Consider the following 57,671-nt stretch of genomic DNA (forward strand, 5'->3'; position numbering starts at 1 on the left):
GTCATATATAAATTAACCTGTTTATCTGAAATGTGATTACCTGACACAGCGCCTCCTTATGGTTTGCTGTGCAGAACTCTATCAGATCAACTAGACAAGTTAATTGTCGCTAGACCAGACAAGATAATTGTCGCTCAATAATCGGTTAAACATAAGGTGCGAATACTGCCTTCTGGCGGTAAATGTTGCCCTATGCGCACCAAATGTTTTTGTGATTGATCCATGCCGTTACATAAGCGGCTATACACTGAAAATTGCAACATATCGTAACCATCGCGCAGTAAAAAAGCATGAAAACGCGTGTAATGGCGACGCGCCTCCTTAGTGGTGACGGGCAAATCAAAAAACAGTACGATGCGCATAAATGGTTGCCCGTTTTTCATGGTTTAATATCCCAGCTAAAGATGTAGCACTTCTATTTTGTAGGAGCGGTCTGTGACCGCGAACCCTCGCTTTCGCGGTCACAGACCGCTCCTACAAAAAACTTACCGCTCAACTCATTAGCTTAATACCAAATACTTTTGGCATGGTTGGTAGCAACAATTTATCTGGTTTAGCCAACTCTGTTGCCGTGCTTAAGCTTTTAACTAACAAATGAATAGTGTGTAATAAAGTATGTTTTTCACCTGCCGCCATGCAGGCCAATTGCAGGCTTTGTACTAGGCTGGCACGTTCTGGCAAGGTTAATTTTGCTTCCTCACTTTGCCCATGTAGGCCAATGTTATTTAAGCTTACATAAGCATCTACAAACGGGCGAAACGGCTCAATTAAATCATCCGCCAAGTTAAAGGCGTTAAGTTCACTGCAATGGTGGATGCCAAGGGCTGGTATAAAGCCAAACTGCACTAATTCACGCGCAATGGCGGCGCGTATAATAGCGTAGCCATAATTGAGTGCTGCGTTGGGTAAATCTTCACCATGCCGCTTAAACGCATCGTGGTTTACGCCATCAAACAGCACATTAAAATACAGCCGTGCGGCTTGTGCTTCACAATTTTGGCTATCGCCACTATCCACCTCAGTGGCTAATTTCGTTAAACGGGCGTGTTCTTTACCACATAGTTTTAAAGTGGCGGCTTGATTGTTAATTTTTTGCTTAATAACCAACTGCCATAATCGCTTGGTAAATGGTTTAGACCATGCTACTTGCGCACGCAACATGCCTGCTTGACGGCTGTGCGGTAAAAAGCTGGTGAATAAGCCGTTAGGCGTGTGCGTTTCATCGCAGGTGATAATGGCGATATTTTCATCGGCACAGGCAGAAATCAAGGCACTGGTGAGCGTAATTTGCGGCGATTCCAACACGATGCTGGCAATGTCTTCTAGCGCCAAATTCACCTCGCCAGTGTCTTGCTCGCAACGCAACTGGCGGTTTTTAAGCGAGAGCCGCGCAGGGCGGCTAATCAGAAGATTCTGCCAAGCCATGGCGTGGCTCCTGTTTAACTTCAAACACTTCGCCCAGCACATCCACTTGAAGTTTTTTGAAAATGCCGATATTTTGAACTCCTACACCAGTTCTAGCCCATGACCTATCATGCGCCTCAATGGAAATATTGCCGTTAGCTCTATCTGTACCTTTGTAATAACCTCGGATAAATGAGCCTTTTTCACCTTTTTTATCAGCAATCAAAATCAAATCATTATTACAAAGGCTAAAGGAAAATTGGTATGTTGCATCCATTTCAGGCCAATCTTGCTCTAGCGTTGCTTGCTTAATCGCTTTATTCGGCAGCACGCCACTGACGCGGTCAGCCAAATAAATGGGCACTAGGTAAAACTTGCCTGCTTTGGTGAATACATCCACACGTAACATTTCGCCGTTATCTGCCAAGCCCCCACGCACGAGTACGCCAGTTTTGGTGGTGCGCTCAAGCTTAACACCTTTAATTAAACGGCCAAAAGCATCGTCACTTTCTTCCCCGTTTTTGCCTAAATAAAATGGCTTGGCAAATGGCTCTTTGCCACCTGTTTCTATTCGCTTTTTCAACGCTTGGTATAAATTAGCGTTGCGCGTTTCTTTTTCAGGAATGTTTTCTAAGCTTGCCAGCGTTAATGCTTGCAATTTCGTTTTGCTGGTCGTAATTGGGTTTTCTTTACTCATGCGCTTAGTGGAGCGAATGTTGGCATCATGCACGCCACCTGTCGCCTTGCGTGTAGGCGCACGCGAGACAAAAATTTCAGTCAACGCATCTTTAACATCTGCCCTAAAACTATCCCAAGGGAGCGGAAAATCTCGCCCTTCTTTTTTCTGATAATTAGTGGCAGTAATTTCGCCCGTATCGGTATCAATAATTTCTAGGTTTCGAGAGTAATCGCCAGATTTTTTATCACTCGCCCAAAGCTCTTTTTTACGTGAATAATCTGATACTCGTTTAACAAAGCCTTGTGTGGTACAAGCCACTACGGCGGCATCAAGCGCATGGTGCAAATCACCATCGGCACGCACTTTATGTAAACCCCAATGGGCGCGTAAAAACGAAGTGACTGCGCCATTGCGGGTTTGCACTTTGATTTTGTTTTCACTGGGTGCAAATTGCAGATTAAGCTTTAAAAACTCCTGCAAAAAGCGCGAGATATAACGCGTGTCATTTAAATTACGCTCTCTAAATTCCTGTTCGGCTTTTTCGTCAAAATCTACCCGTAATAAGCGGTTGCGCTTGGATTGCCTAAAGGCGTTGTGCGTTTCAATGCGTACCTTGTAGTCATGCCATTGCTGGCTGGCGAACGCGCCATTTAAATACTCATAAGGTGTTTTGTTGCCTTTATCGCGGTTGGCTTTGCTGGTGCATAACACTTTGTTTTTTAAGCTGTCATCCATACTGCGGCTGTACGGCAGAATATGGTCAATTTCGGCGTAGCCTTCTTCTAACAAACGCGCTGGCTCTAAATACACACCACTATAAGCACAGTAATTATATTCACGCCATAACCTGAATTTTGTAAACTCATCACCGCGTGGGTCACGCCCAAAAGTGCCGTTAAACTGCTTAACTGTGCGCTCTTTTTCCGCCTGAAACTCTTTTTGTTTACCTTCAATGTCTTTGCGCTCGCTATAAGGTTGCGATAACTCACGCGATAGCTCAATGTTAATCTGCGTAGGGCTGCCATAACGGCGAATCATGGCATTTATTACCTTGCGGGCTTGGGTAAGCGCACGTAACACCACGGGGTTACGTACTTCATCGGTTGGAATGTAAGGCAAAAATTGCTGTGGTTGTGCTTCGGTGGGCGCGGAGTGGTCATAGCCTGCCGCCGTGCAAGCTTCGTCATAACGTAGCCCTTGCGCTAAAAAGGGGTTGATATTGCGTAAGGCTTTGAGTGACAATGCCACGGCTTTATCAAATGACAACGCTAACACCGACTCTAGCAAGGCTGGTTCTAGTTGCTCAGGTGCGAGCATTTCACGAATTTTGTCATCGCTTTTGTACCAAGTAAGTGCAGTGGCAATGGCATCTAGCTTATCGGGCTGGCTGGTAAGGTTGCCCCACGCAAGCTCACCACAAGCCTTAGTTACTACACCACGCAACTGGTGGTAAGCTTTAAGTTCTGCAAAAGCCGCGTCTTCAGATTTATCAATTTCACCGCTTTTATATTGCACTAAGTTAAAACGAACTGATGCAGATAAATCTAAAGCTGTACGAATTTGACTATACTTAACTTTGGTTAATTTATACGCCATCGTTTCAATGGTTTTGCGTTGCGCTGCATCTAATGCGCGGCGTTCACCTGCTTCAATCAACATCAAGTTATTTAAGCGTGAAAGCAATACAAAACGCTCTGCGCTATAAGTAGCTTTTGCTGCACGTTTTTCATCAGGCTCAAACGTGCAAAAGCCCACCATATCTGCAATTTCGCCATCATCTACAGGTCGTTGCGAGGCGAAAATATTGGTGTAATCTTCCTCAAAACCAGTGCTTGCAAAAGCATTGCCAAGACCACGCTGCGCTTCAAACAAAGCTTTAATTTCAAGCAGTAAATCATCACGTGCTACGGTGTGGCTGTAATCTCCGCCTTTATTGCGCTTATGTTGCGCAAATTTTTCATCTTTCCACACCATTTCACCAATGGTGCGGTAATTTTTTTCATGCAAAAGCTTAGCATTGCCCGTTACGCCTTGTAATAATTTGCCGCCTTCTTTATCGCCAGCTTCACTTTTACGGTTAGATTTAAAACCACGGTGTTTGGCAATATGCAATAACACACGTGCCCAATCACGTTGGTTTAGTTTGCGTTCTAACCCGTCAGCACGTAGCAACCAAGGCGTTAAGTCATCCGCAGTAATCTCAGATAAGACTTCTGGCACAACATCATTGATTAAGCCTACGCGATAAAATAATCGTCGAATACGCGCCATACGATGCGCTCTGCGGCGAATGCGGCGGCGCATTCCTCGCGCCTCCCTTCTTGGTTTTGCTAGCGACTCTCCTGTTTTTGGCACTTCAGCCGCCACAAAAATGCGCGACCCTAAACCAATTAACGGTGTTATTTCTTGCGTGTCATCAATCGCCGCCCAACCAATAGATGCAACGCCAATATCTAAACCAAAAACAAGTGCCATAGAACTCCCTTTTTAGTATTATTTAGTGCTATCATTCTTTCAACGTAATCCTTCGGAATGGGGCACGTTGCTATAATAAGACTTAAATGTCGTAAGGTATCCCCCAAGAATGAAAATTTTTGGGGGTATCCTCCAAAAAAACTCAATATCAGTCAACAAATTACTAAATCTAACTCATGTCGCAGACTTCACTGCAAGTTCCAAAATCAGGTCAATCTTCTCGTGCTGAGCTTTTTAGCGATGGTGAAGATGGCCTTGCGCTGGCTGATTTAGCGCTTAAACTCAAAAACTCCAGCCCAGCTAAACCATTAATCATAATCACAGCTAACGCGTTTGATGCACAGCGCCTGTTAGAAGAAATCCCCTACTTTGCCCCGAGCTTAAGTGTGCATTTGTTACCCGATTGGGAAACACTGCCTTATGACCAGTTTTCGCCGCACCCTGATTTAATTTCAGACCGCCTGACTACGCTTTATCACATTGCGCAAAATGCTTGTGATGTAATTATTGTGCCGCTATCTACAGCGCTGATTCGCTTGAGTCCAAAAGCCTTTTTGAGTGCAAACACCTTTATGCTTAAAAAAGGCCAAACGCTGGATACCGAAGCATTGCGGCGTCAGTGTGCGGAAGCAGGTTATCACCATGTCACACAAGTGATTTCTCACGGTGAGTTTAGCGTGCGCGGCGGGCTGGTGGATTTATTTCCAATGGGTTCTGCGCTGCCCTACCGCATTGATTTATTTGATAACGAAATTGAAACCATCCGCACGTTTGATGTAGATACGCAGCGCAGCTTGTACCCTGTACCTGAAATTCGCTTGTTGCCTGCGCGTGAGTTTCCGTTAGATGAAACTGGTATTACACTCTTCCGAGGGCAGTTTAGAGAAGCTTTTGAAGGCGACCCGCAGCGCGCTAAGATTTATAAAGATGTCAGTAAGGGTGTGGCTTCTGGCGGCATTGAGTGGTATTTACCGTTATTTTTTGAACAAACCGCAACATTTTTAGATTATCTGCCAGCAGATGGTTTGCTTTGCCTACATGGCGACCTTGACCACAGTGCGCAGCAATTTTGGCGTGAGGCGCAATCACGCTATCGTACGCTGGCACATGATGCTGAACGACCTTTATTAACCCCCGAAAAATTACTGATTAAAACAGAAGACTTTTTTAGCGCCACTCATGCGTTTACACGCATTTTGTTGACGACTAATAACAAGTCAACTGGTTTACCTGCGCTAGACATTGAACGCCGTGCTGAACAGCCATTGCATAAACTTCAAAGCTACATTTCAGATTTCGCAGGGCGTATTTTAGTCGCTGCTGAAAGCCTTGGGCGTCGAGAAACCATCTCACAACTATTTGCCGAGCATAGTTTGCAGCCTGCCGTGATAGAAACCTGGGCAGAATTCAAAGACTCAAAAGAAAAGTTCATGCTGGGTGTTTCGCCACTACATCATGGATTTTGTTTAGAGAACACTGCAACTAGCAAATCGATTGCCGTCATTACCGAAGCAGAGCTATACGCTGCTACTGTACGCCAACAGCGTAGACGCGAAAAGGAAAAAGCGCGCAGCACTGAAGGCATGCTCAAAGACTTATCCGAACTGCGTATAGACGACCCGGTAGTGCATGAGCAGCACGGTGTTGGCCGTTACAAAGGGTTGGTGAATTTAGACTTTGGCGAAGGTGAAACGGAGCTTTTACTGCTGGAATATTTTGGCGAAGATAAGCTTTATGTACCAGTCTCGCAGTTGTTCCTAATTTCACGTTATTCTGGCGGACCGCCAGAATCTGCACCGTTACACCGCTTAGGTAGTGGCAACTGGGAAAAAGCCAAGAAGAAAGCCCTTAAACAAATCCGTGATACAGCGGCAGAACTCCTCAATTTATATGCGCAGCGCGCTTCACGGCGCGGTCATGCGTTTACGCTTAGCTTGCACGATTATGAATCGTTCTGCGAAGGTTTTCCGTTTGAAGAAACGCCAGACCAACTAGAAGCGATTGAAAACGTCATCAAAGACATGCAGTCCGGGCGCCCGATGGACAGACTAGTGTGTGGCGATGTAGGTTTTGGTAAAACCGAAGTTGCTCTGCGCGCTGCTTTTGTCGCGGTGATGGGCGGTAGGCAAGTGGCGGTTCTAGTGCCTACAACATTATTGGCTGAACAACACTTTAATAACTTTAAAGATCGCTTTGCTGAATGGCCAATCAAGATTGCAGAAATATCACGCTTTAGAACCGCAAAAGAACAAAAAGAAGCGCTGGCTGGATTAGAAGCAGGGCAAATTGACATCATTATCGGTACACACCGCCTCATTCAAAAAGACGTTAAATTCAAAAATCTGGGCTTAGTGGTATTAGATGAAGAACACCGTTTTGGTGTGCGTCAAAAAGAGCAACTCAAAGCTTTACGCGCCGAGGTTGATGTGCTCACACTCACCGCCACACCGATTCCACGCACGCTCAGTATGGCGATGGAAGGTTTACGCGAGTTCTCTATCATCACCACCCCGCCACAAAAACGCTTAAGCATTAAAACCTTCCATACCGATTATTCTGAAGGCATCATTCGCGAGGCTGCCATGCGTGAATTCAAGCGCGGCGGTCAGGTGTATTTTCTGCATAATGAAGTTGATACCATTCATTCCATGCGTGAGAAATTAGAGCGCATATTGCCTGATGCACGCATTGCAGTCGCTCACGGGCAGTTACGAGAGCGCGAGCTGGAACACGTGATGCGCGACTTCTACAACCAACGTTATAACCTGCTGCTGTGTACTACGATTATTGAAACTGGCATTGATGTACCTACTGCCAACACCATTATTTTGAACAAAGCAGATATGTTTGGGCTGGCACAAATGCACCAGCTACGTGGCCGTGTTGGTCGATCACATCACCAAGCGTATGCATATTTACTTACCGACCCTGACCGAAAAATTACCGTGCAGGCGCAAAAACGCTTAGATGCGATTCAACTCATGGAAGACCTGGGCGCGGGTTTCCACCTTGCCATGCACGATCTGGAAATTCGGGGTGCAGGTGAATTGTTAGGTGACTCACAAAGTGGCGAGATGCAGGAAATTGGCTTTCATTTATATTCAGACATGTTGAACCATGCAGTTAAACAACTCAAAGCAGGTAAGGAGCCAGATTTAAACGCACCGCTTGGCGTTACTACAGAAATTAACCTGCATACACCCGCCCTGCTCACCAATAAGTATTGTCCTGATGTACATGAACGTTTAGTCATTTATAAACGTTTAGCCAACTGTAACGATGATGACGAACTGGACGGCTTGCAAGAAGAACTGATAGACCGCTTTGGATTATTGCCGGAACAAGGCGAAGCACTCATCGCATGCCATAGGCTGCGCATAGCAGCCAAAGCAATAGGCATCATTAAAATTGACGCCAGTGCTGATGCGATTCAACTGCAGTTTAACCCGAAAGCAGATATTGACCCGCTTAAACTAATTAACCTGCTTCAGCGCGACAGACGCTGCCGAATGAATGGTCCGGATAAGCTGAGAGTAAGTGTGGGCTTGGAAGCAATTAACCTGCGAACTGACTTTGTAAAAACTTTATTGAAAGAGTTTATTTAGGAAAATGCTGATTTCACCAGTTTCGTCATGCCGGTCTGCTCTGAAATGACGGGGGTGAGTAAATCAGCATAACTTATCGAAATACCAACACCGCAATAGCAACCAAACCTACCGTTATCCAGCCAATGCGGTCCACGTACTGATGCAATGATTGTTCCATTTTTGCCCCACCCCATTTCATTAAGCCTGCCACCATATAAAAGCGCATGCCTCGCCCGATGACTGATGCAATAGTGAACGGCAGTAATGCCATTGAAAGCGAACCAGCGGCTATGGTAAAGACTTTGTAAGGAATCGGCGAAAAGCCTGCAACAAATATCGCCCAAAAACCCCATTTTTCAAACCAAACCACTGCGGTTTGGTAAGCATCCCAATAATGGCTGGCTTTAAGGTGTGGTTGAATGATATCAAATAATGTTGCACCAATGAAATAGCCCAACAAACCGCCCAGCACTGAAGCCACAGTGGTAATCAAAGCAAATCGCCAGGCGCGTTCAGGTTTGGCTAAACTCATGGGGGCTAACATCACATCAGGCGGAATCGGGAAGAATGACGACTCAGCAAAACTAAGCGCGCTCAAATACCATGGTGCATTTGGTAACCTTGCCCATACCATGGCACGCTGATACATCAGTGAGAATATTTTCATTTATTATTTAACCTTTTAAAGTATTCCTATCAACTAAGGGCCTTCCTAGATAACACATAGCCCCAGATGACCCATGGATTCAAACAGCCTAACCTGGGTTATATCAATCCAATAAAACTAACTTACTTATCGCCATAAAAAACACAGCGCATTTTACCTGTTTACTTTCATCTGCAAACAATATCGCATAGTTTTTTAGTTGCTCCCGATAATTTTCTGCAGCAATTTTTAATGTGGCGTTTGAGGCATCTGCTGTTAAAGCAATCGTCTTATAGTCAACAATCCATCTCACATCATTTTCAATAAAAGTACGGTCAACAATATAGTTTTTAACTTCGCCATTGTGCATGGATGTGATGCCTAGCTCTGCCTCACCGCGTGCTTTAAGTAACCACTGACCATCTTCACTTTGCAAGGTAACTTCAAGCAAATTTTGCACTCGCTGGCCTGCTTCCATGGCAATTTTTTCAGCATGCCCTTGTTGACGCAGCCAATGCTGCATGGCAGGGTTAAGTGTCGCAATACGTGCTGCCGACCAGGCTGCTAAACCTTGCTGTGCTATCATTTCCATATACCGATGAGCCAAAGTGCCAATATCAGCTTCCAGGCTCTGAACAAGGCTGGGCTGAGCGGCAAAGTTGTTTTGTGAAGTGGCTGCTATGGAATGTTTCGTTTGTAAAACCGCAGGGACTTGTAGCTGCTTTAAGCGCACCAAACGTGGCGTAAAGTTGGCAATGGTATCTTCTGTATCTACTTGTTGTTGAGGCGGTTCTGCTGATTCATACACCGTTGCTACCGCAGGCCATAGTAAATCTAAATAAGTGTTTTTGGTTGGGGAAACTTCACCTTTTGCGTTTTTATTAGCAATGCCCACCAGATGCAGTTGGCGCTCTGCGCGGGTGGCGGCTACGTACAGCACCCTTGCGTCTTCATTTGCATCGCGTGCGCTTTCGCGCGATTCTAAATAGTCATAAGCGCTGACTTTATCTTTATCACGCAAACCTTTGGGTATAAATGGCGCCGCCAGCAACTCATATTGGGCATGGTCATGATGTGGATTAACAAGGACCTCTTCCCACAATACAATCGGCTTATCACCATGATTACCGCCTATGCTTGCGCCCAACCCTGGCAAAATGACGGTATCAAATTCCAGCCCTTTAGATTTATGTATCGTCATCATTTGCAAACTTTCACCCTGGGTTTCTGGTGCGGCAAACAGTTTGGTGATTTCGGTTTGCATACGCTCGGGTGAAAACTGATTGCTACGGTCTAAATTATCTAAACACGCAAAAAACGCCTGTACATCAACGACGTCAGATTGCTCCCACAGGCAAGCAGTGCCGTTTAACATGAGCCACACACCGCGCACCCAGCGGCTAACATTCATGCGTCCCTGTGTTTCAAATGCCTCAGCAAATATCTCGCGCACATGGTGCAAACGCATTTTTCCATCAGCAGATAAGCCTTTCACGACTTCATCATTTTGCATCAGCGACCAGATGCTGTCGTGTTGATTATGCCCCGCCAGCGCATGCAAATCGTGCAAGGTTAGCCCACACCAAGGCGCGCGCAATATACTAAGCCAATGCACACGATCCGCTCTATGATGCAGCGCATGGGTGAGCGAGAGCAAATCCTGCACAATCTGGCGCCCTTCTAACGCCTCAATCTCAACCGCCTGAAAAGCGATTTCAGGGTGATTTCGACGCAACTTTGTCACCAGCGATGCCAAGTGCTTTTTAGCCCGCACCAACACCGCAATTTTTTTATTTGGGTCTGCTGCGCGCTCGCGTTGAATGATTTTGATCACCGCATCGGCTTCACGCTGGCTTGCAAGGGCTGATGATTCATCGACCAAACTCACAATAGGATGCACTTCAACCCCCGCTTGAATCGCATCAGGCTTAGTCGCAATAAACGGGCGATACTGAATTGCGCCTTGCGTTACGGCATCACTTGCCGGAAAAATTGGCGCGAACGTCTGGTTAATCCAATCGACTACCGCAGGACATGAGCGGTTATTGCGGTAAAGCTGTAATTTCTCAAGTTTTATATCACCGATACCATGGTTTGCTGCTTCAATAAACAGCCCGACATTGGCTTTACGGAAGCGATAAATCGATTGCATGGGATCACCCACGGTAAACAGTGTGCGACTATCACCCACTTGCCAGCCTAAAGTAAGCTGCTCTAACAGCTTGATCTGGCTTGGGCTGGTATCCTGAAACTCATCAACCAGCAAATGCTGAATTTGGTAATCAAGTTTCAATGCCAACTCGGTGGGTTCACCAAAGTTATCTGATAACGCACGCGTGGCACGATAAGCAATCTCCACAAAATCAACCTCACCTGCACGCTGAAACACCAGCCACAATTCAGCAACAGCCAAGTTGAGCAGCCTGGAAAGCGTGGTGATGATTTGCCAGCCTTCCTGATTGGTAGAAACAGCAGGTAATGTTCTGGTTTTAGCTAAAGACTCCGCAAAACTACCACCTGCCTCTAGTGAGGCTAAAAATGCATTAAAGCTGGCTTTCTCATCTTTATATTCTGCCGGAAAACCGGTGTTTTTATCAACTCTGGCACGGATTTTATCGTCTTTGGTGAGAACAAGCTCACGTACCGCCAGCCACATTGGCAATGCGTCAGCATGCGTCGGCAATGTGGACTCCCAATCTCTTAACAAGGCAATCGGGTGTTCACATGGCAACTGGCTAGCGGCAAATCTTGCTAACGGCATTAACTCATATTGAATGCGCGAATTAAAAACTGAAGCAATGGCTTCAAGCTCCTGTTCTACCAAATAACGCAAAGTGCTTTGTAATTGTTCGGCATCCACTTCATGTTGCGCATGATGCAGCCATTGGTCACGCTTTTCTAACATTGCAATCAGCAAATTCTTGAGCTGATTGGCGTCATTATCCACATAGCGCAACGCGTCTTTTACCACATCGCAATGTGTGGCATCTTCTAACAAAGCTAGCGTTTGCTCGGCCGCTTGGCCATACAGGGCGCTCGCCTCGTCAGTGACTCGGGGCTGCGAGCCAAAACGGCTCATCAGCGGCATTTGCCTGGCTAAGTGCGCGCACAAACTATCAATGGTAAAAATTCGCAGGCGCGCTGGGTTTTCAATCAGTTGCCAATTATTTTCTTGCGACTTCTGCAAGGCTTTCAGGCTCAATTCATAAGTAATCTGTTTATGAGCCTGCTCTGGCACATCTTCATTATCCGCCCTAATCAAACTATCCAAAATGCGTAAACGCATTTCTGCCGCCGCCTTATTGGTAAAAGTGATTGCGATAATTTCTTCTGGCGCGTTAACGGTTTGTAGCAGCTTCAAATAACGCTGTGTAAGCAGCTCGGTTTTACCCGCACCCGCTGGCGCTTCAACAATGAATGAAGTTAACTCGAGCGCGCGTGAACGGTTTTTTTCATCGGCTTCAAGATTTAAAGCTTGCGGAGTCGTCATGCCTTCTCCCCTTGAAACCGCTCAAACTGCAACTTACGTTCAGGCAATCGCAACAACGGCGTCACCTCGCAATAAGCCAACTCATTCTCATCGTTAAACCGCACCGCAGATTCACCTGCTTTAATCTCTTCGGCAATCTCTTCAATACTGGTTTTCCAGTGCATTAGCAGGTGCTGCCAATCAATAAAAGCTTTGGTGAAAGCAGGTTTGCGTTTATCCGGTTCAGCCTCAAAGTTCTCCTCTCCCACCCCTGAAAAAGCATGCTCTGCAATTTTAACCATACCGAAATAAACGCCTGCAACCTGCGCGATGTCTTCCGCATAAAAAGCTGCGTAAATGGGCAACTGAGGCTCGGTGATGCGGTCTTCCCCCCAACTTTTTGTTTTTGGAATCTGCCCGGTTTTATAGTCAACAAACACCAGTCCGCCGCTTTCAAGTTGGTGAATCCTGTCAATTTTAAGCGTGACTTCTATGCCGCAAATCTGTACTTGCTTCTCTGCCTCGCAAGCAACAATGTTAAACGCAACACCACGCGTTTTTTCAAATTGCAACCAGTCACCAATCAGCTTGCTTAGTCGTTCATGCTCAAGCTCCAACACTGTAGGCGAGGCAACGCTACTCTCGGCAGCAAAAGCTTGTAGCGTGCTTTGGATGGCTGCAATCAGCGCTTGTGAAAAATCAGCTTCACTCATATCTCGCAAGTCTGCAAAGTGCCGTTTACGCCAAAACCGCTCTAATACATCATGTACTAGTGAACCACGCTCCATGCTATCTAAACCGCTGGTGGGCGTTTTAAGCGCTTTTGCAGCTAGCCGATATTGGTAAAAAGCCCACGCAGGGCAAATGGCTTGTGCTTTAAGCAATCCTGTACCGCCTGAAACGTGATCACCAACTTGCACAGCTGGTGCGATGTGGTCATCAATCGTGGTTAAGTCTGCGTTACCGGCGTGGCTTAGCTGTTCGGCTAAAGTTTCCGCGAGTGGCATATCAGCTTCAATCATGACCACATCTTTCATGAGTGGCGAAGCACGGAGCTGGCTCTCGCCTTCTGTTTTGCTACTGGAAAAAACAATGTGTTTTGCAGAGTGCAGCAAGCGTTGGTGTATGGTCGCGGCGAATGCCGCTTGCACACTGTTATCTGCATTAGGCAATGCGGCAGCGCGCTGAATAGATGCAGGCAAAAGCGGATTAGGTCGTGCTGGCGGCGGCCAAATATGGTCGTTCATATTCATACACCACATAGCATCCACAGGCGCGCTCAATGCCTCCATAATACCTAGAATCTGTATGGCAGATTCATGCTCGGTTTCTGCCTGAAATACTTGTTCAGTGCATATCTGCTGTATCAAGTGTGCGGCCTCAGCGATTGACAGGGTTTTGCCGAGTACGTCTAATTTAGCCATTTGCTGCAAGGCTTTTTTCCATGCGTTAACGGCTTGATATTCAAGGCTGCTGATATTGCGCTCACCAGGCCAATTAAGGGCTGTAAGCAAGTTAGTTAAGATTTGCGCCCAATTTGAAGGCATTGCCTTTTTGGTTGGAACGGCAGAGGCCGCACGTAAATGTGTCAATAAACCTGAAATTCCCAAACCATTATCATGCTGCTGCTCTGCAAATTCCATAAAGCGTTGTAAGGTAAATTGCATAGGCAGCTTTTCGCGCATTTTGGCATCAAGCATGGCGCGCGCATCGGCCTCTTTTGTACTGGCTGACCAAAATGGTGATAACAAAACATGAGACACGTCAGCCTGCTGTAGTTGGTACGCGCTTAATAAACGAATCAGGTTTAATGCTGCCTGAATAATAGGTTGCTGGGCTAACGGCGTACCAAGCGAGAAATTATAATGGCGTGGCATCTCCGCCATGCCGGGGCGCACGCTGGCAGGGTAAAAACCGTCATCGAGCAAATCAGCCAATTGATTTCTAATATCACTTAATCTTGGCGAAACAATGGCAAGTTTCGCGTTTGGATTAGCTTCTAGCATGTGTTGCGCCCATGCCACCGCAGCGCGACATTCTGCCTCTTGGTTTTCCAAACTTATATGCTGTGTTTGCGCGGGTTCTACACAGATAGTAGCGTAATCCTCCACCTGCACTGCACGTGCCAGCAATACCTCACGCAGACGCTTTTCTTGCGGTGCCGTTTGGTCAAAACCCGCAAATGCAATTTGAGCAGGTAACGCAGCCGTGCTTTGCGCGATGCAATCCAGCTGCCAATCTATAAAACGCACATTCTCTAGCGCATTTAACTGAATACAACGTTGCCTGAAAGCCCATTGCCACTGCATAAACTGGCGTGATTCCTCTGCTGCAAGTTCACGTGGAATGTGCAAATTCCACGCAACCATGTAACGGTTTGCCTCCATGGCCGCACTCGCCAAACCAGACACATCAAACAACTCACCAAACGCATTCTTTTTGAGCGATTGCGTAATCACGTCTTCCCACAGCAATTGCTCATTAAACGGACTTAGCGCATAAGGCGGCATTTGCGCAGCATTTTGATTAGTCAGTAACTCTGCTTCTATAACAGCCTCTAACCATTGCGTTAGTGTGAGCACTGTCGGGCTAAGCCACTGCGCTTCACCCGCCTGTATATGTTGTTGCGCTATGTCGTTTTGAATACTGCGTGCAAGACGAGCCGATGGGCAAATAATGATGGAATGTGTGGTTAAAGACATGCCATGATTGTAGCGTTTAGTCGGCATTTATAGCGTTAAAACCAGATAAATATAATTAAAAAAGACCGCATTAGCGGCCTTTTTTAATTAGCTCAGATGTATAACTAAGTTCTTAGCAAATTACCTGCCGTTGACCCTGAGCCTACCTAAGGGCTGCTCCCTGAGCCTGTCGAAGGGTGTCGTGTTCAACATTCCCTTCGACAGGCTCAGGGAACGGCAGGGTCAGAACTCTTCCCAATCCCCATCATCGGTGCCGGATTTCACACTAGCCACTTTCACTGGTCTGGCAGGTGATGGGCTTGATTCTGCTGATTTTGAGGCTAATGGTCGGGCTGACCTGCCTGCTGAACCTCGCATCGGGTTGTTGATGACGCGTCGGTCACTTTGCTTGTTGATCTGGCTTCTATTCTGACTTTCACCTTCAAGCTGAAACACACTGACCGCATTCATCAGTTCATCGGCTTGTTCCATCATCGATTCAGCTGCAGCAGCGGCTTCTTCTACCAGAGCGGTGTTTTGCTGGGTCATGTCGTCCATCTTCATCACTGCGTCATTGACTTGTTCAATGCCGATACTTTGTTCCTGCGATGCAGCGGCGATTTCACTGATGATGTCGGATACCCGTTTGACTGAGGTGACGATTTCCTGCATGGTGTTACCGGCATTTTCAACTTGCTTGGTGCCTGCTGCGGTTTTGCTGACAGAGTCTGAAATTAGATCTTTAATCTCTTTGGCGGCACTGGCGGAGCGTTGTGCGAGATTACGCACTTCACCAGCCACCACAGCAAAGCCGCGACCTTGTTCACCTGCTCTGGCGGCTTCTACTGCGGCATTGAGGGCGAGAATGTTGGTTTGGAAGGCAATACCGTCGATGACTGAAATAATGTCTTCAATCTTTTTGGCACTGGCATTGATTGAGCTCATGGTACCGACCACTTCAGAGACCACATCGCCGCCTTTAACTGCCACGCTGGAAGCCGCTGTAGCAAGCTGGTTGGCTTGTTTGGCGTTGTCGGCATTTTGTTTAACGGTAGAAGAAAGCTCTTCCATGCTGGCGGCGGTTTTCTCCAGTGATGCTGCTTGCTCTTCAGTACGACGTGATAAATCGGCATTACCTTGAGCAATCTCTTTAGCCGCAGTGCTGATGGTTTCTATTGCTACTTTAACGGTGGCAATCGGGCTGACAATCATTTCCAGCGTTTCATTCACGCCTTCTACTATCTTGCGGAAGTCGCCTGAATGGGCGCTTGCATCAGCACGTACAGAAACACGGCCATCGTTGGCGGCGTTGGCTAACATTTGCACATCACCCACTAAGGCATTGATAGACTCGATACAGGTGTTGAGGTTGTCTTTAATATTGTTAAAGTCGCCGTTATAGTGGTCGGTAATCCTGTCTGGAATATCGCCACTGGCAATGTTTTCCAGCTTGCTAGCCGCCATATTCAGTGGCGTTACAATCGCATCCAGCGTTGCGTTTAAGCCTTCGACTACTTTACGATATTCACCCAAGTGTTTTTCAGCATCAGCTCGTGTCGTCAGATTGCCTGACTCCGCTGCTTCGGCCAACAAGTTGCCATCGGCCACCAGCGCTTTGATTGCATGTCCACATGCATTCAGGTTGTTTTTAATAATATTGAAATCACCATTATAGTTTGCGGTAATCTCAGCAGGAATAACCCCTTTAGAAAGGTTATCCACATAAGTGGCAGCCATATTTAACGGACCAATTACAGCCTCTAACAGGCGATTAGTGCCTTCACTGATATCACGTAAAAAGCCTGGCGGTAAGCTGGAAGCATCGATGCGTTGCTTCAAATTACCCGCCACCGTCTGCTCTATCAGTGCGGCTACTTTTTGCTCAGCCGCCACTTCTGCCGTGCGATCGACCCATTGCGTCATACGGCCCAGATATCGACCATCGTCAGCATCGTGAACCGGGTTAAGCAAAAGCTCGAGGTGATGACCCGCATTTACGGTATTTATTTGTTTAGGGCCCTGAAGTTCCAGCGCAAAATTTTCGCGGTCGGCATCGTTTTCAAGATACTGCCCTACTTTTGTTCGCAACATTTTATCTACAGAAAAGCCAGGATGACGCACAGCGATGCCTGTCGCCATGTTCTGGAACAATGCCTTAGCGCCTTTATTCATATAGATAAGCAAGTTATGTTCGTTAGAAATAGTCACCGCCATTGAGGCGTTGTCTAACGCGGCGGTAATACGATTAACGCCATTCAATGTTTCAACATGATCAAAATCCAGCCGTGTCTTTAAGGCGCGGTAAGAATCCATAACATCGGTCAACTCATCTCTATGCCCGGTGCGTCGCACGGATTCATGATCGAGGCCTTGTGCACTTGCCAGCAAATACCTGACGGCATCTTGCACGCGCGGTATAATCGCCTGATAGAGCATCCAGCCTAGCAGTCCAGCTAGCGCAACTCCAATGAGAATAAAGGCAATGCTGAGATTGCGCTGATAGCTGTAATTACTCTCTGCAGCTGCAAACTCATCGCCCGCCACTTTAAGTTGCAGGTTAATCAGTTCACTGATTTTATCTGACAACGGGTCTATGGTCGGATAAAGCTCAGAACTGGTAAATGTGGCGATGCGCTTAGCATCCTGGCTACGCAGTATGCTTTGCAAGGTGGCAGTAGTTGCATTAGCCTTGGCAAATAAAATTTCCGCTTCAGCCACCAGTTTTTTTTCCTCAACCACCAGATAAGTGCTGGTATAGGCTTTCCATTGCTTGTCCACTTCACCTAATGCTTTATCAACACTCGCCTCGCCCTGTGCCCACGTCATATTGCCGTTGCGCACTTTGTGCGAGGTATCGACTATATTCACCGCATACATATCAGCAACGACTTTGAGTTGTTGTAAGGGAATCACTCTATCTTGATAAACCGTGGTAAGTTTATCGTTACTATATTGAGTACCAGCCAGGCCGTTATATCCAACTGCCAGGCTGGACAATGCCACCACCATAAAAATGGAAATGATTCTGGATTTCAAGCTAAACTTGCTCTTGAAACTGTGGAATTTACCCAACATGCTCGCAGCCCAGCCCTGGCCTTCTTTGATGACACGGTGATAGCGCATGGCCCCCTCAATCTGCTGGCGCGATGCTTTTTTCCGCACAGAAATAAAGCCTACTACCTGACCACCTTCATTCACCGGCGAAACAACCGCCTCTACCCAATAGAAATCGCCGTTTTTACAGCGATTTTTCACTATGCCGATCCACGGCTTGCCTGTTTTCACGGTATTCCATAAATCGGCAAACGCCTCGGGCGGCATATCGGGATGGCGCACAATATTATGGCTCTGGCCAATCAACTCTGCTTCAGCAAACCCGCTAACCTCTATAAAATCTCGATTCACAAAGGTAATTTTACCTTTCAGATCGGTTTTAGAGACAATTTGTGACGACTCTTTTAACTCAATCTCGTGTTGAGTGACAGGCATATTGATTTTCATTTTAGTTCCTTTTTAACTTGGCGGATTCAAGGTTGAATCCGCGTTTAAATCTACATTCGCTTTTTTTAGTGGTCTGTGACCGCAAATAACACCGCAACAATATTCAACATCGCATTCGGGGTGAAGCACCCCTCCTACAATAAACCCTTAAAATTCTTCCAATTTTCTTTGTACCACAAGGGCACTCCGATTTTCTAAGAGATAAATCTCTTGAAAAGTCGTATGTAGGAGCGGTCTGTGACCGCGAATAACACCTAATTCAAACTCCCTCGATTCCACTTCATTTCATCGAGGCTACACTTGCTAACCGTTCCCTGAGCTTGTCGAAGGGAATACTCAAATACTGCCCTTCGACAAGCTCAGGGAACGACTTGAGGCTCATGGAACAGTTTGAGGCTCAAGAAATCCAATGTTTCTAATGTCCAAGTGCATGCACAACTTTTTCGGCTATCACGTTAAGTTTTGGCGATGCTCTACCCACGCTTTTATTGCTAATTTTACGCACGTCACCATCCAACACAAACACACTCACCACCGCTGTCATTTCTTCCGCTTGTTCCATCAACGATTCAGCGGCGGCGGCGGCTTCTTCAACCAATGCCGTGTTTTGTTGTGTGACATCATCCATTTTCATAATGGCATCGTTAATCTGCGCAATACCTGCACTTTGCTCGGTTGATGCGGCGGCAATTTCACCAATAATGTCAGAAACTCGTTTTACCGAGCCGACGATTTCCTGCATGGTTTCACCAGCCATTTCAACTTGCTTGGTGCCTTCTGTGGTTTTGCTCACGGAATCGTTAATCAGCTCTTTAATCTCTTTAGCCGCACCTGCTGAACGTTGCGCCAGGTTACGCACCTCGGCTGCCACTACCGCAAAACCCCGACCTTGTTCACCTGCCCTTGCCGCTTCTACCGCCGCATTCAAGGCTAGAATATTGGTTTGGAAAGCAATACCATCAATCACAGAAATAATATCTTCAATCTTTTTCGCGCTGGCATTAATAGCACTCATAGTGCTCACTACCTCACCAACCGCATCCCCACCTTTTACCGCCACACCGGAAGCTGCAATGGCAAGCTGATTGGCTTGTTTGGCATTATCCGCATTCTGTTTAACGGTCGATGAAAGTTGATCCATGCTGGAAGCGGTTTTTTCCAAACTTGCCGCCTGATCTTCAGTACGGCGTGATAAATCCGCATTACCTTGCGCGATTTCTTTAGCCGCAGTGTTAATCGCTTCTGCTGATTGTTTAACCGTGACGATTGGTTTAACAATCATCTCCAGCGTTTCATTCATACCCATGACGATTTTTCGGTAATCGCCCATGTGTCTGGCAATATCAGCGCGGACCATTACACGGCCTTCACGTGCGGCATCTGCCAGCATTTGTGCATCCGCATTCAATGCTTTCAAGTTGCTGCGCACTTGCTCAATCGCTTCATTGACGAATGCTTTTTTACCTGGGAATTGTTCAAGCGGCGCATCAAAATTACCTTCACCAAATTCTTTAACGCAAGCCAACGCTTTCTCGGTAAGTTCTATTTGCCCCGCTACAATATGATTGACTGATGAAGCAATTTCACTGAAACCACCTTTGAACATATGCGCATGCAAAGTCATATCAATATTGCCTTTTTCATGCTCTGCCGTCACCCATTTCACTGAATCTACAATACCCTTGAGTTTGCCGTTGAGTCTGTCTAAATTCTTGTTAATTTCAGCTTTTTTGCCCGGATATTGCTGCATTTTGACGTCAAAATCGCCATCCCCCAGCGCACGGACTAACTGAATCATCTGCTCTTTTTCTTGCACATGGCCACCCACCATATTATTTACGCCATGCACCATTTCTGCATAAGCGCCTTGATATTTGGTTTCATCAATCACCACCTCTATATCGCCAGCGTCATGCTCTTTAGCCATGTGCTGCATATCGGCAATAAAGGTTTTAATGTTGCTGCGTAACAGCTCTACACCTTCATTGATAAATGCACGCTGACCTGGAAATCGCTCCAACGGCGCTTCAAAATTACCATTTGAAAACTCAGCAATACATGCCGTGACTTTGCGCATGACGTCTGCCTGATTTGCGGCCATTTCATTCACATTTTCTGCCATGGTTTTATAGCTGCCATGAAATTTATCTGTATTGATAGTTGCTTTGATGTTGCCTAACTTGTTCTCTTTTGACATCGAACTTTGCTCGTCAATCACTGCTTTAAGGGTTTGCTGCATGGTAAGCATGGTTGCCATTAGGCTGTTTTTATCGCCACTTGCAAGTTCTATCTGGTAACTTAAATCACCTTCAGCAATCGTGTTGGCAATATTAGCCACCTCATCAGGCTCGCCGCCTAACTGTTTGCGCAAGTTACGTGTAATCATAAAACCCAAGATTGCGATAGCAAGCAAAATCAGGGCTCCAGTTATTAAGGACACATTTTTAGCTGCCTTTTTAATTACAGCTGCTTCTTCAGCCATATCCTTACCGAGCGCGACTTTATAGTCCATGTGCGCTGCAATATCATTATTGGCTTTTTCTGCAGTTGCACGAATATCAACATATAACTGATGTGCAAGGTCTTTTTTGTTGTTACGTGAGGCAGCTAAAATAGGCTCTAATCGCACATAGTATTCTTTCAAGCCAGCTTTATCGGCCTCAAGCATTTGCGCTTCTTTGTCATCAACCACATAAGCCTCATAGCCTTTGAAAAGTGTGCCTAGCTCATCCTGTAGATTTTTAATCGCCACTTCCACTTCGGCCATCTTGCTTGCATCAGTAATGATGGTGTGATTAGCCGTACGGATACGCAAGGTATTGAATTTGTACCTAACCTTATCCAGCTCAATAATGCTAGGCGCAATATTGGTATTGGCGTAATTGGTGTTGGTATAAACCTTTTCCATTTGCTGCTGGTTTAATACCATCATCCCTATCAGGCCTATCATGGCGATAAAGGTTAATAGCAACATTTTTTTGGCAACGGTCATATTCATTTCGCTCTCACATTTCGATACATAATAATTATCAAATTAAATTTTATTGCTAACGTATTCCACCATTTCGTTCCCTGAGCTTGTCGAAGGGCGTTCCCTGAGCTTGTCGAAGGGGACACTCACTGCCCTTCGACAAGCTCAGGGAACGACAGGCTCAGGGAACCGCCATCTTAAAACTCTTCCCAATCGCCATCATCCGTACCTGTTTTTAACGCTACTTTGGCCGTACTGGGTTTAACCACTGCTTTAGGTGCCAGACGCACGGCTGGCTGGCTAGACGCCCTCATTGGGTTACTCACTGTGCGGCGGTTATTGCTTACTGGGTTCCCACCGCTCAATTTAAACGCACTCACCACATCAATTAAGCTTTCAGCTTGCTCTACTAATGATTCTGCCGCTGCTGCCGCTTCTTCAACCAAGGCGGCATTCTGTTGCGTCACTTCGTCCATGCTGGTCACTGCAGTATTCACCTGGTCGATTCCTGCGCTTTGTTCTACTGAGGCTGCAGTAATTTCGCCCATGATGTCGGTGACACGTTGTACAGATGAAACAATTTCTTGCATGGTTTTACCTGCTTGTTCAACCTGTATGGTGCCTTCGGCAGTTTTATTCACGGAGTCTGCAATAAGCTCTTTAATCTCTTTTGCTGCGGTGGCAGAACGTTGCGCCAGATTGCGCACTTCACCTGCGACCACCGCAAAACCTCGGCCTTGTTCACCCGCTCTGGCGGCTTCAACCGCTGCATTTAAAGCAAGAATGTTGGTTTGAAAGGCAATGCCGTCAATGACTGAGATAATGTCTTCAATCTTTTTCGCACTGCTGTTAATGGCACTCATAGTATTAACCACCTGGCCGACAACTTCACCGCCTTTAACTGCGACACCTGAAGCCGCTGCGGCAAGCTGGTTGGCTTGTTTGGCGTTTTCTGCGTTGTTCTTCACGGTTGAAGCGAGTTGTTCCATGCTGGCTGCGGTTTCTTCTAAACTTGAAGCCTGCTGTTCAGTACGTTCTGAGAGGTCATTATTACCAGATGATATTTCACCTGCGGCGGTGTTGATGGTTTCACCCGCTTCACGCACCTGCACGATAACTTCGGTCATTTTGTCCATCAGTGCATTGACGCCGTCGCAAAGCGAAGCAATCGCGCCTGTTTTACCGTCTAGTGAAACACGGCTGGTTAAATCACCGGCTTTTGCGCCTTCAATAACGCCTCGGGTTTCTTCAACTGCATTGGCGAGTGTTTCTGCGCTGTTATGCTGCTCGGTAATATCCGTCGCGTATTTCACCACTTTGAATGGTTTGCCATTCATGTCTAAAATCGGGTTGTAAATGGCCTGTAGCCAGACTACCTTACCACCTTTACCAATACGTTTGACTTGACCTATTTGCGCTTCGCCACGGCCTAACGCATCCCAGAAGGCTTTGTATTCGTGGCTGCTACGGTAAGCAGGTTCTACAAACATACTATGATGATTACCGACGATTTCTTTTTCGCTGTAGCCAGTCACGTTGGCAAAGTTGTCATTCACTGCAAGAATTTTACCTGTGAGGTCAAACTCAATCACACCCTGCGTTTTTTGAATGCCGGATATCTGGCCTGCATTATCAGCCGCTTGTAGTTTAGCTTCGGTAATATCCATGGTGTAATTAACGATTTTGTATGGCTTACCATTTAAATCGACAATCGGGTTGTAAGAAGCTTGAATCCACACTTCTCTACCACCTTTGGCAATACGTTTGTACTGGCCTGCATCGGTGCCGCCTTTTACCAGTTTATCCCATAAGGTTTTATAGGCGTCACTCTTGGCAAAGCTTGGGTCTAGCACCATGCTCACATGTTTACCAAGCAATTCAGCTTCTTTGTAGCCCAGCATATCTAAGTAAACCTGGTTGACCTTAATGACAATGCCATCCAGACAAACTTCAATCACGCCTTGCGATTTACTGATGGCCGAGATTTGGCCTTCATAATCGGCATTTTTGATTTTTTGCGCGGTAATGTCGGTGGCGTATTTCACCACTTTGTATGGCTTGCCTGCTGCACATAAAATCGGGTTGTATGAAGCTTGTATCCAAATCTCTTTGCCACCTTTACCAAATCGCTGAAATTCACCGGCAATAGCCTCACCACGATTAAGTTTTTCCCAAAACTGTTTGAACTCGGTGCTGGCAGCGTATTCAGGTGCTACAACTGCGCTGTGGTGCTGGCCTACTACTTCAGCCAGGCTGTAACCCAGCACATTTAAGAAAATATCGTTGGCGGCAATCACTTTACCATCCATGCTGAACTCAATCACGCCGGTAGATTTACTGATGGCGGCCAGCTGGCCTTCATACTGAACTGATTGCTCTTTCACTTTGTCTGCCAACTCATGCTGGGCACTAATATCCGCGCCCAGCCTGGTTTGCATACCTTTTAATGACTGCAATACACTGCTCAACTCACTATTGCCTTGCACATCAATCGCTGTGTCGAATTTGCCTTCCTCAATTTGTCCAAACACTTGAATGGATTTTTCTAACGGTTTAGTAATGGAACGTGACACGACCAATCCGAGCCAGAACAAAATAGCAATGGCGCCACTTAACCCACCCAATGTAAGCAGGCGTATATTTTCATAGTTTGTGGCAGCTGCCTGATATTCTTGTTTGGCTACATCGCCTTGCAATTTAAGCAGCGCCGTCATTTCAGGAGCAGCTACGTCGTAGAGTTCACGCGCCTTGCCAGACAGTGCTTTTGTTTCTTCATAGTTATTTGCCCGCAATGCAGTCACAGCTGGATTCAACGCCTCTTTGACAAACTTGCCACGACTTTCTGCAAACTTATCCGCCAGTATTTTTTCTTCAGGCGTCAGGTAGGTCGCCATGTAACCTTTCCATAATCCGGTGATAAGCTCTATGTTATGTTCAATAGCATCAGCAGATTTTGCAGCCATTTCAGGGTTCATGACCAGCGAGGTTTTCTTTCCCGCAGTATCAATTTCCACTTCACTGAGCGCGATTCTCAAATATGTCCGGTTTTCCAGCATGAGGTTGGAGATTTTGCCTAAATCCCCTAATGGCACCATGCGGTCTTCATACACGGTTTTAAGGCTGTTGTTTGCCATGGATAGCTCGTAAAGACCTAATCCTGCCTGCGTCATAACCACCAGAGCCGCCAGTCCGACCATACCAGCCAGACGTTGGCTTACTTTCATGTTTTGCATAGAAAATTTCATTTTTAGTCCTTTAATCAAAAGTTCTTTGTTATTGGTTTTATGTAGGAGCGACGACTCGTCGCGATTGCACCACTGCTTCGCGACGAGTCGTCGCTCCTACAAAACTTTAATGCACTGCCACGTTGTCCATCAACGCCATTTCCTGACTGCTCATGAGTTGTTCTATATCTACCAAAATAAACATCTGCGTTTCTACTGAAGCTAAACCTACGATGTATTTAGTATCAATATTTGAAACTAACGATGGCACGTCACGAATTTGATCTTCTTTTAAGGCCATTACGTCTGAAACACCATCCACCACAATGCCGACCACGCGACCGTTGAGATTCAAAATAATCACCACGGTGAATTCGTCGTATTCAACTTTGCCGAGATGAAACTTGATGCGCAAATCGACAATCGGCACGATTTTGCCGCGCAGGTTTACTACGCCTTTAATGAAATCCGGCGTGTTGGCGATTTGCGTTACTGCGTCGTAACCACGAATCTCCTGCACTTTTAAAATCTCTAAGCCATATTGCTCATCACCCAAAACAAAAGTCAGGTATTCCCCTGCTGCATTTTTTGTTTTTGTTGAAGCGGTTTTTGAATTGGCTGCGTTATTTACGATATCTGTACTCATTTTGTAAGCTCCTTTGGTATTGCTTGGTTTGCGTAGTGTGAGAAGGCAAAAGCGCCAGTGAGGTAGTTGGTTGTTTGCCCCATTTGAATAATGGCTGAAACATCCAGAATCAACGCTACACCGCCATCACCCATGATGGTGGCGCCAGATACGCCCGGCACTTTTCTATAATTGGTTTCAAGGCTCTTAATCACTACTTGTTGCTGACCGACTAATCGATCTACAAACAGCGCGGATTTTTTACCGTCTGATTCAAGCAACACCAGTACGCCTTCAGTAGGGTCGGTAATATCGGTGTGGTGATTAAATAAACTATGTAGCGCGATAATGGGCAAATACTCACCGCGCACATGCACCATGCGACCTTCGCCTGTCACAGTCTTAATATCCTCCGCACGTGGCTGTAAGGTTTCTACAATGAGATTTAACGGGATAACATAAATGCTGTTACCCAATGACACTGACATGCCGTCTAAAATAGCCAAAGTCAGCGGCAGTGAGATTGAAATAGTGGTGCCGTAACCAAGGGCCGAGCGAATTTCAACTACGCCATTCATCGCGGCGATATTACGCTTCACAACATCCATGCCTACACCACGGCCTGAAACGTCTGTGACGACTTCTGCCGTTGAAAAACCTGGTGCAAAAATGAGTCCGAACACTTCGGTATCGGTCATGTTCTCGCTGACTGTCAGCCCATTCGCTTTAGCTTTTGCGAGTAATTTTTCACGGTTTAGCCCAGCGCCATCATCAGTCACTTCAATGACGATACTGCCGCCTTTATGTGCGGCAGAAAGCGTCAGCGTACCTACTTCACTCTTACCTGCAGCCCTTCGGCCGGCTGGCATTTCAATACCATGGTCCACGCTATTGCGTACTAAATGAGTAAGCGGATCTACAATGCGCTCGATTAAACCTTTGTCTAGCTCAGTAGCCGCACCTACAGTAACAAACTCTACTTTTTTGCCTAATTTGGCGGCTAAGTCGCGCACCATGCGCGGAAAACGTGAGAACACAAAGTCCATCGGCATCATGCGAATCGACATAACAGATTCTTGCAAATCACGCGTGTTACGTGTGAGTTGCCCTACACTGTTAATGAGTGGCTCATATTGAACAGGGTCAAGATTGCTAATACGCTGCTCTATCATGGCTTGTGTAATCACCAGCTCGCCAACCAGGTTAATCAATTGGTCTACCTTTTCTATGCCTACGCGTATGGATGAAGTTTCTGCACTGGCTGGTGCTTTATCAGATTCACGGCGACCTTGATTTCTCCTTTCTACAGCCTCTGCTGCTGTCTTTGTCGCTGCTTCTGCTTCAACCTTAACAGCCACTTCTGCCTTGCCTGAATTCGCTTCTGTAGTTAGCGTGTCATCACCAATCAGGGTAGCAACCGCTGCATCAGGGTGCGGTTTAAACGGCGCAAAAAAACCGTAACCTTCTTCTACATTTTCTTTGCCTTCTATAGCAAATAGCCCGTAACCCACTTCTTCATGAATGGCCACTTTACCTTTAGTTCCTGCATCTGCAACAACTGGTGTACTTGCTAATACTGGTTTATCGCTAACATCATCCTCAAATAATCCAAAACCGGCATCTTCAACGATTACCGCCTTTGCCTCAGCAATCACCGGCCTTACGTGTGCCGCTGTATGCGGTGCCAATGAAATAACTAAGTCATTAGGGTCAAGCACAAATGAGCAGATTGAAACAATGTCGTCTTGCGTTGAATCCGTACTGAGTACTAATACATAACGACCATGTTCATTTTTACTGGATGCCACTTCACCTAACAGGCCAAGCTCCTCTTGAAGATTGGTCGCATCTTTATCTGAAATTTCCGGCAAGAAAATATGAAAATGTGTTAATCCATCAGCAGGCACTTGATCTGCCGCCTGAGTTGCCACTTGTGCAGCGACTTCTGGCACAGCTGCCTTTTTCTCATCTACTACAGGTGTTGTTTGCGGTGCACTAACACTGGTCGCAGGCTTGTTTACCAAACCACCTGCTTCAGAAAGCGATTTCAGCATCATCTTGACGTCAGCTACCTGCTCCTGGTCAACCTCTGTAGCGAATCGGTGACCGTCCACTTCCATTTTTAGTACGTCTTTAGCTGCCAAAAAGGCATCAACATGCTCGGCTGTGAGCGCCATTTCATGTTTTCGGATTTTATCCAGCAAATTTTCAAGCACATGGGTAATTTCGGTCATATCCATGAAGCCGAATGTAGCTGCACCGCCTTTAATAGAGTGGGCGGCGCGAAAAATCGCATTCAAATCTTCGGTATCGGGGTTTTCTATATCGATGCCAAGAAGTAAACGCTCAGCTTCAGCTAACAGCTCTTCTGCTTCATCAAAGAAGACCTCATAAAACTGACTCATATCAATTGTCATTGCTGTACTCCGTTTATGTATTTAACTGCTTCTGTAGGAGTGGTCTGTGACCGCGAAAAAACGTGACCATCAACCGTCAATATTCGGGGTGAAACACCCCTCCTACAAATATAATTACGACCCAATCACCTTTTGCACTACTTCGATTAAGCGTTTTGGATCAAACGGTTTAACCAGCCAGCCATTGGCACCTGCGGCTTTTCCTTTAGCTTTCATTTCATCGCTGGATTCTGTGGTGAGCATTAAAATCGGCACTTTTTGATATGAACCTAATTCACGCAAGTTTTTAATGAGCGTGAGGCCATCCATAATCGGCATGTTTTGGTCAGTCAGCACTAAATCTACGGTCTTTTCCTTGGCTTTATCCAAGCCATCTTGCCCATCAACGGCCTGAACCACATCGTAACCAGCGGCTTTAAGACTAAATGCCACCATCTGGCGAAGAGAACCTGAGTCATCTACTGCTAGAATTGTTTTTGCCATTTCATTCACTCACTTTTTTCATTGTTAATCTTGCTTATCATTAATAAAGAACTCTTATTTTTAAGGAATTCTTTAAGCGTTTTAAGACTTATCACATACTACTTAACGGCATAAATTTCAGAATTTTTAGCCGTACTAATTAAAAAATATTGGCTAAAAAAGTTCAATATCTCCTGTTGCCATATCTTGAGACTTGACCGAAGGCCGCGACCCAGCTGCCAGGTTGTGACTACTGGCATGCAATTTACGGTCAACCTCTTCAAGAAAGTTAATCAACTGTTCTTGCTCATTACCTAGCTCTACTACTTCGTCATGTGTAACCAACTCTTGAAGCAAATCTTTTAATCCATTCACATGATTGACGGTTCTGGTTAACAACTGGCTAGTGAGATCTTGAAATTGCAAGCCAGTAATCACCGCATTCACTTCATTCACTATATTTTGCTTAAACACTTCAAGCTGCTTAGTTTCCGCATGATTAAAATGGTGTTGTTCAATCAATGAATCTAATATTTGCTGCTGCTTGGTGACAGAGTCATGCACTGAAATAAAACTTGCGCTTAAGTCTTCAATCGCTTTATTGAGTAAATATGTGGTCTGCAATAAATCAGCCTCCACTCGAAGCAGATGCTGCTTACCATGCCCTGATACTGCTGCAAGTAGGTGCCTTAATTTTAAAATCGGTGGAGTATCCATACGCATAATCATGTTCCAAAGTGCTTAATTTCAATTTAGTGAATACGACCAGTTAAACGAATCAATTCTATTTTTATTGTTTTAACCTGCAATAAGCGTTATGGATTCTTGATCGCTTCACTTACATCTGCTGCGGTTGAATCTGTTGACACGCTGACCGCTGCGCTGTCTTTTAACGCATTTTCTTCAGCTTGCTTGTTCATAATGATGATGCTGATGCGGCGGTTAGTAGCATTAAACGGATTTTCTTTATCAAACAAGCTTGCAGAAGAAAGTCCCACTACCCGCAATAATTTTGTTTCATCCATGCCACCCGCCACCAATTCACGGCGTGAAGCATTGGCGCGGTCTGAAGATAATTCCCAATTACTATATGATTTTTCACCAGTTGGGTATGGCGTTGCATCGGTGTGGCCTGACAAGCTTATTTTGTTAGGCACGTCATTAAACATTTGCCCCAGCTCTTGCAAAATCTGCTTGGCATAGGGCTGCATATCAGCTTTGGAAGAATTAAACATCGCTCGGTTTTGCTCATCTACAATCTGCACACGCAAACCATCAGAGGTAATATCCAGCAATAGCTGATTTTTAAATTTCTTTAAATTTGGACTATCATCAATCGCCGCTTCTATTTTCTTTTTTAGTTCTTCTAACTTTACTTTCTCTACTTTTTCCAAGGCTTTCTTCGCATCTTCTGCATCAAGCGTTTTTTTCTTGCCGTCAGGTCCGTCAACAGGTTTTACCTGCCCTTGTTTTTTAGTCAGGTCTTTACCGCCGCCGCCTTTTATCAAAGTGTCACTCGCGCCAACGGAAGTGCCGCCCATCATTGCCACTTTTAAAGGTGTTTTAAAGTAATCAGAAATGCCTTCTTTTTGCGCCTTTGAAGTAGAACCTAATAGCCACATCAGCAAAAAGAACGCCATCATGGCGGTCACAAAGTCGGCGTAAGCAATTTTCCATGCGCCACCGTGGTGCCCACCACCGCCTTTTTTAATCTTTTTTACGATAATCGGTCTTACGCGTTCTTCAGCCATTACATGCTCCGTATTCAGTCACTGTTTTATGGATGTCTCTAAAATTTAAACTTTTAGAGACATCCATCACTATCAAAGTGATGCTTAATAATTTGCTATTTGTTTTTAGTTTGTTTAACGTGTGTTTCAAGCTCAGCAAAACCTGGGCGCTCAGTTGAATAAAGAATTTTTCGACCAAACTCCACTGCAATCGCTGGCGCGTAACCATTAAGGCTTGAAATCAGCGTCACTTTTACCGTGTTATACATCTTGGTGCTCTCTTCAAGCTTTTGTTCCAGCAACCCAGAAAGCGGACCAACAAAACCATAAGCCAGCAAAATACCCAGGAATGTACCTACCAGCGCATGGCCAATCAAAACGCCTAATTCATTTGGTGGTAAATGCAAACTTTCCATGGTGTGCACCACCCCCATCACCGCCGCCACAATACCAAATGCCGGAAGCGCATCACCAAGCTTGGCAATACAATGAGCTGGCACATGGCCTTCCATGTGATGTGTTTCAATTTCGCTATCCATCAGATTTTCAATCTGAAAAGCATCCATATTTCCTGAACCCATGAGACGCAAGTAATCGGTGATAAACTCTGTCAGATGGTGATCATGAAGCAGTTTTGGGTACTTGCTGAATAGCGGGCTGGCTTCTGGATTTTCCACGTCGTTTTCAATCGACATCATGCCGTCTTTGCGAATTTTGGATAAAATTTCAAATAACAGTGCGAGTAAATCCATATAAAGTGCTTTGTTAAACTTAGAGCCTTTAAACAAGCTAGGTAGCGCCTTGACTGTGGCCTTGAGTGCTTTATTGTCATTACCAACAATAAATGCGCCTAATGCCCCGCCAAAAATCATCAGCACTTCCAACGGCTGCCACAAGCCACCCAAATGGCCGCCAGCCATAGCATAGCCGCCAAAAATGGTGGCGCATATCACAACGTATCCAATAATGACAAACATACTTGCGTACTCCAGAATTGATAAATGAAAATTACTAAAGTTAAATAAAGGGTTGAATAATTAGATTCAGAATATCAATCTATTGAGCAAATCAATCTGTGGAATAAAGGGGGATTTTCAGGCTTATATTGTGTTTAATCATTAACCTGCTGTTCCCTGAGCTTGTCGAAGGGAGTGCTCAAATACTACCCTTCGACAAGCTCAGGGAACGGCTTATTTACCCGTCGCAATTGTTGCATTGCTTCGTGGCAGGTCGTTACTCCTAAGCTATTTTCCACACATAAATTGCAGGAGAACTTTTACTGCCTTCAATATGCATTGTCGGCACGATGCCAGGAATCTCAAACTCCAGGCTAATCAGCAAGCTGCCTGGTAACATCTCCTGACTGGCTTTTTCCCACAAAGTTAGCATGGCTGCAGGCGACAAATAGGCAAAAATAACATCGTAATTTGCAAAGTCCAGCGCAGTGTAATCGCCCAGTTTAAATACGGCAGAAGATCGGCGAAATTTTGCGCGGACAAAACTTACCATCCACGGTAGCGGCGCAATTTCAATGCCTTCAATATGGCTGTCTGGCCTTATTTTGGCAATGTACATAGACATGTCGCCCAAGCCGCTGCCAATATCAATCAGGCGCACTGGTTTAGTTTGCGGAATGATTTTGGCGACCTGTTGCCAGACAATCGGGCGAGATGGAAAAAATGGCACTTGAGTGCGAAATGTAGTCCAAAATAGACTCAAGCTGATGATGAAACCTGCTAGATATAGCTCGCTGGGCACATGCCATTGGGACATACCCCATGCCGCAACCGGAAAACATAAGTGTATCCAGCGCCACCAGCTATCCATACCGGCTATATAAGAAAATATCGCGGCTAAAAGTGCCTGCATCAGCACCAAAGTGAAAATAGAAAAATTTAAATCTGTTTTAAAATAAGCTGCTGCAAGCCAGCCAGCCAGCCAATAACCCGCAACCAGCGTGATAAAAGCAGCGCATTGAATCAAAATTGCAAGTGTCGCAGGCGCTAAGTGTATTTTTGCGCGTAATGATTCAACAGTACGTTTTAATAATGCCTTTTTACTGACCAACCGCTCTGACTTAATCACTTGATTAAGGAACCGTTGAGACGAGCCAAACTTATTCAGTACTTTTTGCATGATTCAATAAAATGCCGTATTCATTAAAATACTGTATCAATTGTCAGTACGTGCTTACGCTGACATCGCAACAATTTTATAAGTCAGTTCTTTTGCTTTTTTAGTTTTACCGGCACGTGAAGGTACGTGGCATAAGTTACATACATATTTGTGATTTAAATCATAAGTGTTCACAATAAAACTACCGCCGCAGCAATTACAGTTTTGCATTTTCAACATTTTGCTTTCAACAAAACGTACCAATGTCCAGGCACGGGTCATTGATAAAACAGGTTCTTCTTCACCTTCTTGCACTACCTGTTGCAGGTAAAGACTATAAGCTTTGATAATGGCATGTATGCCTTTTTCATCGGTGTAGTCCACCATGAATTTATAAATATTGTAGAAAATAGACGAATGGATATTGGGCTGCCAAGTTAAGAACCAGTCTGTTGAGAAAGGCAACATCCCTTTAGGAGGCGATACACCTTTTAACTCTTTGTATAGTTTAATCAAACGCTCACGTGACAAACTTGTTTGTGACTCAAGCAATTGTAATCTAGCGCCAAGATTAATCATCTTAATAGCCAACTGGATTTGCTCTGATTCATTTACTACGCTTTTCTTTTCCATCATATTCTCCTTAACCTAAAGTCAAATTCAATGTACGTTAACTAATGCGCTATTGCCTCAGCGTTTTGGCCTGCCATTAAAACAGCCGTATGCAAGTGAGCTTGTGAACGGTCTTTTGTGTAGTTGGTCAGCATGCCTAAAATTGCACTGTCATCAAAACGGAAACGTGCTAGCATCATATTTGTGCTGCTGAGTTTTAATAACTGCAAGTTGCTTAAACCTTCTAACAGATCGGCAATATCTTTGCTGATACCTAAACGGAAGATTGCGGTTGCTTTATCAGAACGGATTAATTGTTGAGCCAACATTAGGTAGTTTAAATTGGCATCTTTAATTTCTGACATCATTTCAAATTCATTCATTTTTATTTCCCCATTCATTTTTACTTCGGTTGACAATAATGTGTTGCGCGTATGGGTTGTACTTTGAGCTTATTAACATGAGTTAACAATTAGTGTTTGTCGGTTTATTAAGTAAGACAAGCGGACGCACCCTTGTAGGTGTTTGTCTTACAAACACCTACAAGGGGCTAATGGAATCTATATTTTTCATACACTTAGGTGACGCTGCCACCTTCAAGTGCGGTTATAATTTATTTAAGTTAGTAATATCATTCTAAAAATATCCTAAAATTTCTCTAAAGTTTTACAAAACTTCACCGTTACCTCTGTCTGCTCATTTGTGTCAAATACTTAAAATACAGCGCTTCATTCAAAGTTACGGTATCAATTTCAAGTTCTTTAATTACCTGGCGAAAACAATTTCGGTTTCATCTAATAAATATTTATCGGCAGCACTTTAAAAAACTTTAGGGTTATTTCAAATAATAATTTAATTTAATTTACAAGCTATTGAATTAATTCACTAAATTATATAAAAATAATTTTAAAAACACCTTTTTTTAACCATTTATCACCTTCAAATAGTCACTTCCGCTTTAAGAAAGGGCGGCTTTCACCCTTTTATTCCAAAGATGCAATCGCATCAATTCGCCTAATAATTCATCCCATGCAGTAAAAAAAGTATTCAAAAAAGTAACACCAAAATTAACAGGCGTTCATCAGCAGTACGTGAACCACTTAAACATTAGGAATCGTCATGGCAGAAGACAGCGATTTAGAAAAAACAGAACAGGCCTCGCCCAAGCGCATAGAAAAAGCGCGGGAAGAAGGTGATGTACCCCGCTCTCGCGAGCTGGCGACTGTTGCTGTGCTGTTCACTACCGGCATGACTGTACTCATGATGGGCGAACATCTTAATGCAGCATTAAAAACATCGATGAGTGCAGGCTTACGTTTTGATCGCCAGGCGGCTTTTGACCCTATCGTATTGCTGATGAAAACAGCCGATACACTTTATTCATTATTATTGGCGTTTGCACCGTTGGCACTCATCATAGTCTTTGTGGCCATTGCTTCGCCAATATTTATTGGTGGCTGGGTGTTTAGCGGTAAATCATTTATGCCACAATTTAACCGCCTTAACCCAATAAAAGGCCTGGGCAATATTGTTTCTAAAAGATCAGCCGTAGAACTTATTAAATCTATCGCTAAAGTAACCCTGGTAGGAACTGTGGCCTACTTTGTAGTTTCACATGATATTGAACCTATCCTTTCGCTTTCAATGTTGCCGCTAAAAACAGGCGTATCACTAATCAATGATTTGATGATTACAGGATTTTTGACGATTGTGAGCACATTGGTGTTTATTGCTGCCATTGACGTGCCCTACCAGCTCTACCAATATGCCCACAAACTAAAAATGACTAAGGAAGAAGTGCGTCAGGAATCTAAAGAAACCGAAGGTAACCCTGAAATCAAAGCCAAGATTCGTCAGCAACAACGTGAAATGGCTAGACGCAGAATGATGTCTGAAATACCAAATGCAGATGTTGTGATTACCAACCCGACTCACTATGCAGTAGCCATTAAATATCAGGATGAAGGTATGCGCGCACCTGTGGTAGTCGCTAAAGGTGCAGATGCAGTAGCTTTGAAGATTCGTGAAATAGCCACAGATCACAATGTACTTATCATGGAATCACCAAAGCTGGCGCGTGCCCTATATGCACACACAGAACTTGGCAGTGAAATTCCCGAGGCTTTATATTCAGCGGTTGCAGAAGTATTGGCCTATGTATTTCAAATGCGTATTTTCAAGAAAGATGGCGGCTTCCGCCCGGAAACGCCAACAACTGTGCCAGTACCAGATGCGTTAGATCCGCACAGTTTATTGCCGGCACCTAATAATATGGATGCAGGAGTACCTGCCTGATGAACTCGAGTAACTTACCTAGCTGGATGAAAACATTCGGCAGCCGCAATGTGGCAGCACCGCTGATTATCGTCTTGCTGTTAGCAATGATGATATTGCCATTGCCGGCCATAATGCTGGACGTATTGTTTAGCTTTAATATCGCCATTTCAATCATGGTGCTGCTCATCGGTTTGCAAACCAAAAAGGCGCTGGATTTTATTGCTTTCCCTATCGTTTTGCTGATGACCACCATGTTGCGCTTATCACTTAACGTAGCTTCAACCCGCGTGGTGCTGGCGGAAGGCCATAACGGCCCAGACGCTGCGGGTAAAGTGATTGAAGCATTTGGTCACTTTTTAATCGGTGGTAACTACACTGTCGGTATCGTGGTATTCGTGATTCTTACCATCATCAACTTTACGGTTGTCACTAAAGGTGCTGGCCGTATCGCTGAAGTTGGCGCACGCTTTACTTTGGACGCAATGCCAGGTAAACAAATGGCGATTGATGCTGACCTGAACGCGGGCTTGATTGGCGAAGATGAAGCACGCCGTCGCCGCGCTGAAGTAAGCCAGGAATCAGAATTTTACGGGGCAATGGACGGTGCAAGTAAATATGTACGTGGTGATGCGATCGCCGGCATCATCATCATCATCATCAATATCGTAGGCGGTTTAGTGGTCGGTATCGTACAGCATGACATGTCGTTTGCTGATGCGGTTAAGAACTATACAATGCTGGCGATTGGTGACGGCTTAGTCGCTCAGATTCCTTCACTCATTATCTCAGTGGCAGCCGGTGTGGTGGTATCTCGCGTCGCCAATAATGAAGACATTGGCGGTCAGTTAGTCACACAATTATTCTCTAATTCTAAAGTGGTTTACATTACTGCCGCTATTCTCGGTGGCATGGGCGCAATTCCTGGCATGCCACACTTTGCATTTCTACTATTGGCAGCAATCTTGGCTGGCATGGCTTATATCATCGCGGAACAGAAAAAAGCAGCCGATGCTGAACCTATCGTTGAAGAAAAAGTTGAAGTAATCTCTGGGACAGAAGAAGCCAGTTGGGATGATGTGACACCGGTGGACGTAGTTGGTCTTGAGGTTGGTTATCGCTTGATTCCGCTGGTAGACAAAGCTCAAGGCGGTGATCTGCTTAAACGTATTAAAGGCTTACGCAAGAAATTTGCCCAAGAAGTTGGCTTTTTAGCGCCTACAGTACATATTAGAGACAATCTTGAACTCAAGCCTTCAAGCTATCGCATCACATTAAAAGGTGTAGAAATTGCCAGCGGAGAATCTAATTTTGGCCAATATCTAGCCATTGATCCCGGCATGGTATCTGGCACATTGCCTGGTGCTGTGACTACAGACCCTGCATTTGGCCTGCCAGCGGTGTGGATAGATAGCAACGTGCGTGACGAAGCGCAAAACATGGGCTACACAGTAGTTGATGCGGGCACTGTGATTGCTACGCATTTGAACCACATCATCTCATTACATGCTGCCGAATTATTAGGTCGCCAGGAAGTACAGCAACTGCTGGACCATATCAGCAAAGATGCACCCAAACTGGTTGAAGACCTCACGCCAAAACTGTTATCACTCTCTGTCATTCAAAAAGTGCTGCAAAACTTGTTGACTGAAGGCGTGCATATTCGCGATATGCGCACGATTGTTGAGACATTATCTGAATATGCAACACAAACACAAGATACCAGCGAACTGACAGCCGTTGTGCGTGTTCAGCTTGGCCGCGCCATCGTACAGCAATTATTCCCTACCGGAAATGAAGTCACAGTAATGACCTTGGACAGCAACCTTGAACGCTTGCTAACACAAGCCATGCAAGGTAATAGCACTACAGGTTCTGCCATTGAACCTGGCATGGCAGAAACGCTATCAAGACAAGCCGAAGCTGCAGCTAAACAGCAAGAACAAATGGGAATGACGCCAGTATTGCTGGTATCAGCCCCGCTGCGCGCTGCGCTTTCTAAATTTTTACGCCGCGCTATCCCGCATCTTCGTGTGCTATCTCACGAAGAGTTACCAGATTCAAAAACCATACGTGTCACTAGTCTTATTGGAGGTTCAGCATGAACATTAAACGTTTTTTCGGAAAAAACTCACGCGAAGCACTAAGCATGGTGCGAAAAGAGCTGGGTGACGATGCCGTCATACTCTCTAACCGGGCAATGAATGGCGGCAACGAAATCATGGCCTTCAAAGAAGAAGACATGAACGCGATGGTTGCCAGAGAAGAAAGCCGAAATCATTCGGTGAGTAATGAGAGCATAGACCCACCTACGCTACTTTCACTACTGCATAAGAATAATAGAACACAGGCTACGAATATTCATGCCAATAGCAATGAATCTTTTACAACAGAACCTTTTACAACAGAACCTTTTACAACAGAGCCATTTACAACAGAGCCATTTTCAGCTGGACCTTTTTCAGCTGAAATAGATGATTATGATGAAATCGTTAAACGTGCTGAGTTAAAAAGAAATACTCCGGTGAATAAACCGTTAGCAGCGCAAAAACAAGTCGCTTCACAAGCTGCGACACAAGCAGCTCAGCCAAAACAGGCAAGCGCACAAGCCAGCCGTCCAGCGATGCCTGGACATCAATCAAACCTGCAAATGACTGAAATGCTGAACGAGATGCGCAATATGCGCAGTGTGATTGAATCACAACTCACTGCAATCTCCTGGGCAAATATTCAGCAACGTGACCCAGTCAAATCAAAAATATTAAGCAAGCTTTTATCTGCAGGCTTTAGTGCCGCGTTATCAAGACAATTGACTGAAAAAATGCCTGAAAACTTGGCTGAAGATAAAGCAACCGCATGGATTAAAGCCATACTTGCCATCAATTTAAATACCATAGAAAACGAAACAGAAGTGTTAGACCAAGGCGGAATTTTTGCCCTGATAGGCCCGACAGGAGTAGGTAAAACCACCACTACTGCTAAGCTGGCAGCCCGTTATGTGATGAAGCATGGCACGCAAAATTTAGGCATTATCACGACCGATGCCTATCGTATCGGCGGTCATGAGCAACTTAGAATTTACGGAAAGATTCTTGGCGTGATGGTGCATGCCGTTAAAGACGAAGCTGATCTGAAAATTGCACTGAATGAACTTAAAAACAAACACACTATATTGATTGATACCGTTGGCGTTAGTCAGCGTGACCGCATGGTAGCTGAACAAATCGCCATGCTTTCAAGCACTAATTTACCTGTAAAAAAACTGTTATGCCTGAATGCAACCAGTACAGGCGAAACTCTGGCGGATGTGATTAAAGCTTACAAACGCAAGGGATTGGATGGCTGCATCATTACAAAACTGGATGAAGCCGCCACCATTGGCAATGCCTTAGATGTGGTCATCAGAGAAAAACTAAAACTATTTTACGTGGCTAACGGGCAACGCGTGCCGGAAGATATTCATCTCGCCAATAAAGCGTATTTGATTCAGCATGCATTGAATCTAAAATCCGTCAGTAATCAACCATTCCAGTTTCTGTCAGATGAGCTGCCTTTTGTCATGGGCAACACAGTAGGCAATACCATGCCGACTCAATTCGCGGGGATGAGCCATGTCTAATTTTCAGAACGATCAAGCCGCAGGTCTACGCCGTATCATGGCGGCACCAAAGCCTAGAGTAGTGTCTATTATTTCTGCGGCGTCTACCCATGACCAACCACGCATGATGACAAATCTAGCAGCTTCAATAGGCAATCAAGGGTGTGATGTGCTGATTGTGCATGCTTCACAAGACTCACGTGAATCAGGCTACGGTACAAACAAGTTGCCGTCCTTATTTGATGTGGTGGATGAAGGGTATTCTGTGGCGAACGCTGTTGCAAGCTCTAGCCAAGGCTTTTACGTAACTAAGCTCATGCAAAAAAATCAGTTTAATACATCGTTAGAGAGTGATGTAAGCAAGCAGGTTAACCATATTTTTAACGAGCTGGCGCGTCAGTATGAAATTGTATTAGTAGATGCAATGCTAAATGAAAATCACCTATTACCATTAAAAATTCTTAATGAAGGTGAAATTATTATTCAGTTAACGCGCCAACCAGAATCCATCAAACAGGCCTACACACTGATCAAGCGAATATGCAGCCAGTTAGGCAGACGCGCATTCGGCATTATTGTTGATGAAGCCACCGATGCTCAGGCGCAAATCGTGTTTCGTAATATCTCTCAGGTTGCAAGACGATTTATGCAAATCGAATTAGAGTTTTTTGGTGCGATTCCTAATGATGACCATGTTAGCCGTGCCGCCAAACTTGGGCGTACTGTGATTGATGCGTTTCCAATGGCATCCGCTTCAAGCGCCTTTAAACAGATTGCTCAACGCTTAGACTATAAAAATAGTTTTGACGCTGGCATCAAGCAGGCATCATTTACCTAGGTTAGAGGAACACTATGTATACCGTTCATGGGAAAAAAGATCAAAAAGACGAGTTGCTGAATAAGCATGCTGTTCTGGTAAAAAAACTAGCCTATCAACTCAAGGCAAAACTGCCGCCCAGTGTAGAACTGGATGATTTAGTACAAGCTGGCATGATGGGTTTACTGGATGCAATCAATCGTTATGAAGATACGCACGGCGCCCAGTTTGAGACCTATGCAGTACAAAGAATCAGGGGCGCTATGCTAGACGAATTGCGCAGTGCAGACTGGCTGCCACGCAGTGTTAGAAAGAATATGCGTGACGTAGAAACAGCCATCAGTCAGCTCGAACAGCAGCTAGGCAAACCCCCTACTGAAAACGAAGTGGCGAAAAAACTACAGTTATCGCTTGATGATTATTATGAAATGCTGGGTGACAGCAGCGGTCATCAGCTTATTTATTATGAAGATTTTCATGATTCAGAAAATGGCGAGCATTTTCTGGACCGTTTTAATACAGACAATAACAGCGGCGACCCAATCAAAAGCTTATTAGACGGCGATTTTCGTGATGCGCTGGTTGGCGCTATCACCGCACTGCCTGAACGGGAAAAAATACTGATGGGCCTTTATTACGAACAAGAACTTAACCTTAAAGAAATTGGTGCTGTGATGAATGTGTCTGAATCACGCGTTTGCCAATTACATAGTCAGGCCGTTGCCAGACTGCGTGCAAATCTAAAAGAGAAATCATGGACTGGAGCAGTTTAAGCGGCTTAGCCATTGCCTTAATCGGCATACTGTTAGGGCAAGCCATCGAAGGCGGGCAAATAGGCTCATTAATCCAGCCTGCTGCCTTTTTGATTGTTATGTGCGGCACTTTTGGCGCGGTGTTATTACAAACAAACTCCAAGAATTTTATCGCTGGCTTGCTCATGGTGCGTCAGGTGTTTTATCCGCCTGCCGATGACAGACAAGCGCTCGCCAATCGTATCAACGTATGGAGCCATTTCGCCCGTAAAGAAGGCATTTTTATGCTGGAGCCTTATTTGAAAAAAGAAACAGATTCTTTTATCAGGAAAGGCTTACAACTCATGATAGATGGCACACCACCAGAAAAAATACGGCAAGTGATTGCTATTGATATACACTTTTTCGAAATTCAGCAACGCAATGCCGCAAAAATATGGAATGCAGCAGGAGGCTATGCACCCACTGTCGGCATTTTGGGTGCTGTGCTTGGTTTAATTCATGTCATGGAAAATCTTTCAGACCCTAGCAAACTTGGTAGCGGTATCGCGGTGGCATTTGTTGCCACCATCTATGGCGTAGGTCTGGCAAACCTGGTGTTCTTGCCCATTTCAAATAAACTGAAAGCATTGATACAACATGAAATGATGCGTCGCGAAATGTTATTAAACGCATGGGTTTCTATCGCCAGCGGCGATCACCCCAGAGTTGTTGAAGAACGTCTGTTAGCCTACCTGCGATAGTCTAAAATAACTTGCCGCTGAAGCTATTATGATTAGAAGACCGCCCCCAGAAGACGACGAAGAAAGCACGGACCGCTGGCTGGTTTCTTATGCCGATTTCATCACGCTGCTATTTGCCTTTTTTGTGGTGATGTATTCTATTTCATCGGTCAATCAAGGTAAATATAACGAATTAACGTCTTCCATGGGCACTGCTTTTACTGGCGGAAGCGCTTCAAGCCAGTTAAAGATAAACACCAAGCCAAGCCCAGGCGCCGATAGCAAACTTAAAGGTCAGCCATACTCAATGATTAAACCGCTGCCACTCTCACATCTTTACAATGAAAAAATGCGCCGTGAGCGTGAGGCTATGACTGGCATGGGAGTCGATCTATCCAACAAGCTTTCACCACTCATTAATGAAGGTAAAGTACGTGTGGTACAAAACAACCGCGGTATTCGCATCGACATCAATGACAGTCTGTTATTCAACCCGGGTTCGGCAGATTTAGCGGGTGCAGCATCGGGCGTACTGAATGAAATTGCCCCGATGATAAAAGACAACCAGCGTCTGATTCAGGTAGAAGGCCATACCGACAATATCGCCATTCATAATGATACGTTCTTCTCAAACTGGGAGCTTTCTGCGGTACGTGCCAGCAGTGTAGTGAGAATGTTAAGCGAAGCAGGTATTGCAGACGGCAGGCTAAGCGCATTAGGCTTTGGCTCTACCCAGCCTATCTCTGAAAACGCAACCGTATCAGGTCGCGCTAAAAATCGTCGCGTGTCGATTATGATACTTTACGAAGCACAAAGTGAAGCGCAGAACCAGGCTGGATTTAGTCTGGAAATAACGCCACAAACAGAATCGCAAAAAATTATATCCCCCGATAAAACAAGCAATCCCTAGAAGAAACGCTGGACTCTGTCATCCCAGCCGTACCCTGAGCCTGTCGAAGGGTAGCTGGTATCCAGCCAAGCAACATGCCAGTCTTTGTAACGATTAAACTGGTGCATTACCAATATTGAGGTTTGTACTTCAACATCAATTAATTAATCCGATGATGTAGAAAATTACGCTTATCCGTCATACAAAGCCACCCTTCGACAGGCTCAGGGTACGGCGGGAATGAAGGGTTATTTAGCGGAATAGCTATAAATCCACACTTCCCAAACAATCAACCCTGCCTTAAAAGCACTTCAAACTGCTCAATAGGCACGGGTCTGCCAAAGAAATAGCCTTGATAATGTGTGCAGCCGTTGTTCAACAGTAAGCCCTGCTGCTCTTCTGTTTCCACCCCTTCGGCAATCACATTTAAGTTCAGGGTATGCGCTATGGCAATAATAGTACGCACAATGGCTTGGTCGCTGCTATCAACAGCAATATCGCGCACAAATGACTGGTCAATTTTCAACTGATACAAGGGCAAGCGTTTGAGATATTGCAGTGATGAGTAGCCAGTGCCAAAATCATCTAATGAGAAGCGAATGCCAACCTCTTTTAATTGGTTCATGGTGGCAACGGTGTCCTCAATATTATCCAGCAACATACTCTCAGTCAGTTCCAGTTTGAGATTCATCGGGTTAATATCATAACGCTGCACTGCATCTTGCACTTGATTGACAAAGTCTGCCTGGCGGAATTGTTTAGCGCTGACGTTAATTGATAAAGTCAAATCACGAGTGATTTCATCACGCTCCCAGGCTTTAAGCTGGGCGCAAGCGGTATCCAGTACCCATTGCCCTATAGGCAATATCAAACCAGTCTCTTCTGCCAGTGGGATGAAATGGAAAGGTGAGACTAAACCATGTTCAGGATGCAGCCAGCGAATAAGCGCCTCCGCACCCATTGCGCGACCCGAGATATCGACTTGAATCTGGTAATACAGATGCATCTGATGTTTCTCAATGGCTTTGCGTAATTCACGCTCAAGATCCACACGTGTATTGATGACTTCTTGCATCTTGGGGTCAAAGAATCGAATGGTGTTGCGACCCGCTTTTTTCGCCTGATACATGGCAATATCAGCATGTTTCAGTAACTCTTCTTGAGACTGATTGTGATTGCTAAACAGCGCCACGCCAATACTAGGGGTACAGTGGTACTCATGCTGACCAAGCTGATATGATTGATTCAATGAAGTCAGAATCTTTTCGCCGACCATTTCAACCTGCGTCGCCGCCTCAACAGGGTCTTCGCTTAAGTCTTCCAGCAGCACCACATACTCATCACCACCTAGACGAGCCACAGTATCACCTTCACGTACGCAGGCCGTCAAACGCTCTGCCACCTGCTGGAGCAGTAAATCGCCAACATCATGTCCCAGGGAATCATTCAGTGTTTTAAAGTGGTCAAGGTCTAAAAACAGAACTGCGCCATCTCTACCTGTTCGGCCACTAAATACCAAGGCTTGGTTGAGCCTATCCACCATCAGGCGTCGATTGGGTAAACTGGTAAGCGAGTCGTAAAATGCCAGGTGCTTAATTTCCTCGGCAGCGGCCTTGTTCATCGTAATGTCAGTCAAGGTGGCTACATGGTTGGTCACCACACCATAGGAATCTTTCACCACGGTCACGGTAAGATGTTGTGGAAACACTTCACCATTTTTACGTCGGTTATACACCTCACCCGCCCAGTGGCCCGTGGTATGCACACACTCCCACATTGCATCATAAAAGCCTTCAGTATGCTGGCTAGAGCTTAGCAAGCGCGGAGTATGACCAATCGCCTCGTCAACAGTGTAGCCAGTAATGTCACAGAATGCTTTATTCACTTTTAAAATGATATTTTTGGCATCGGTCACCATCATGCCTTCTTGAGACTCAAAAGCAATAGAAGCAATACGCAAGTCATCTTCTGCACGCTTACGTTCAATGGCGATACTTGCAAGATTCGCAATTTGTTCAATCATCGCAATATCAGTATCCGAAGCCGTGTGTGCCTGGCGATGATAGATAGCAAATGTACCCAGCACTTTCCCGCTAGAAGCAAAGATAGGCTGCGACCAACATGCACCCAGACCAGAATTTTGCGCTAACTCTTTATAGTTCTCCCAATAAGGGTGCGTTGCAATATCACTCACAATGACACGTTTACCGGTAAAGGCGGCGGTTCCACAGGAGCCAACACCCTCGCCAATTTCAACTCCGTCAATCGCTGCATTATAAAAAGTAGGCAAAGTCGGCGCGGCGGCACTCATAAGATGCTTGCCATCGGCATCTAGCAACAAAATGCTACAGAGCATGTCGGGGTTACATTTCTCCACCCCCAACACAAGTGACTCAAGAATACTATTGAGTTTCATATCCTCAATGAGTAGCTCAAGTATGCGGCTACGGAACTGCTCAAACATCTCGGCGCGCTTACGAACATGAATGTCACGTGCAAAGCCAACTGTACCCACTACATTGCCATCTATCGTCACTGGTGATCTATAGGTTTCAAACCAAACTGGTTTTCCATTGATTTGTACAATCTCTTCGGTGGACTTTACTTCCAAACCATTAATAACAGCGATATCATCTTCACGGTATTTCTTCGCTAATTCCCGCGGCCATATCTCCAAATCAGACTTACCCGAAACCTGTTCTTCAGACGCAAAGCCGCCAGCTTTAGCAAATGCCTGGTTCACTGTGAGGTAACGATGCTTACTATCTTTCAACCAAACCATGAACGGGAAATTATCCAGCAGCGAACGCTGATAACCTTCACGCAACTGCATCATTTGCTCTGCTTGCTTAAGCTCTGTGACATCTTCAAGTGTGATGCGTAATACCGGCTGTTCAGCTTCGTCATCCATACGCAAACAATTAAGTTTAGCATTGAATAATGAGCCATCATCATGCATAAGCCTTAGCTCCAACCCTAGTTCCTCGCCACCCTGCAGTTCTTTCATCATGGCAAACTGGCGACGCCAGCGACCTTTATCATCCTCAGCCACAAATTGCTCAAACCGATGCTGATTAATCTGTTTGCGAGATAATCCCAGCAATGCTGTCACCCTCCAGTTAACCTCGTCAATCATGCCGTGCTTGTTCACAGATAAATATCCAATAGGCGCAAATTCATACAGATCCACATAGCGCTCATGTGATTCCTGCAGGGCTACCTGAGTCTGTTTTAGCTTTTCTTCTGCTTGCTTACGCTCAGTAATGTCCTCTTGCGTACCTATCATGCGCAAAGCCTTGCCGTCGTCGCTGTGACTGACCACCATGCCTCGACTCAACATCCATTTATAGCTCTCGTCTTTGCACTTCAAGCGATATTCAACGACATACGCATCAGACTTGCCATCCATGTAGTCTAGTCCTGCATTTAACACCCTATTCTTATCCTCCGGGTGAATACGCGTTATCCATTCCTCACGACTTGGTAAAATATCGTCTTCAGCATAACCTAGCATTTCAATCCAACGTTTAGAGTATTTAGCTTCATTGGTTTGAACATTCACATCCCATACGCCATCGCCTGCGCCTTCAATTGCAAACTTCCAGCGATATTCGCTTTCGATTAAATCTTGTTCGGTTTTCTTGCGTTTAGTAATATCAACCACGGAGCCCACATAAAAAATAACGATGCCGTTAGTATCTTTTACCGCGGTGATAGTGAGCTGTTCAGGATAAATCTCGCCGTTTTTGCGCTTATTCCAAACTTCACCACTCCAAGAGCCAGTGCTATTAATAGTCGCCCACATCGCTTTATAAAAAGCGGCATCATGTCGGCCAGAACTAAGCATGTGCGGCGTTTGGCCGACGACCTCTTCAGCGGTGTAGCCAGTCGTATTGATAAATGCATTATTGACCCGAACCATTTTTTTATTAGCATCGGTAATCATAATGCTTTCTTGAGACTCAAAGGCCGTGGCGGCTATTTGAAGTTCAAGCTCTGAGTGTTTGCGTTTAGAAATGTCACTCGAGGTACCTACCATCCGCAAAGGTTTGCCATTGCTGCTTCGGCTTAATATGATGCCGCGGTCGAGTACCCACTTATAACTTCCATCTTTGCACAGTGTTCGGTATTCGCTTATATAAGTTGGTGTTCTGCCATCAAGGCAATCCTGCGCTGCGGCAAGCGTGGCCACCTTGTCATCTGGGTGAATTCGCGACTCCCAATCTTTCAGGCTATTGCCAACCTCAGCCTTGGAAAAACCGATTATTTCATACCAGGTTTTAGAGTAAGTGATTGTTTGTTCTACTTCGTTGGTATCCCACAGACAATCACCAAAACCTTCAATCGCAAATTTCCAGCGCAAATCACGCTCGGCCAAATCTTGCTCAATCTTTTTACGCTCAGTAATATCGACAACACTGATAATAAATCCATCTACATTACGATGCTGGTCTAAATTTGGAACAATGTGCACCAGCCCAAACATCTCTCCAAAATGTTGAATATTGGTCTTCACTTCAAAACTGGCAGACTCGCCAGCCAGCACTTTTTTGAGGTAAGGTTCTTCCTGTTTGTATAGTTCTTCACCTACAACTTCTTGCATGGTGCGCCCAATAATTTCTGAGAGGGGCTTACCAAAAAGTATTGAATAATGATGACTGACAAAAACGTAACGAAGGTTATTATCTACCCGGGCAAAAGTAATCGGTAGGTTATCCATGATAAATTGAAGATTGCTATCACTATCTCTAATTTTCTTGGTCATCTCGTCAAACGTTTGCGATGTTTTGGCGATTTCGTCGTCGCCTTCTATATTTGCATGGACATTCAGCTCACCTGAACCATACCTGCGTAAGGTATTTGCCAGTGTTTTTAAGCGATTAACAATATTACGCTGCACTGCCACTTCTATCAGAAAACCTATGAGCAACCCGCTAATAAGTACCAACGCCATTAATTCATAAAACAACTTGCGTAAAGGCGCCAAAATTTCATCTATTGGAATTAAGCGGATATACCGCCAACCAAGGCTCTCCATAGACGCATCAACAGCCAAATATTTGCGCCCCTGAAATGTCACAGCCTGATCATAGGAATGCGGTTGTGAATTTAGCTCCTTGCGGGCTAAGAGTATGGCTAATTCCGATTCTTTGCTTAAGTCTGGTTTAAAGCTTTGTGGATTGGTTTCCAGTGTTTTTTGCCATGGCCCGGCATCCATGTAATTACCTTGTGCATCAAGTAAAAAGTGTTGCTCCCCAGGGTAACGATTACTACTAGCGAGTAACTCAGGAAGCGCTTTACTGATGCTGATATCACGCCCTGCGTTACCAATCCAGCGACTATTGACATCAAGGGGTTTGATAACACTCACTATCCAGCTTTTAGATACTGGATCAAATAGCGGCGGTGTCCAGCGTATGCCTCGTTCAGGATTCGTTGCGGGGTCGCCCAAAGTGAGCCAAGGGGTTTTGGTGTAATCTGTATCTGCTTGCATCAACGAGACAAAGTCTGGATATAGATGGTCGTAGATAATTTCAGTTTTGCCGTGCGTGAGTAGCCAAATATTGCCAAAAGAAGTAGTAATTGAAGTGCCGAAAACATCCATAATCTGCTTACTGCGCAAGTGCAGAATTTTCTGTTCCGCATCCAGCGGGGCATCAGGCGGCAAAAAAATACCCGCTTCCAAATGTCCATCAAAACCATTAGCTTGGTTACGCCAGGCTTGGTCTGGGTCGCGTTGTATCAAACGATCAAAAGCTTTTTCTTCGCCAGCTTTAGGTGGTTCGGAGAGGGCTTTTTCGAGACTGCCTGATAATGCCTTCAGGCTAAGCTCATATCTCATCAAATTTTGTATACTTGATGTTACCAGCGTTTTAGTTTCAGCAGTTAATGTCGTTGTTTCAGTGGCCAGCAACTTCTGCTTTGTATACAGATAAATCGCCCCTGCAGAGGGTATAGTTACCAGTGCAACGCTAGCAACTACAGTTAAAAATAACTTACGGCCGATGTTCATTGCAGGTTTTTGCTACTTGGCGAAAAAATAGAAATTACTAAAGATTCTTGCAAGTTACACATCAACAAATAAGCACTATTTAAAATACTTAATCTTTTAATAGCTGTTGAAGTTTTACAACCTATGGGAAATATGAAGCAGGACTGGTTAAGGGTTACCAATGATGACGCCATGAATATGTGCCTAGGGATGTGCTGATTTATTCCCTCCCCCTTACAGGGGGAGGAGTTTTGATTGGTTGAATAAATCAGCGTTTCCCTAGCGGAATTTGCTATGGCTAGTGGCATAAACTGTAATGAAATGAAAAATTCTTTCAACCAATTCATCGCGCTTAAGTAACTGAGCACGCCCCTTTTATTTTTGCTTTTAAAAAAAGTTCAAATTTTTTGAATATAAAGACGCTATCGTGCTACTTTTTTAAAGGTAAGTCAACCCAAAGTGCCTACCGCTTTGCTGTTCTGGCTAATGAACAATTTAATTCCATTAAGATACCATAATTTAATGATTGACAACACTTAGGCCATTAAAGTTGAGCGTGAAGTAGCGTATGATTTTGCCTGACCGCTTTTACTATAAACATCACCAGCGCCAGAATTACCTTGCAGGTGATTAAGTAATTGTTGATTTCGACTGAAATGCTTGCTAATCAGCATGCCATTCAGCCGATTCATTTCTTTGGCTTGGCTGATTGATTGTTGAAATTTATCCCACGCCGCGTTTAGGGCTGGTTTTGTCTGGCTTTTGAGCCATGCAGTCATTCCTGATTCATTTTGCTCAAAACCGCTTGCTGCCAGGGCTGCATAACGACTTTTTGCAGCTGTATTAATATGTTGCAACAATTCGGACTTTTCTTCCATTAACACTTCTATCGCATCTACATCCACCATTACCAAGCTTGATTGCTCGCGCGTTAATAGTTCCAGCAGATTGTTCACTAATTGTGCGTCTTGCTCAAAAGTGATTACTTGATTAGAAGTCGTTATGTTCATGTTGTCCTCATGATTTTTGAGTGGTTAGCAAATCTTTCACGGTTGCAATAAGGCCATCGGCCACTTTTTCAGCGTCTACTTTAAATTGGCCGCTTGCAATAGCCGATTTAATCGCATCTACTTTTTCGGCATCAAATACGCTGCTGCTGGCTACTTTAGCTTCCAGTGATTTCAACTGGGCTGATAGTGGTGATAAGGTCACGCTCTCAGCTGGCTTGATATCGACTTGTGCGGCCTGAGCATTTTTACCTGCTGAATCTAATTTCCCTGCACCCGCTTTATCAACGCTTGACTTATCAGCGCCTACAGCAGCTACATTTTTGATTGAGTCATTAATTTTCATGATGTTCTATCCTTTTTCGCTAAAGTTACTATGCGTATTAAACGCATCCATATTGCTTATATCGGCATAGTTTAAGCGAACTTTAATACTTTGTGAGTTTTTTATTGAATCCTGTTTATTTAAAAACTGACATCAATAAACTTGGTAGGAGCGATCTTTAAAATTGTGAAAAAAACGTGGCTTACACGCCCTATCCCATTCGCTCCTACAATAATAATCGTATCTCTAAAAACCCACCTCTACCTGCCCGCCATTTCTGGCAATGCCCGTCACCACCTGACCACTGGCCACTTTAACCTGTACAACCTGGCCTTCATTCGCCTTAGCCATCGCGAGCCCTTCAGCCGAAACACTAAAGCCGCTGCCTTTTGTGGTCAGCATCACGGTTTGACCTTGCTGAACCACTGGTGCTATTTTCAACATTTCTTGCCTTAGCACGGTGCCAGCATTCATTGAAATATTGACAGTGCGGCCGATGGCCTGCGCTTGGTCGGTAAAAACACCTGCCGGCAACTGCGTTAAGTCACCACTTTGAAACAAAATATCTTGACTCGTTACCACCTGACCTTGCGCTAAGGGTGAGGCTGCCACCAAATATTGTGCGATTACATTGACTGTTGCCTGCACATAGATGGTCCACACATTAGGCGCATTACAACGCACGCCTACACTGGTTTTACCCCATGCTTTGCTGCCAGTTGGCATAAATACCTGTACATCCGGGCATTGTGCTAACTTCAAATTTGAATCTATCGCACCGGCCTGTACGCTCACTTTACCTGGATAACCTATGGTTTGTGTTTCTAAAAATTCGATGATTTTAGTTTTTACTATCACTAAGTTTTGCTTAGCTATTGGCGCAGGTGTTGATGCAGGTACAGATTCAGCAAAACATATCGAGGACACCATTATGCCCGCCAGCATGTATATCAGTCCTTGTATATTTATTCGATGTATATTTATTCGGTGTATATTTACTCGAAAACGACCCTTGCCATCATACATATTGAATTCCATTCTTAATGGTAAAAACTCAATATGCATTCTACGACTGCACCTAAATAGCAAAACTAAGAAAAGGGCTGGATTTACCCTTTTACTTTCACAATTAAAGCTACTAGTTTAAACCTAGACTAGCACTCATATAAGTTATCGGCAAAAAGTGGCATTTCTTTAAAGATGTTTTTAAAAAAATTTCACGAGCTGTTACGAAAGGATTTCATTATGAATAGATTAGACGATGCTTTTAGTTTTCATCAAAACGTATTAAGGGTGCGTGGCCAGCGCCAGGAGTTAATCGCGGCAAATATCGCCAATGCGGACACACCTAATTACAAAGCACGTGACATAGACTTTAAATCTGCCATGCAAAGTGCAATAGCGGGTGTTAGTCGAGAAGCTTTTAAAACGACTAAAACCTCAGAACTTCACATGGATAGTTTACCTGCCAATTCCAACATCTCCAGTGGCGCGCCAGGTGCAGCCATGTTTCGCCCCATTATTCAAGGCAGTGTAGATGGCAATACGGTAGATATGGATGTAGAGCGCAACCAGTTTGCCGACAATGCGATTCGCTATGAAGCTAGCTTAAACATGATCAACGGCCAGCTCAAAAAAATGCTATCGGCGATACAAGGTCAATAAAAACTTATTTTGACAGGAGAAAAACATGTCTTTATTTAACGTATTTAATATTTCCGGTTCTGCCATGAGCGCGCAATCGCAACGCTTAAACGCGGTAGCCAGCAACCTTGCCAATGCGGATAGTGCAACCAGTGCCAACGGCACACCTTACAAAGCCAAGCAGGTTGTTTTCAGTGCTACGCCAACAGCCTCTCAGGATGCCAGCGGCGTTAAGGTACTTAGAGTAGTCGAGGATTCTTCACCTGGTAAAGTGGTGTACGACCCTAAACATCCGCTGGCCAATGAAAAAGGCTACGTCACCATGCCAAATGTCAATGTGACCGAAGAAATGGTGAATATGATTTCTGCCTCACGTGCTTACCAAAACAACGTAGAAACTATGAATGCAGTCAAAACCATGCTGCTTAAAACTCTGTCCATGGGTCAGTAATAAACTGACCTGTATTAAAGTTCAGTAATAAACTGGCCTGTATTAAAGCTCAGTAATTACTTAAACCATTGACGCTTAAAAATTAAAAGGTAAACAACATGACCACTGTACAAAACACCACAAACACAGCTTCACAAGCCTTGCTGGATAGTGTTAATGGCAAGAAAAATACAACGACATCGAATGTGAACGAAACTCAGGACAGGTTCATGACTCTGCTGGTCACGCAGATGAAAAACCAGGATCCGCTAAACCCAATGGATAACGCGCAAGTGACTAGCCAAATGGCACAGTTATCTACAGTCACAGGTATCAATAAGCTCAATAGCACAGTGGAGTCACTCATCGGTAACGTGCAAACAGGCCAGTCGTATCAGGCCGCCAATATGATAGGCCATAACGTACTGGTGCCTGGCAATGCGGTCAGCACCACAGGCACTGGCGGTTATTTTGGTGTAGATCTGCCGATAGGTGCAGATAAGCTCACCGTCAGCATTAAGGATTCCGCAGGTGCCACGATTAGAACGCTTAAACTTGGTGCGCAAGATGCCGGCAGTTCGCCTATCAACTGGGATGGCTTTACTGATGATGGCGCAGTAGCAAAAACCGGTAGCTATAAATTTGAAGTAGCAGCAACTATATCTGGTCAGACGGCTGCCGCTGAAGGACTTAATTACGCACAAGTAATGAGTGTTTCCAACAGCACAAGTGGTATTAAATTGAATTTGAGTAATTTAGCCAGTGTAAGTACCAGTGACGTGAAAGAAATTTTCTAACATTACAAAACCAGTACATGTCAATCACCATTATTAACACCACTATTCACACCATTATTAAATAGAAACAACAGGAGAACAGCATGAGTTTTCAACAAGGTTTAAGCGGTTTAAATGCAGCGTCAAAACAACTGGAAGTCATCGGCAATAACGTATCTAACGCTAACACGGTGGGGTTTAAGCAATCGCGCGCGGAGTTTGCCGATGTGTTTGCTAATTCACTCAATGGCAGTGGTGCATCACAAATCGGTATTGGTACTAAATTAGCCAATGTCGCCCAGCAATTTACCCAAGGCAACGTGACTGGTACCAACAACTCGCTTGACATCGCCATCAATGGCGGCGGGTTTTACCGCATGAGCAATAACGGTGCGATTACTTATTCTAGAAACGGTCAGTTCCAGATGGATAAATTTGGCTATATTGTAGATGCCGAAAACAAACGCCTCACAGGTTATGCTGCCGACGCTTCAGGTAATCTATCAACTGGTGCGCCAGCAGAACTCAACATCAGTACGGCAGATTTACAGCCTTCAGCCACCGCCAAAGTAGTCGGTTTAGTCAACATGGATTCACGTGGCAGCACACTCACTGCAGCGGGATTTAACCCCACTGACCCTACCACTTATAACAACTCAACGGCTGTTACTACATTTGACAGCCTGGGCAACTCACATACCTTACAAAGCTTTTTCGTAAAAACCGGGCCAGGTGTCTGGAATGTATACACAACAGCGAATGGCGTATCTACCACAGTGCTGCCAGCACCTACCGCCACGCTGACTTTTACTGGCACGGGCATGTCCCCCACCAGCGTACCAGCTAGTCCAACACCAGTCTCTTTCCCTGTCACCACTGGGGCAACAACCCCACTTAATCTGACAATGGATTACTCAGGCAGCACCCAGTATGGTTCTAATTTCAGTATTAACAGTTTATCGCAGGATGGGTTCACTTCTGGTCGTCTGGCAAGCTTCAATACAGGGGCAGATGGCACCATTGTTGGCCGTTATACCAACGGGCAATCTAAAACACTAGGGCAAGTGGTACTGGCAAACTTTGTTAATCCTAATGGCCTGCAATCTCTAGGCGGCAACGCCTGGTCTGAAAGTGCTACTTCGGGCGCACCACTGGTTGGTATTCCAAATACTGGATTACTGGGCGTATTGCAATCATCGGCTCAGGAAGATTCAAACGTGGACCTTACCGCAGAGCTGGTCAATATGATTACAGCACAGCGTGTTTATCAGGCCAATGCTCAAACTATTAAGACGCAGGACCAGGTATTGCAAACGCTGGTTAATCTGCGTTAGAAATTGAGTTGTGAGCACGCTACGTTCGCGATCTAAAGATCGCTCCTACAAAAACCTGCCGTGGTAGGAGCGATCTTTAGATCGCGAATGCGGTGCTGAATAAACTATAGCAACAGAGGAGAAAAAAATGGATCGCATGATTTATACCGCAATGACAGGTGCAAAACACATACTTGAACAGCAAGCCACCACTGCGCATAACCTTGCCAACGTCACATCTACCGGCTTTAAGGCACAAGTGGATTCGTTCAGGGCTGTGCCTGTTATGAGTGATGGTTTGGCGACGCGCGCCTTTGTGGTGGACTCTACCGTAGGTGCCGACTTTAATCCTGGGGCTATTCAATCAACTAACCGCGAGTTAGATGTGGCGATTCAAGGCAAAGGCTGGCTATCTGTTCAGCGTGCTGATGGTTCTGAAGGCTACACCCGTAACGGTTCACTTAAAGTGAGTGAAAATGGTGTGCTGCAAACAGCAACAGGGTTAACAGTATTAGGCGATGGCGGCCCTATCAGCCTTCCGCCTGACGTTGCAGTGTCCATTGCCAAGGACGGCACTGTGTCATCAATCTCGACTGGCACTCAACCCGGGCCTTCCAATGTGCTGGGCCGTTTAAAGCTGGTAAATCCGCCAGAGGCAGACTTGGTGCGTGCCGAAGACGGGTTGTTTGTGACAAAAAATGGCAATCCGGCTGAAGCAGACACCAATGTGCATGTAGTGAGTGGTGCTTTAGAAAGCAGTAACGTCAATGTGGTAGATGCCATGGTGACAATGATTAGCCTGGCCAGACAATTCGAAATGCAAATGAAACTGATGCAAAGCGCTGAGAATAACGCCAATAAAGCCGCTCAACTCCTCAGTTTGAGTTGAAACCTGTTGGATTAACATTGAGTTATAAGATTTTAAAATAAATCAGCAACAAAACAGCTGGTTTTTAACGGCTAGTTTTAAACCGGCAGCTAATTTTTGATCAGAACAAACTGATAAGCGCAACTAACCCAGCTCCGCTGGCAAGTATTGCTAATCAGAACAAACTGATAAGCGCAACTAACCCAGCTCCGCTGGCAAGTATTGCTAAAAGGAAATAAAATGATACGCTCACTATGGATTTCAAAAACTGGCCTTGATGCCCAACAAACTCAAATGGACGTCATTGCCAATAACTTGGCAAACGTCAGCACCAACGGCTTCAAGCGTTCACGCGCGGTATTTGAAGACTTGCTCTATCAAAATATCCGTCAGCCTGGCGCGCAAAGCTCACAACAAACACAGTTGCCATCTGGCCTGCAATTAGGTACGGGCGTACGACCGGTCGCGACAGAGCGCATTTTTACGCAAGGCAATTTACAACAAACAGGCAATGACAAAGATGTTGCTATCAACGGCGCAGGCTTCTTTCAGGTATTGCTGCCTGATGGCACCGCGGCCTATACACGTGATGGTTCTTTTCAGGTAGATAGCCAAGGTCAGCTGGTGACTTCCAGCGGATTTCCTGTACAACCTGCGATTACTATTCCAGCTGGCGCAGAAAGCCTGAGTATCGGTCGCGATGGTACTGTTTCAGTGACTGTTGCAGGGTCAACTGCCGCCACACAGGTGGGGACATTGCAACTTTCAACATTCATCAATTCCGCCGGCCTACAGGCTAAAGGCGAAAACTTATATGTGGAAACCAGTGCATCCGGCAATGCTACTGCAAACGCACCTGGCGCTAATGGCGCGGGTTTGCTAACACAAAAATATGTTGAAACTTCTAACGTTAATGTAGTGGAAGAACTGGTGAACATGATTCAAACCCAGCGCGCTTATGAAATCAACAGCAAGGCGATTACAACCTCTGACCAAATGTTGCAAAAACTAACGCAGATGTAATTCTGCGTAAATAAAACTTGAGCAAGTAAAAATTAGAGTGTCAAAAACTTAAAGAGTCGATTATGTTGAATAGCAACAATCATCAAGCAAGCAATATGTCATTAGCTGGTCTAAAAGTTGGCCGTTTTTGTGCGCGACTTTTCTCTGGAAAACTTGTTTCCGTGCAACGTGCATTGATTGGCATGTTATTGGCTTCAGGTTTACTTGTAACGGGCTGTGCAATTACGCCTGATAGCATCGTTAAACAGCCTATGACAGCCAAGCCAACTGCAGTTGTGCCAGCTAAAGCCAGCAACGGCGCGATATTCAACTCTGCCGCTTACCGCCCTTTATTTGAAGACAGACGTCCTCGCTACGCAGGCGACATTGTCACAATTAACATTGTAGAAAACACTTCTGCCACCAAAGTTGGTGAAAGCTCTGCCAGCAAAGACGGCAAAGCTGAAGGCTCCATTATCAGTCTGCTAGGAAAACCGATGCCTAAGGCAAGCGTTTCTGGCACTTCATCACTTTCTTACAAAGATAAGGCCGATGAAAAATCCAGCAATGTGTTCAATGGCTCGATTACTGTCACGGTGATTGAGGTGTTGTCTAACGGTTACTTAGTGGTTAGTGGTGAAAAACAGATTTCTCTGGATAAAGGTACCGAGTTTGTACGGTTTTCTGGCGTCATCAATCCTGACAGCATTACTGTAGGTAATTTTGTACCCTCTAATAAAGTCGCTGACGCCCGCATTGAATATAGAACCAATAGCAAGATTGATGCGGCTAGCATTGTATCGATGCTTGCGCGCTTCTTCTTGAGCATTGCCCCACTGTAAGGGTTACTTATGATGCATGATTATTTAAAATACGCTTATCACCTTATCCATAAAAATCGGCTGGATAATTTATTCGTTTTGTTTTTATGCAGCTTGATGTTCATTCAGCCAGCTCATGCAGAAAGACTGAAAGACTTGGCTACAATTCAGGGAGTTAGAAACAACCAGCTCATGGGATATGGCTTAGTGGTCGGTTTAGATGGCACTGGTGACCAAACACCTTATACCGTGCAAAGTATGATTAGCATGATGCAGCAAATGGGCATTAACTTACCTGCTGGCACCAGCGTGCAAATGAAAAATGTAGCCTCGGTAATTATCACCAGCAGCCTGCCTGCCTTCGCCCAGCCTGGACAAACCCTGGATGTAACGGTTTCGTCTATGGGCAGTGCAAAAAGCCTGCGTGGCGGCACGCTACTCATGACACCACTCAAAGGTGCTGACGGCCAGATTTACGCCATGGCGCAGGGTAATCTGGTGGTAGGTGGTGTCGGTGCCTCAGCCAATGGCAGCCAAACACAAATCAATCATCTCAGCGTTGGACGTATTTCCGATGGCGCTACGGTAGAACGCGCGATTCCCAACACACTAAGCCAAACTGACAATGTAAATCTAGAGCTCAAAGAGTCTGATTTTTCTACTGCAACTTTAGTCGTAGACGCCATTAACCGCCGCTTTGGTCAAAATACCGCCTTTGCGCAAGATGGCCGTGTCATTCGTGTGCAGCCACCTGCCAATAGCAGCCGCGTAAGTTTTCTGGCCGCGCTGGAAACCATCAATGTTGCGCCAGCAGCTACCACTGCCAAAATTATTTTAAATGCACGCACTGGTTCAGTGGTGATGAACCAAGCCGTAACACTGGAAAATTGCGCTGTATCTCATGGCAATTTGTCAGTCGTTATCAATACAGACCCTGTTATCAGCCAGCCAGGTGCACTATCTAGCGGCCAAACGGTCTCAACCGCCCGCTCTCAGATTGAAATCAATAAAGAGCCGGGCAAGGTATTAAAACTTAATAGTGGCGCAAATTTATCAGACGTCGTAAAAGCCCTAAACGCGATTGGCGCGACGCCACAAGACTTACTTGCCATATTGCAAGCGATGAAAGCCGCAGGCTCATTACGCGCAGATTTGGAAGTCATCTAACATGATAAATCTAAGCATGATTACTATAGAGCATTTGTTATGATAAATGGCGCTGATCTATCTGGAAAAGTAGCCTTTGATGCCAACGGTTTAAATAATCTTAAGCAGGCTGCAAAAGAAAATTCGCCTGAAGCCATAAAAGGCGTAGCCAAGCAGTTTGAGGCTATTTTTATGAACATGATGCTGAAAAGCATGCGTGAAGCCTCACCGCAAGATAGTCCGTTCGATAATGAGCAAAGCCGTACATTCACTGCTATGCTTGATCAGCAGCTGAGTAGCAACCTGGCCTCAAAAGGGCTGGGGCTTGCAGATGTGCTTGCCAGACAGCTTAGCAAAGGCGGCGATTTTGCAAACAACACTATGGAACAGGCCGTTACAGATGTGCCGCCTAACATAGGAAGCAACTCATCGTTTAACAATCCAATCATCAGCAATCCCCTTGCACCATCTCAAACCAGATTAACTGAAAGCAAAATAGAACAAAAAACTGTACCCACTTATGCATTCCCAGCAGTAACCAATTCACTTACTAGCAATCCGTCTAATAGTTCTACTGAATTTAAAAATCGCATGGCACATCATGCAGCAGAAGCTAGCCGTGCTACCGGTGTGCCTGCCCACCTGATGCTGGGTCAAGCGGCTCTGGAAAGCGGCTGGGGTAAACGTGAATTAAAAG

Annotated in this window: 39 protein-coding genes (1 of these 39 running past the window's edge); 17 read left to right on the forward strand and 22 right to left on the reverse strand. The window is 45.1% G+C overall.

Features of this window, described 5'->3' with window-relative positions; translation table 11 throughout:
• Positions 1-134: 134 nt before the first annotated feature.
• The 3 genes from cas2 to cas9 all read right to left on the reverse strand — a co-directional run bounded on the left by cas2 (position 135) and on the right by cas9 (position 4,558).
• Complete coding sequence (gene cas2 / locus Q8J82_RS11315) at positions 135-383, reverse strand: CRISPR-associated endonuclease Cas2 (RefSeq protein WP_305328330.1); 249 nt, start codon at positions 381-383, stop codon at positions 135-137.
• A gap of 109 nt (positions 384-492) precedes the next feature.
• Positions 493-1,425 (reverse strand): type II CRISPR-associated endonuclease Cas1, encoded by a 933-nt coding sequence (gene cas1 / locus Q8J82_RS11320; RefSeq protein WP_304909616.1) that lies wholly within the window; start codon positions 1,423-1,425, stop codon positions 493-495.
• Positions 1,400-4,558 carry a type II CRISPR RNA-guided endonuclease Cas9 gene (gene cas9 / locus Q8J82_RS11325; protein ID WP_304909615.1) on the reverse strand — a complete coding sequence of 1,053 codons (3,159 nt, stop codon included), beginning with the start codon at positions 4,556-4,558 and terminating at the stop codon, positions 1,400-1,402. The genes cas1 and cas9 overlap by 26 nt, the downstream gene beginning before the upstream one ends.
• Positions 4,559-4,734: 176 nt before the next feature.
• Between cas9 and mfd the strand changes: the two genes are divergently transcribed.
• Positions 4,735-8,163: a transcription-repair coupling factor gene (mfd, locus tag Q8J82_RS11330; RefSeq protein ID WP_305252497.1), complete on the forward strand. Its 3,429-nt coding sequence runs from the start codon at positions 4,735-4,737 to the stop codon at positions 8,161-8,163.
• Between the two features lie 73 nt (positions 8,164-8,236).
• Here the strand turns inward: mfd and Q8J82_RS11335 are convergent, their stop codons facing one another.
• The 15 genes from Q8J82_RS11335 to flhD all read right to left on the reverse strand — a co-directional run bounded on the left by Q8J82_RS11335 (position 8,237) and on the right by flhD (position 32,981).
• A complete protein-coding gene (locus Q8J82_RS11335; protein ID WP_304890784.1) occupies positions 8,237-8,812 on the reverse strand; it encodes a YqaA family protein in 576 nt (191 codons plus the stop codon).
• Between the two features lie 103 nt (positions 8,813-8,915).
• Complete coding sequence (locus Q8J82_RS11340) at positions 8,916-12,281, reverse strand: UvrD-helicase domain-containing protein (protein WP_305328331.1); 3,366 nt, start codon at positions 12,279-12,281, stop codon at positions 8,916-8,918.
• Positions 12,278-14,989: a PD-(D/E)XK nuclease family protein gene (locus tag Q8J82_RS11345; protein ID WP_305328332.1), complete on the reverse strand. Its 2,712-nt coding sequence runs from the start codon at positions 14,987-14,989 to the stop codon at positions 12,278-12,280. The genes Q8J82_RS11340 and Q8J82_RS11345 overlap by 4 nt, the downstream gene beginning before the upstream one ends.
• Before the next feature lie 195 nt (positions 14,990-15,184).
• Positions 15,185-18,442 carry a methyl-accepting chemotaxis protein gene (locus Q8J82_RS11350; protein WP_305328333.1) on the reverse strand — a complete coding sequence of 1,086 codons (3,258 nt, stop codon included), beginning with the start codon at positions 18,440-18,442 and terminating at the stop codon, positions 15,185-15,187.
• Between the two features lie 415 nt (positions 18,443-18,857).
• A complete protein-coding gene (locus Q8J82_RS11355) occupies positions 18,858-21,440 on the reverse strand; it encodes a methyl-accepting chemotaxis protein (RefSeq protein WP_305328334.1) in 2,583 nt (860 codons plus the stop codon).
• Positions 21,441-21,610: 170 nt separating this feature from the next.
• Complete coding sequence (locus Q8J82_RS11360; RefSeq protein WP_305328335.1) at positions 21,611-24,658, reverse strand: methyl-accepting chemotaxis protein; 3,048 nt, start codon at positions 24,656-24,658, stop codon at positions 21,611-21,613.
• A gap of 106 nt (positions 24,659-24,764) precedes the next feature.
• Positions 24,765-25,283, reverse strand: coding sequence for a chemotaxis protein CheW (locus Q8J82_RS11365; RefSeq protein WP_305328336.1), 519 nt, complete (start codon positions 25,281-25,283; stop codon positions 24,765-24,767).
• Positions 25,280-27,679 (reverse strand): chemotaxis protein CheA, encoded by a 2,400-nt coding sequence (cheA, locus tag Q8J82_RS11370; RefSeq protein ID WP_305328337.1) that lies wholly within the window; start codon positions 27,677-27,679, stop codon positions 25,280-25,282. The genes Q8J82_RS11365 and cheA overlap by 4 nt, the downstream gene beginning before the upstream one ends.
• Before the next feature lie 114 nt (positions 27,680-27,793).
• Entirely contained in the window at positions 27,794-28,162 is a 369-nt protein-coding gene (locus Q8J82_RS11375) for a response regulator (RefSeq protein WP_300387995.1), read from the reverse strand.
• A gap of 153 nt (positions 28,163-28,315) precedes the next feature.
• The gene (locus Q8J82_RS11380) at positions 28,316-28,864 is read right to left on the reverse strand and encodes a chemotaxis protein (RefSeq protein ID WP_370868652.1); all 549 of its coding nucleotides are present in this window, start codon (positions 28,862-28,864) and stop codon (positions 28,316-28,318) included.
• Positions 28,865-28,956: 92 nt separating this feature from the next.
• Entirely contained in the window at positions 28,957-29,892 is a 936-nt protein-coding gene (gene motB / locus Q8J82_RS11385) for a flagellar motor protein MotB (protein WP_304890967.1), read from the reverse strand.
• A gap of 95 nt (positions 29,893-29,987) precedes the next feature.
• Positions 29,988-30,848, reverse strand: a complete 861-nt coding sequence (gene motA, locus Q8J82_RS11390) for a flagellar motor stator protein MotA (RefSeq protein ID WP_304890968.1) — start codon at positions 30,846-30,848, stop codon at positions 29,988-29,990.
• 262 nt (positions 30,849-31,110) lie between these two features.
• Complete coding sequence (locus Q8J82_RS11395; protein WP_305328339.1) at positions 31,111-32,007, reverse strand: class I SAM-dependent methyltransferase; 897 nt, start codon at positions 32,005-32,007, stop codon at positions 31,111-31,113.
• A 54-nt stretch (positions 32,008-32,061) separates the two neighbouring features.
• Positions 32,062-32,619 carry a flagellar transcriptional regulator FlhC gene (gene flhC / locus Q8J82_RS11400; protein WP_305328392.1) on the reverse strand — a complete coding sequence of 186 codons (558 nt, stop codon included), beginning with the start codon at positions 32,617-32,619 and terminating at the stop codon, positions 32,062-32,064.
• 41 nt (positions 32,620-32,660) lie between these two features.
• Entirely contained in the window at positions 32,661-32,981 is a 321-nt protein-coding gene (gene flhD, locus Q8J82_RS11405) for a flagellar transcriptional regulator FlhD (RefSeq protein WP_305328340.1), read from the reverse strand.
• Between the two features lie 736 nt (positions 32,982-33,717).
• On the opposite strand from flhD, the gene flhB reads away from it, so the two are divergent.
• From flhB to motD, 7 genes are read left to right on the forward strand one after another with little or no spacing between them, the layout of a single operon-like run.
• Entirely contained in the window at positions 33,718-34,893 is a 1,176-nt protein-coding gene (gene flhB / locus Q8J82_RS11410; protein WP_305328341.1) for a flagellar biosynthesis protein FlhB, read from the forward strand.
• Complete coding sequence (flhA, locus tag Q8J82_RS11415) at positions 34,893-36,977, forward strand: flagellar biosynthesis protein FlhA (RefSeq protein WP_305328342.1); 2,085 nt, start codon at positions 34,893-34,895, stop codon at positions 36,975-36,977. The genes flhB and flhA overlap by 1 nt, the downstream gene beginning before the upstream one ends.
• A complete protein-coding gene (gene flhF, locus Q8J82_RS11420) occupies positions 36,974-38,491 on the forward strand; it encodes a flagellar biosynthesis protein FlhF (RefSeq protein ID WP_305328343.1) in 1,518 nt (505 codons plus the stop codon). The genes flhA and flhF overlap by 4 nt, the downstream gene beginning before the upstream one ends.
• On the forward strand, positions 38,484-39,308 hold the full coding sequence (locus Q8J82_RS11425; RefSeq protein WP_305328344.1) for a MotR: 825 nt from the start codon (positions 38,484-38,486) through the stop codon (positions 39,306-39,308). Before flhF ends, Q8J82_RS11425 begins: the two co-directional genes overlap by 8 nt.
• 14 nt (positions 39,309-39,322) lie before the next feature.
• Positions 39,323-40,060, forward strand: a complete 738-nt coding sequence (locus Q8J82_RS11430; protein ID WP_305328345.1) for an RNA polymerase sigma factor FliA — start codon at positions 39,323-39,325, stop codon at positions 40,058-40,060.
• On the forward strand, positions 40,042-40,782 hold the full coding sequence (locus tag Q8J82_RS11435; RefSeq protein WP_305328346.1) for a flagellar motor protein: 741 nt from the start codon (positions 40,042-40,044) through the stop codon (positions 40,780-40,782). The genes Q8J82_RS11430 and Q8J82_RS11435 overlap by 19 nt, the downstream gene beginning before the upstream one ends.
• A gap of 28 nt (positions 40,783-40,810) precedes the next feature.
• Complete coding sequence (gene motD / locus Q8J82_RS11440) at positions 40,811-41,671, forward strand: flagellar motor protein MotD (protein ID WP_305328347.1); 861 nt, start codon at positions 40,811-40,813, stop codon at positions 41,669-41,671.
• A gap of 268 nt (positions 41,672-41,939) precedes the next feature.
• Here motD and Q8J82_RS11445 read toward each other — a convergent pair whose 3' ends face one another.
• The 4 genes from Q8J82_RS11445 to flgA all read right to left on the reverse strand — a co-directional run bounded on the left by Q8J82_RS11445 (position 41,940) and on the right by flgA (position 49,919).
• On the reverse strand, positions 41,940-47,663 hold the full coding sequence (locus Q8J82_RS11445; RefSeq protein WP_305328348.1) for a PAS domain S-box protein: 5,724 nt from the start codon (positions 47,661-47,663) through the stop codon (positions 41,940-41,942).
• Positions 47,664-48,178: 515 nt separating this feature from the next.
• Positions 48,179-48,652, reverse strand: a complete 474-nt coding sequence (locus Q8J82_RS11450; protein WP_305328349.1) for a flagella synthesis protein FlgN — start codon at positions 48,650-48,652, stop codon at positions 48,179-48,181.
• Between the two features lie 7 nt (positions 48,653-48,659).
• Positions 48,660-48,995, reverse strand: a complete 336-nt coding sequence (flgM, locus tag Q8J82_RS11455) for a flagellar biosynthesis anti-sigma factor FlgM (protein WP_305328350.1) — start codon at positions 48,993-48,995, stop codon at positions 48,660-48,662.
• Between the two features lie 225 nt (positions 48,996-49,220).
• A complete protein-coding gene (gene flgA / locus Q8J82_RS11460) occupies positions 49,221-49,919 on the reverse strand; it encodes a flagellar basal body P-ring formation chaperone FlgA (protein WP_305328351.1) in 699 nt (232 codons plus the stop codon).
• A 300-nt stretch (positions 49,920-50,219) separates the two neighbouring features.
• Between flgA and flgB the strand changes: the two genes are divergently transcribed.
• The 9 genes from flgB to flgJ all read left to right on the forward strand — a co-directional run.
• Positions 50,220-50,639, forward strand: coding sequence for a flagellar basal body rod protein FlgB (gene flgB, locus Q8J82_RS11465; protein ID WP_370868649.1), 420 nt, complete (start codon positions 50,220-50,222; stop codon positions 50,637-50,639).
• Positions 50,640-50,664: 25 nt separating this feature from the next.
• On the forward strand, positions 50,665-51,069 hold the full coding sequence (gene flgC / locus Q8J82_RS11470; RefSeq protein ID WP_305326316.1) for a flagellar basal body rod protein FlgC: 405 nt from the start codon (positions 50,665-50,667) through the stop codon (positions 51,067-51,069).
• A gap of 98 nt (positions 51,070-51,167) precedes the next feature.
• A complete protein-coding gene (locus tag Q8J82_RS11475; protein ID WP_305326315.1) occupies positions 51,168-51,845 on the forward strand; it encodes a flagellar hook assembly protein FlgD in 678 nt (225 codons plus the stop codon).
• 83 nt (positions 51,846-51,928) lie between these two features.
• Positions 51,929-53,158: a flagellar hook protein FlgE gene (gene flgE, locus Q8J82_RS11480; RefSeq protein ID WP_305252023.1), complete on the forward strand. Its 1,230-nt coding sequence runs from the start codon at positions 51,929-51,931 to the stop codon at positions 53,156-53,158.
• A gap of 127 nt (positions 53,159-53,285) precedes the next feature.
• Positions 53,286-54,026: a flagellar basal-body rod protein FlgF gene (gene flgF, locus Q8J82_RS11485; RefSeq protein ID WP_304891558.1), complete on the forward strand. Its 741-nt coding sequence runs from the start codon at positions 53,286-53,288 to the stop codon at positions 54,024-54,026.
• Positions 54,027-54,245: 219 nt separating this feature from the next.
• Positions 54,246-55,028, forward strand: a complete 783-nt coding sequence (gene flgG, locus Q8J82_RS11490; protein ID WP_304891557.1) for a flagellar basal-body rod protein FlgG — start codon at positions 54,246-54,248, stop codon at positions 55,026-55,028.
• Positions 55,029-55,210: 182 nt separating this feature from the next.
• The gene (locus Q8J82_RS11495) at positions 55,211-55,849 is read left to right on the forward strand and encodes a flagellar basal body L-ring protein FlgH (RefSeq protein ID WP_304891561.1); all 639 of its coding nucleotides are present in this window, start codon (positions 55,211-55,213) and stop codon (positions 55,847-55,849) included.
• 96 nt (positions 55,850-55,945) lie between these two features.
• Positions 55,946-56,995 carry a flagellar basal body P-ring protein FlgI gene (locus Q8J82_RS11500; protein ID WP_304891560.1) on the forward strand — a complete coding sequence of 350 codons (1,050 nt, stop codon included), beginning with the start codon at positions 55,946-55,948 and terminating at the stop codon, positions 56,993-56,995.
• A gap of 39 nt (positions 56,996-57,034) precedes the next feature.
• Positions 57,035-57,671: the 5' portion of a flagellar assembly peptidoglycan hydrolase FlgJ gene (gene flgJ, locus Q8J82_RS11505; RefSeq protein ID WP_305326311.1), read on the forward strand. The gene runs 323 nt beyond the window's last position; only the first 637 of its 960 coding nucleotides appear in the window; it begins with the start codon at positions 57,035-57,037; its stop codon lies off the right edge, out of view.

It is taken from the genome of Methylotenera sp., from assembly GCF_030684185.1.
Lineage (GTDB): Bacteria > Pseudomonadota > Gammaproteobacteria > Burkholderiales > Methylophilaceae > Methylotenera.

What these genes read in the sequence shown, in the direction of transcription:
- cas2 (WP_305328330.1), bottom strand. Translation starts at nt 383, where the DNA reads ATGAAAAACGGGCAACCATTTATGCGCATCGTACTGTTTTTTGATTTG.
- cas1 (WP_304909616.1), bottom strand. Translation starts at nt 1,425, where the DNA reads ATGGCTTGGCAGAATCTTCTGATTAGCCGCCCTGCGCGGCTCTCGCTT.
- cas9 (WP_304909615.1), bottom strand. Translation starts at nt 4,558, where the DNA reads ATGGCACTTGTTTTTGGTTTAGATATTGGCGTTGCATCTATTGGTTGG.
- mfd (WP_305252497.1), top strand. Translation starts at nt 4,735, where the DNA reads ATGTCGCAGACTTCACTGCAAGTTCCAAAATCAGGTCAATCTTCTCGT.
- Q8J82_RS11335 (WP_304890784.1), bottom strand. Translation starts at nt 8,812, where the DNA reads ATGAAAATATTCTCACTGATGTATCAGCGTGCCATGGTATGGGCAAGG.
- Q8J82_RS11340 (WP_305328331.1), bottom strand. Translation starts at nt 12,281, where the DNA reads ATGACGACTCCGCAAGCTTTAAATCTTGAAGCCGATGAAAAAAACCGT.
- Q8J82_RS11345 (WP_305328332.1), bottom strand. Translation starts at nt 14,989, where the DNA reads ATGCCGACTAAACGCTACAATCATGGCATGTCTTTAACCACACATTCC.
- Q8J82_RS11350 (WP_305328333.1), bottom strand. Translation starts at nt 18,442, where the DNA reads ATGAAAATCAATATGCCTGTCACTCAACACGAGATTGAGTTAAAAGAG.
- Q8J82_RS11355 (WP_305328334.1), bottom strand. Translation starts at nt 21,440, where the DNA reads ATGAATATGACCGTTGCCAAAAAAATGTTGCTATTAACCTTTATCGCC.
- Q8J82_RS11360 (WP_305328335.1), bottom strand. Translation starts at nt 24,658, where the DNA reads ATGAAATTTTCTATGCAAAACATGAAAGTAAGCCAACGTCTGGCTGGT.
- Q8J82_RS11365 (WP_305328336.1), bottom strand. Translation starts at nt 25,283, where the DNA reads ATGAGTACAGATATCGTAAATAACGCAGCCAATTCAAAAACCGCTTCA.
- cheA (WP_305328337.1), bottom strand. Translation starts at nt 27,679, where the DNA reads ATGACAATTGATATGAGTCAGTTTTATGAGGTCTTCTTTGATGAAGCA.
- Q8J82_RS11375 (WP_300387995.1), bottom strand. Translation starts at nt 28,162, where the DNA reads ATGGCAAAAACAATTCTAGCAGTAGATGACTCAGGTTCTCTTCGCCAG.
- Q8J82_RS11380 (WP_370868652.1), bottom strand. Translation starts at nt 28,864, where the DNA reads ATGCGTATGGATACTCCACCGATTTTAAAATTAAGGCACCTACTTGCA.
- motB (WP_304890967.1), bottom strand. Translation starts at nt 29,892, where the DNA reads ATGGCTGAAGAACGCGTAAGACCGATTATCGTAAAAAAGATTAAAAAA.
- motA (WP_304890968.1), bottom strand. Translation starts at nt 30,848, where the DNA reads ATGTTTGTCATTATTGGATACGTTGTGATATGCGCCACCATTTTTGGC.
- Q8J82_RS11395 (WP_305328339.1), bottom strand. Translation starts at nt 32,007, where the DNA reads ATGCAAAAAGTACTGAATAAGTTTGGCTCGTCTCAACGGTTCCTTAAT.
- flhC (WP_305328392.1), bottom strand. Translation starts at nt 32,619, where the DNA reads ATGGAAAAGAAAAGCGTAGTAAATGAATCAGAGCAAATCCAGTTGGCT.
- flhD (WP_305328340.1), bottom strand. Translation starts at nt 32,981, where the DNA reads ATGAATGAATTTGAAATGATGTCAGAAATTAAAGATGCCAATTTAAAC.
- flhB (WP_305328341.1), top strand. Translation starts at nt 33,718, where the DNA reads ATGGCAGAAGACAGCGATTTAGAAAAAACAGAACAGGCCTCGCCCAAG.
- flhA (WP_305328342.1), top strand. Translation starts at nt 34,893, where the DNA reads ATGAACTCGAGTAACTTACCTAGCTGGATGAAAACATTCGGCAGCCGC.
- flhF (WP_305328343.1), top strand. Translation starts at nt 36,974, where the DNA reads ATGAACATTAAACGTTTTTTCGGAAAAAACTCACGCGAAGCACTAAGC.
- Q8J82_RS11425 (WP_305328344.1), top strand. Translation starts at nt 38,484, where the DNA reads ATGTCTAATTTTCAGAACGATCAAGCCGCAGGTCTACGCCGTATCATG.
- Q8J82_RS11430 (WP_305328345.1), top strand. Translation starts at nt 39,323, where the DNA reads ATGTATACCGTTCATGGGAAAAAAGATCAAAAAGACGAGTTGCTGAAT.
- Q8J82_RS11435 (WP_305328346.1), top strand. Translation starts at nt 40,042, where the DNA reads ATGGACTGGAGCAGTTTAAGCGGCTTAGCCATTGCCTTAATCGGCATA.
- motD (WP_305328347.1), top strand. Translation starts at nt 40,811, where the DNA reads ATGATTAGAAGACCGCCCCCAGAAGACGACGAAGAAAGCACGGACCGC.
- Q8J82_RS11445 (WP_305328348.1), bottom strand. Translation starts at nt 47,663, where the DNA reads ATGAACATCGGCCGTAAGTTATTTTTAACTGTAGTTGCTAGCGTTGCA.
- Q8J82_RS11450 (WP_305328349.1), bottom strand. Translation starts at nt 48,652, where the DNA reads ATGAACATAACGACTTCTAATCAAGTAATCACTTTTGAGCAAGACGCA.
- flgM (WP_305328350.1), bottom strand. Translation starts at nt 48,995, where the DNA reads ATGAAAATTAATGACTCAATCAAAAATGTAGCTGCTGTAGGCGCTGAT.
- flgA (WP_305328351.1), bottom strand. Translation starts at nt 49,919, where the DNA reads ATGCTGGCGGGCATAATGGTGTCCTCGATATGTTTTGCTGAATCTGTA.
- flgB (WP_370868649.1), top strand. Translation starts at nt 50,220, where the DNA reads ATGAATAGATTAGACGATGCTTTTAGTTTTCATCAAAACGTATTAAGG.
- flgC (WP_305326316.1), top strand. Translation starts at nt 50,665, where the DNA reads ATGTCTTTATTTAACGTATTTAATATTTCCGGTTCTGCCATGAGCGCG.
- Q8J82_RS11475 (WP_305326315.1), top strand. Translation starts at nt 51,168, where the DNA reads ATGACCACTGTACAAAACACCACAAACACAGCTTCACAAGCCTTGCTG.
- flgE (WP_305252023.1), top strand. Translation starts at nt 51,929, where the DNA reads ATGAGTTTTCAACAAGGTTTAAGCGGTTTAAATGCAGCGTCAAAACAA.
- flgF (WP_304891558.1), top strand. Translation starts at nt 53,286, where the DNA reads ATGGATCGCATGATTTATACCGCAATGACAGGTGCAAAACACATACTT.
- flgG (WP_304891557.1), top strand. Translation starts at nt 54,246, where the DNA reads ATGATACGCTCACTATGGATTTCAAAAACTGGCCTTGATGCCCAACAA.
- Q8J82_RS11495 (WP_304891561.1), top strand. Translation starts at nt 55,211, where the DNA reads ATGTTATTGGCTTCAGGTTTACTTGTAACGGGCTGTGCAATTACGCCT.
- Q8J82_RS11500 (WP_304891560.1), top strand. Translation starts at nt 55,946, where the DNA reads ATGTTCATTCAGCCAGCTCATGCAGAAAGACTGAAAGACTTGGCTACA.